The 56,798-nt window shown below is 73.0% G+C and carries 49 protein-coding genes and 1 pseudogene; 27 read left to right on the forward strand and 23 right to left on the reverse strand.

Translation table 11 applies throughout. The annotated features are described in order from the left end of the window. Positions 1-201: 201 nt before the first annotated feature. A complete protein-coding gene (locus tag ACZ4TG_RS37320) occupies positions 202-963 on the reverse strand; it encodes an SDR family oxidoreductase (protein WP_468172618.1) in 762 nt (253 codons plus the stop codon). Between the two features lie 83 nt (positions 964-1,046). Here ACZ4TG_RS37320 and ACZ4TG_RS37325 point away from each other — a divergent pair, with 83 nt between their 5' ends. Both ACZ4TG_RS37325 and ACZ4TG_RS37330 read left to right on the forward strand, forming a co-directional pair. Further along, the gene (locus ACZ4TG_RS37325; RefSeq protein ID WP_468172621.1) at positions 1,047-1,640 is read left to right on the forward strand and encodes a TetR/AcrR family transcriptional regulator; all 594 of its coding nucleotides are present in this window, start codon (positions 1,047-1,049) and stop codon (positions 1,638-1,640) included. Positions 1,641-2,010: 370 nt separating this feature from the next. Then, positions 2,011-3,480 (forward strand): sensor histidine kinase, encoded by a 1,470-nt coding sequence (locus ACZ4TG_RS37330; protein WP_468172774.1) that lies wholly within the window; start codon positions 2,011-2,013, stop codon positions 3,478-3,480. Positions 3,481-3,648: 168 nt separating this feature from the next. Here ACZ4TG_RS37330 and ACZ4TG_RS37335 read toward each other — a convergent pair whose 3' ends face one another. Further along, the gene (locus ACZ4TG_RS37335; RefSeq protein ID WP_004937597.1) at positions 3,649-3,906 is read right to left on the reverse strand and encodes a WhiB family transcriptional regulator; all 258 of its coding nucleotides are present in this window, start codon (positions 3,904-3,906) and stop codon (positions 3,649-3,651) included. Between the two features lie 317 nt (positions 3,907-4,223). Next, the gene (locus ACZ4TG_RS37340; RefSeq protein ID WP_468172624.1) at positions 4,224-5,189 is read right to left on the reverse strand and encodes a diacylglycerol/lipid kinase family protein; all 966 of its coding nucleotides are present in this window, start codon (positions 5,187-5,189) and stop codon (positions 4,224-4,226) included. Positions 5,190-5,273: 84 nt separating this feature from the next. Between ACZ4TG_RS37340 and ACZ4TG_RS37345 the strand changes: the two genes are divergently transcribed. Further along, positions 5,274-5,726 carry a hypothetical protein gene (locus tag ACZ4TG_RS37345; protein WP_468172627.1) on the forward strand — a complete coding sequence of 151 codons (453 nt, stop codon included), beginning with the start codon at positions 5,274-5,276 and terminating at the stop codon, positions 5,724-5,726. Between the two features lie 23 nt (positions 5,727-5,749). On the opposite strand, the gene ACZ4TG_RS37350 is transcribed toward ACZ4TG_RS37345, so the two are convergent. From ACZ4TG_RS37350 to ACZ4TG_RS37360, 3 genes are all read right to left on the reverse strand, one after another. Continuing rightward, positions 5,750-6,763 carry an RNA polymerase sigma factor SigF gene (locus ACZ4TG_RS37350; RefSeq protein WP_468172777.1) on the reverse strand — a complete coding sequence of 338 codons (1,014 nt, stop codon included), beginning with the start codon at positions 6,761-6,763 and terminating at the stop codon, positions 5,750-5,752. A gap of 11 nt (positions 6,764-6,774) precedes the next feature. Then, positions 6,775-7,188 (reverse strand): ATP-binding protein, encoded by a 414-nt coding sequence (locus ACZ4TG_RS37355; protein WP_008741530.1) that lies wholly within the window; start codon positions 7,186-7,188, stop codon positions 6,775-6,777. A 205-nt stretch (positions 7,189-7,393) separates the two neighbouring features. Then, positions 7,394-7,654, reverse strand: coding sequence for a UBP-type zinc finger domain-containing protein (locus ACZ4TG_RS37360; protein WP_468172630.1), 261 nt, complete (start codon positions 7,652-7,654; stop codon positions 7,394-7,396). A gap of 55 nt (positions 7,655-7,709) precedes the next feature. Here ACZ4TG_RS37360 and ACZ4TG_RS37365 point away from each other — a divergent pair, with 55 nt between their 5' ends. Beyond that, a complete protein-coding gene (locus tag ACZ4TG_RS37365; protein WP_468172633.1) occupies positions 7,710-9,290 on the forward strand; it encodes a Na+/H+ antiporter in 1,581 nt (526 codons plus the stop codon). 108 nt (positions 9,291-9,398) lie between these two features. Here the strand turns inward: ACZ4TG_RS37365 and ACZ4TG_RS37370 are convergent, their stop codons facing one another. The 4 genes from ACZ4TG_RS37370 to ACZ4TG_RS37385 all read right to left on the reverse strand — a co-directional run bounded on the left by ACZ4TG_RS37370 (position 9,399) and on the right by ACZ4TG_RS37385 (position 13,141). Continuing rightward, positions 9,399-10,307: a 1-aminocyclopropane-1-carboxylate deaminase/D-cysteine desulfhydrase gene (locus ACZ4TG_RS37370; RefSeq protein WP_468172636.1), complete on the reverse strand. Its 909-nt coding sequence runs from the start codon at positions 10,305-10,307 to the stop codon at positions 9,399-9,401. 235 nt (positions 10,308-10,542) lie between these two features. Further along, positions 10,543-11,133 (reverse strand): N-acetylmuramoyl-L-alanine amidase, encoded by a 591-nt coding sequence (locus tag ACZ4TG_RS37375; protein WP_468172639.1) that lies wholly within the window; start codon positions 11,131-11,133, stop codon positions 10,543-10,545. Positions 11,134-11,298: 165 nt separating this feature from the next. After that, the gene (locus ACZ4TG_RS37380) at positions 11,299-12,504 is read right to left on the reverse strand and encodes a globin domain-containing protein (RefSeq protein ID WP_468172642.1); all 1,206 of its coding nucleotides are present in this window, start codon (positions 12,502-12,504) and stop codon (positions 11,299-11,301) included. 184 nt (positions 12,505-12,688) lie between these two features. Continuing rightward, positions 12,689-13,141, reverse strand: a complete 453-nt coding sequence (locus ACZ4TG_RS37385) for an RrF2 family transcriptional regulator (RefSeq protein ID WP_468172645.1) — start codon at positions 13,139-13,141, stop codon at positions 12,689-12,691. A 250-nt stretch (positions 13,142-13,391) separates the two neighbouring features. Between ACZ4TG_RS37385 and ACZ4TG_RS37390 the strand changes: the two genes are divergently transcribed. From ACZ4TG_RS37390 to ACZ4TG_RS37410, 5 genes are all read left to right on the forward strand, one after another. Then, positions 13,392-14,798 (forward strand): family 2B encapsulin nanocompartment shell protein, encoded by a 1,407-nt coding sequence (locus ACZ4TG_RS37390; protein ID WP_468172648.1) that lies wholly within the window; start codon positions 13,392-13,394, stop codon positions 14,796-14,798. A 35-nt stretch (positions 14,799-14,833) separates the two neighbouring features. Beyond that, positions 14,834-15,883, forward strand: a complete 1,050-nt coding sequence (locus ACZ4TG_RS37395) for a family 2 encapsulin nanocompartment cargo protein polyprenyl transferase (RefSeq protein WP_468172651.1) — start codon at positions 14,834-14,836, stop codon at positions 15,881-15,883. 147 nt (positions 15,884-16,030) lie between these two features. Then, positions 16,031-16,633 (forward strand): GNAT family N-acetyltransferase, encoded by a 603-nt coding sequence (locus ACZ4TG_RS37400; protein ID WP_468172780.1) that lies wholly within the window; start codon positions 16,031-16,033, stop codon positions 16,631-16,633. Between the two features lie 87 nt (positions 16,634-16,720). Further along, positions 16,721-17,302: a dihydrofolate reductase family protein gene (locus ACZ4TG_RS37405; protein WP_468172654.1), complete on the forward strand. Its 582-nt coding sequence runs from the start codon at positions 16,721-16,723 to the stop codon at positions 17,300-17,302. 36 nt (positions 17,303-17,338) lie between these two features. Then, positions 17,339-17,539, forward strand: coding sequence for a hypothetical protein (locus ACZ4TG_RS37410; protein WP_468172657.1), 201 nt, complete (start codon positions 17,339-17,341; stop codon positions 17,537-17,539). 57 nt (positions 17,540-17,596) lie between these two features. Here the strand turns inward: ACZ4TG_RS37410 and snpA are convergent, their stop codons facing one another. Further along, entirely contained in the window at positions 17,597-18,256 is a 660-nt protein-coding gene (gene snpA / locus ACZ4TG_RS37415; RefSeq protein WP_468172660.1) for a snapalysin, read from the reverse strand. 208 nt (positions 18,257-18,464) lie between these two features. Here snpA and ACZ4TG_RS37420 point away from each other — a divergent pair, with 208 nt between their 5' ends. The 3 genes from ACZ4TG_RS37420 to ACZ4TG_RS37430 all read left to right on the forward strand — a co-directional run bounded on the left by ACZ4TG_RS37420 (position 18,465) and on the right by ACZ4TG_RS37430 (position 21,382). Continuing rightward, complete coding sequence (locus ACZ4TG_RS37420; protein ID WP_468172663.1) at positions 18,465-19,397, forward strand: LysR family transcriptional regulator; 933 nt, start codon at positions 18,465-18,467, stop codon at positions 19,395-19,397. A 163-nt stretch (positions 19,398-19,560) separates the two neighbouring features. Then, on the forward strand, positions 19,561-20,490 hold the full coding sequence (locus ACZ4TG_RS37425; RefSeq protein ID WP_468172666.1) for a DUF4097 family beta strand repeat-containing protein: 930 nt from the start codon (positions 19,561-19,563) through the stop codon (positions 20,488-20,490). Position 20,491: 1 nt separating this feature from the next. Next, positions 20,492-21,382, forward strand: a complete 891-nt coding sequence (locus tag ACZ4TG_RS37430) for a PadR family transcriptional regulator (RefSeq protein WP_468172669.1) — start codon at positions 20,492-20,494, stop codon at positions 21,380-21,382. Positions 21,383-21,490: 108 nt separating this feature from the next. Here the strand turns inward: ACZ4TG_RS37430 and ACZ4TG_RS37435 are convergent, their stop codons facing one another. The 4 genes from ACZ4TG_RS37435 to ACZ4TG_RS37450 form a co-directional block, all read right to left on the reverse strand. After that, on the reverse strand, positions 21,491-22,057 hold the full coding sequence (locus tag ACZ4TG_RS37435; RefSeq protein WP_468172672.1) for a Clp protease N-terminal domain-containing protein: 567 nt from the start codon (positions 22,055-22,057) through the stop codon (positions 21,491-21,493). Continuing rightward, positions 22,057-22,266, reverse strand: a complete 210-nt coding sequence (locus ACZ4TG_RS37440; RefSeq protein ID WP_053676451.1) for a hypothetical protein — start codon at positions 22,264-22,266, stop codon at positions 22,057-22,059. The genes ACZ4TG_RS37435 and ACZ4TG_RS37440 overlap by 1 nt, the downstream gene beginning before the upstream one ends. A gap of 62 nt (positions 22,267-22,328) precedes the next feature. Next, positions 22,329-23,291, reverse strand: coding sequence for a zinc-binding dehydrogenase (locus ACZ4TG_RS37445; RefSeq protein WP_468172675.1), 963 nt, complete (start codon positions 23,289-23,291; stop codon positions 22,329-22,331). Between the two features lie 489 nt (positions 23,292-23,780). Next, complete coding sequence (locus tag ACZ4TG_RS37450) at positions 23,781-24,983, reverse strand: NAD(P)-dependent malic enzyme (RefSeq protein ID WP_468172678.1); 1,203 nt, start codon at positions 24,981-24,983, stop codon at positions 23,781-23,783. Between the two features lie 524 nt (positions 24,984-25,507). Between ACZ4TG_RS37450 and ACZ4TG_RS37455 the strand changes: the two genes are divergently transcribed. Genes ACZ4TG_RS37455 through ACZ4TG_RS37465 form a run of 3 tightly spaced genes read left to right on the forward strand, consistent with a single transcriptional unit; the run spans position 25,508 to position 28,201 of the window. Then, positions 25,508-26,455 carry an ABC transporter substrate-binding protein gene (locus ACZ4TG_RS37455; RefSeq protein WP_468172681.1) on the forward strand — a complete coding sequence of 316 codons (948 nt, stop codon included), beginning with the start codon at positions 25,508-25,510 and terminating at the stop codon, positions 26,453-26,455. 31 nt (positions 26,456-26,486) lie between these two features. Continuing rightward, entirely contained in the window at positions 26,487-27,437 is a 951-nt protein-coding gene (locus ACZ4TG_RS37460; RefSeq protein WP_468172684.1) for an amino acid ABC transporter permease, read from the forward strand. Positions 27,438-27,448: 11 nt separating this feature from the next. After that, on the forward strand, positions 27,449-28,201 hold the full coding sequence (locus ACZ4TG_RS37465) for an amino acid ABC transporter ATP-binding protein (RefSeq protein ID WP_468172783.1): 753 nt from the start codon (positions 27,449-27,451) through the stop codon (positions 28,199-28,201). A gap of 84 nt (positions 28,202-28,285) precedes the next feature. Here the strand turns inward: ACZ4TG_RS37465 and ACZ4TG_RS37470 are convergent, their stop codons facing one another. Then, entirely contained in the window at positions 28,286-29,056 is a 771-nt protein-coding gene (locus ACZ4TG_RS37470) for a class I SAM-dependent methyltransferase (protein WP_468172687.1), read from the reverse strand. Positions 29,057-29,138: 82 nt separating this feature from the next. Here ACZ4TG_RS37470 and ACZ4TG_RS37475 point away from each other — a divergent pair, with 82 nt between their 5' ends. Next, positions 29,139-29,768, forward strand: a complete 630-nt coding sequence (locus ACZ4TG_RS37475) for a CGNR zinc finger domain-containing protein (protein WP_468172690.1) — start codon at positions 29,139-29,141, stop codon at positions 29,766-29,768. Here ACZ4TG_RS37475 and sodX read toward each other — a convergent pair. Further along, positions 29,672-30,121, reverse strand: a complete 450-nt coding sequence (gene sodX, locus ACZ4TG_RS37480) for a nickel-type superoxide dismutase maturation protease (protein WP_468172693.1) — start codon at positions 30,119-30,121, stop codon at positions 29,672-29,674. The two genes, ACZ4TG_RS37475 and sodX, sit on opposite strands and share 97 nt — an antisense overlap. A gap of 171 nt (positions 30,122-30,292) precedes the next feature. Between sodX and sodN the strand changes: the two genes are divergently transcribed. After that, on the forward strand, positions 30,293-30,688 hold the full coding sequence (gene sodN, locus ACZ4TG_RS37485) for a superoxide dismutase, Ni (RefSeq protein ID WP_136215065.1): 396 nt from the start codon (positions 30,293-30,295) through the stop codon (positions 30,686-30,688). 137 nt (positions 30,689-30,825) lie between these two features. Here sodN and ACZ4TG_RS37490 read toward each other — a convergent pair whose 3' ends face one another. Next, a complete protein-coding gene (locus tag ACZ4TG_RS37490) occupies positions 30,826-31,011 on the reverse strand; it encodes a DUF6104 family protein (RefSeq protein WP_030190019.1) in 186 nt (61 codons plus the stop codon). Positions 31,012-31,143: 132 nt separating this feature from the next. Here ACZ4TG_RS37490 and ACZ4TG_RS37495 point away from each other — a divergent pair, with 132 nt between their 5' ends. The 7 genes and pseudogenes from ACZ4TG_RS37495 to fxsT all read left to right on the forward strand — a co-directional run bounded on the left by ACZ4TG_RS37495 (position 31,144) and on the right by fxsT (position 44,061). Continuing rightward, positions 31,144-33,279, forward strand: coding sequence for a VMAP-C domain-containing protein (locus tag ACZ4TG_RS37495; RefSeq protein ID WP_468172696.1), 2,136 nt, complete (start codon positions 31,144-31,146; stop codon positions 33,277-33,279). A 124-nt stretch (positions 33,280-33,403) separates the two neighbouring features. Next, a complete protein-coding gene (locus ACZ4TG_RS37500) occupies positions 33,404-34,414 on the forward strand; it encodes an AAA family ATPase (protein WP_468172699.1) in 1,011 nt (336 codons plus the stop codon). A 6-nt stretch (positions 34,415-34,420) separates the two neighbouring features. Further along, positions 34,421-37,630, forward strand: a complete 3,210-nt coding sequence (locus ACZ4TG_RS37505) for an SAV_2336 N-terminal domain-related protein (RefSeq protein WP_468172702.1) — start codon at positions 34,421-34,423, stop codon at positions 37,628-37,630. A gap of 275 nt (positions 37,631-37,905) precedes the next feature. Beyond that, on the forward strand, positions 37,906-38,097 hold the full coding sequence (fxsA, locus tag ACZ4TG_RS37510) for an FxSxx-COOH cyclophane-containing RiPP peptide (RefSeq protein ID WP_468172705.1): 192 nt from the start codon (positions 37,906-37,908) through the stop codon (positions 38,095-38,097). Positions 38,098-38,227: 130 nt separating this feature from the next. Continuing rightward, positions 38,228-39,511, forward strand: a pseudogene (locus ACZ4TG_RS37515) (FxsB family cyclophane-forming radical SAM/SPASM peptide maturase); the annotation flags it as partial. A gap of 197 nt (positions 39,512-39,708) precedes the next feature. Next, positions 39,709-40,977 carry an aKG-HExxH-type peptide beta-hydroxylase gene (locus ACZ4TG_RS37520; protein WP_468172708.1) on the forward strand — a complete coding sequence of 423 codons (1,269 nt, stop codon included), beginning with the start codon at positions 39,709-39,711 and terminating at the stop codon, positions 40,975-40,977. Between the two features lie 81 nt (positions 40,978-41,058). Continuing rightward, positions 41,059-44,061, forward strand: coding sequence for an FxSxx-COOH system tetratricopeptide repeat protein (fxsT, locus tag ACZ4TG_RS37525; protein WP_468172711.1), 3,003 nt, complete (start codon positions 41,059-41,061; stop codon positions 44,059-44,061). Positions 44,062-44,190: 129 nt separating this feature from the next. On the opposite strand, the gene ACZ4TG_RS37530 is transcribed toward fxsT, so the two are convergent. The 4 genes from ACZ4TG_RS37530 to ACZ4TG_RS37545 all read right to left on the reverse strand — a co-directional run bounded on the left by ACZ4TG_RS37530 (position 44,191) and on the right by ACZ4TG_RS37545 (position 52,170). Further along, positions 44,191-48,108, reverse strand: coding sequence for a multifunctional oxoglutarate decarboxylase/oxoglutarate dehydrogenase thiamine pyrophosphate-binding subunit/dihydrolipoyllysine-residue succinyltransferase subunit (locus ACZ4TG_RS37530; protein WP_468172714.1), 3,918 nt, complete (start codon positions 48,106-48,108; stop codon positions 44,191-44,193). A gap of 258 nt (positions 48,109-48,366) precedes the next feature. Beyond that, positions 48,367-49,443 carry a HAMP domain-containing sensor histidine kinase gene (locus tag ACZ4TG_RS37535; RefSeq protein ID WP_468172717.1) on the reverse strand — a complete coding sequence of 359 codons (1,077 nt, stop codon included), beginning with the start codon at positions 49,441-49,443 and terminating at the stop codon, positions 48,367-48,369. Beyond that, positions 49,440-50,180, reverse strand: a complete 741-nt coding sequence (locus ACZ4TG_RS37540; RefSeq protein WP_468172720.1) for a response regulator transcription factor — start codon at positions 50,178-50,180, stop codon at positions 49,440-49,442. Before ACZ4TG_RS37540 ends, ACZ4TG_RS37535 begins: the two co-directional genes overlap by 4 nt. A 217-nt stretch (positions 50,181-50,397) precedes the next feature. After that, entirely contained in the window at positions 50,398-52,170 is a 1,773-nt protein-coding gene (locus tag ACZ4TG_RS37545) for a glycoside hydrolase family 3 protein (protein ID WP_468172723.1), read from the reverse strand. 148 nt (positions 52,171-52,318) lie between these two features. Here ACZ4TG_RS37545 and ACZ4TG_RS37550 point away from each other — a divergent pair, with 148 nt between their 5' ends. After that, positions 52,319-52,990, forward strand: a complete 672-nt coding sequence (locus ACZ4TG_RS37550; protein ID WP_468172726.1) for a TetR/AcrR family transcriptional regulator — start codon at positions 52,319-52,321, stop codon at positions 52,988-52,990. Positions 52,991-53,127: 137 nt separating this feature from the next. On the opposite strand, the gene ACZ4TG_RS37555 is transcribed toward ACZ4TG_RS37550, so the two are convergent. Further along, entirely contained in the window at positions 53,128-53,724 is a 597-nt protein-coding gene (locus ACZ4TG_RS37555) for a hypothetical protein (protein ID WP_468172729.1), read from the reverse strand. Between the two features lie 41 nt (positions 53,725-53,765). On the opposite strand from ACZ4TG_RS37555, the gene ACZ4TG_RS37560 reads away from it, so the two are divergent. Beyond that, entirely contained in the window at positions 53,766-55,169 is a 1,404-nt protein-coding gene (locus ACZ4TG_RS37560) for a glycosyltransferase family 39 protein (protein WP_468172732.1), read from the forward strand. Positions 55,170-55,949: 780 nt separating this feature from the next. Beyond that, positions 55,950-56,792 carry a sulfurtransferase gene (locus ACZ4TG_RS37565; RefSeq protein WP_468172735.1) on the forward strand — a complete coding sequence of 281 codons (843 nt, stop codon included), beginning with the start codon at positions 55,950-55,952 and terminating at the stop codon, positions 56,790-56,792. Positions 56,793-56,798 lie beyond the last annotated feature (6 nt).

Raw genomic sequence — 56,798 nt, forward strand, 5'->3', positions numbered from 1 at the left:
GAACGATGTAGATGTCGCAATCCACACCGAACCCGGAGGCCCTCACCCATTTCAAGAACCCAGCACGCGTGTCACCAACGTCCCGGGACAACACAGCTAGGCCCTGCCGGCCCGGGGCCCTGCTGGCCCGGGGCCCTGCCGGTCCAGGGCCTTGCCGGTCGGGCCGGGAGTGCTTTCGGCCCGACCGGCGCGGTATCCCCGCTAGAGCAGCGCCAGTTGGAGGCCGCCCGTGGCGTCCAGGTGGCGGCCCGTCATCCAGCGGGAGTCCGGCGAGGCCAGGAAGGCGACCACGTCCGCGACCTCCTCCGCCGTGCCGATCCGGCCGAACACGGAGCGTGACGCGGCGTGGGCCCGGGCCGCGGGGTCGGCCAGCCAGGCCGCGTTCAGGTCGGTCTCCGTGATGCCGGGACCGACCGAGTTCACGGTGATCCCGCGCGGGGCGAGCGCGGCGGCCAGCGACACCGTCAGGGCGTTCACCGCGCCCTTCGCCATGATGGTGGCCAGGATCGCGGGCAGCGCGATGTCGGGGGTGCCGGTCACGTTCACGATCCGGCCCCCGTCCCGCAGCCGCGCCAGTCCCTCGCGGATCACGAAGAACGGCGCCCGCGCGTTGAGGGCCTGCGCCCGCTCGTAGGCGGCCTCGTCCGTCTCCTCGATCCCGCCGAAGAACGCCGCCCCCGCGTTGTTCACCAGGACGTCCACCTCCTCGGTGTGCGCCGGGTGGGCCTCGTACGCCGCCCAGAGCGCCTGCGCGTCACCCGGCACCCCGAGCTCCGCCCGGATCGCGAACGCCCGCCCGCCGGCCGACTCGATCGCCGCGACCGTCTCCTTCGCCGCCGCCTCCTGGTGCCCGTAGTGCACCGCGACGAGTGCCCCGTCCCGTGCCAGCCGCTCGGCCACGGCCCGGCCGATGCCCCGGCTGCCGCCCGTGACCAGCGCCGTCCTGCCCTTGAGCACGCCCATGACGCGCCCCCCTTCGCAATCTCTAGTGGTCGCTACAGAACGGACCGTAGCAGATTCCGTAATGCCCGCTATAGAATGAGCGCATGGTGACCGGACAGCGCGGCAGGCCCCGCTCCTTCGACCGCGACGCCGCCCTCGACAAGGCCATGCTCGCCTTCTGGGAGCGGGGCTACGAGGCGACCTCGATCGCCGACCTGACCAAGGAGCTCGGCATCGGTGCGCCGAGCCTCTACGCGGCCTTCGGTGACAAGCGCAAGCTCTTCGACGAGGTCGTCGTGGTCTACGGAGGCCGGTACGGCGACTTCGCGGGCGTGGCGCTCGCGGAGGAGCCCACCGCACGCGCGGCCATGGACCGCATCCTGCGCGAGGCCGCCGAGATCTACACGGACCCCGCCCACCCGCCGGGCTGCATGGTGATCAGCGCGGCCATCAACACCACCTCCGAGGAGGTGGCCGAGGCCCTGCGCGTGCGGCGCAACGCGAACCTTGAGATGTTCGAGAGCCGGATCAGGGCCGACGTCGCCGCCGGCCTGCTCCCGGCCGGTACGGACGCACGCGCGCTGGCCCGCTACACCGGGGCCGTGCTCCAGGGGATGTCGCAGCAGTCGCGCGACGGGGCGACCCGGGAGGAACTGGAGGCGGTCGCGGAAATGGCGGTACTCGCCTGGCCGCGGTAAGGGAATTCGAGGAAATCGGGCCCTGAAATTCCTCTGGGCCACGGTGCAGGACGGGACCCTCAACCCGTCCGGCACCGTAGCCCGGAGTACTTACGGCCGGCGGGTGTGCGGTTCCCTCCGGCCGGTGGGAGGGGCCTGCGCGGTCAGGGCAGAGCGCGCGGCTTCCTCGATCCGTCCTCCTGTGCGGGGAGGGCGGAAGCTGTGGCCAATTGTGGACTAGACCAATCTGTCCTGTCCATCCAATGACGGGGGTCGTAATCCCGTCACTTCCTCCAACAGTACGCGGACTCGGGCGCTCCTGGGTACTCCTGAGTATTCGCCGTGGGAAAAGTCATGACCCTACCCGGGGTACGCTCGCCACGTGCCCTCCATGAACGACCTCGTACGCCAGCACACCGCTCTCAGTGAAACCGAACTGGAGTGGCTCCACCTGCTGGTCTCGGAGTGGCAGCTGCTCTCCGACCTCTCCTTCGCCGACCTCGTGCTGTGGGTGCCCACCCTCGACGGCACGCGGTACGTCTCGGTCGCGCAGATGCGCCCGAACACCGGCCCCACCTCGTACCAGGACGACATGGTCGGGCACCTGGTTCCGCGCGGCCGGCGCCCGCTGCTCGACGCCGCCCTCGACGAGGGCCGGATCGTGCGCGAGGGCGACCCGGAGTGGCGCGAGGAGGTTCCGGTCCGCGTCGAGTCGATCCCCGTCCGCCGCGAGGGCCGCGTACTGGGTGTGATCGCGCGCAATACCAACCTGCTCACTGTGCGTACACCGAGCCGACTGGAGCTGACCTACCTCCAGTCCGCCTCCGACCTGGCGCAGATGATCGCGGCGGGCTCCTTCCCGTTCCCCGGCCAGCAGGTCGACATGGACGCCTCCCCCCGGGTCGGCGACGGCCTGATCCGCCTCGACGCCGAGGGCGTGGTGACGTACGCGTCCCCGAACGCGCTCTCCGCCTACCACCGGCTCGGGCTCGCCTCCGACCTGGTCGGCCAGCACCTCGGCAACACCACCGCCGAACTCGCCCCCTCCCGCGGCCCGGTGGACGAGGCCCTGGAGAAGCTCGCCAGCGGCTGGGCCCCCCGGGAGACCGAGGTCGAGGGCAACGGCGGGGTCATCCAGCTGCGCGCGATCCCGCTCAAGCCCAAGGGCACCCGCATCGGCTCCCTGGTGCTGTGCCGCGACGTCACGGAACTGCGGCGTCGCGAACGTGAATTGATCACCAAGGACGCGACCATCCGGGAAATCCACCACCGGGTGAAGAACAACCTCCAGACCGTGGCCGCGCTCCTGCGGCTCCAGGCCCGCCGGATGGATTCGGAGGGCGGCCGCGAGGCGCTGAACGAGGCCGTCCGCCGGGTCGGGTCGATCGCGATCGTGCACGAGACGCTCTCTCAGAACCTGGACGAGCGGGTGGAGTTCGACGAGATCGCCGACCGGGTGATCGCCATGGTCGCCGAGATCTCGCCCGGCAAGGTGGACTGCCGGCGTACCGGCCGGTTCGGGATCCTGGACGCGGAGGTGGCCACTCCGCTGTCGATGGTGCTGACCGAGATCCTGCAGAACGCCCTGGAGCACGCCTTCACCCAGGGGGAGGGCGGCACCGTCGAGGTCTCCGCCGCCCGCTCCGGCTCCGGCCGGGTCGACGCCCGGCTGCTGATCACCGTGCTCGACGACGGGAGCGGTCTGCCCGAGGGCTTCGACCCGCAGCGGGCCGGCAACCTCGGGCTGCAGATCGTACGCACCCTCGTGGAGGGCGAACTGGGCGGCACCTTCGACATGGTCCGGGTCGAGCCGCGCGGCACCCGGGTCGTGCTCGACATACCGGCCAGCCCGCAGAAGTAGTAGCAGCGAGTAGCAGCGGGTCCGTCACTCAGGGTGACGAATCGCCGGAAGTCCGCCCCGGACAGCACTGAGCCCCGGACCGAAGGTTCTCGGTCCGGGGCTCAAGAGCACGTTGCTGAGCGCTTATACGGTTACTACGCGCTGCGGCTCGAGGCTCGAAAGTCGATGTCAGGCGGTGGCGTTGCGCGCCCGGTTGCGAGCGGCGCGGCGCTTCATCGCGCGGCGCTCGTCCTCGCTGAGACCGCCCCAGACGCCGGAGTCCTGACCGGACTCGAGCGCCCACTGCAGGCACTGCTCCATGACGGGGCAGCGGCGGCAGACGGCCTTGGCTTCCTCGATCTGCAGCAGCGCAGGACCGGTGTTGCCGATGGGGAAGAACAGCTCGGGGTCTTCCTCACGACAAACGGCGTTGTGACGCCAGTCCATGGCTGCTACCTCTCTTGTGTGACATGCACGTTGCTTGTGAATGTGAACGCTTTCACGAATCCCCCCGTGAGGGAAGGGCCGACGCCCAGTTGCCCGGTGCGGTCCAAGATTTGTGGAGGGGTTCTGGCGGTCTGTGTGGGTGCCGGTTCTGCGGGCTGTCCCGATCGCCATGTAGAGATTCGCAAACCTCGGACGGGGATACAACCCCTTCCGGAAAGTTTTTTTGGATTCGTCGGTGTCTACTAGGTCACAGCCCTAGTTCCTAGGGGTGGACCAGCGTGTAAACGTTCGAGTGAAAGGACTTTGGCCCCTTCCACTCACACAATCACACGCAGTGCACGGCGAACGCCTGTGAACCGAACGCTGGTCCGCAGTCCGAGGTGGTCGCCGTCCATCTGGAACGGGAGGGGAACCTTCGAATGCAAGGTGAAGTCGGTCAGATCGTGCAGAGACACCGCATGCTTGCCGTGCGGACCGCGCTCAGGAGTCGAGGTCAGGAGCTGTGTGGCGTACCTGGCGACCGCCGGAGTTGACAAACGATTGAGTGCCAATACGTCAAGCGCGGTATCGAACGACGCCTCCGGAGACGCATACAACGGCCTGTTGCCGAGGTACGTCCAGGGCGAGGTGTTGCAGACTATCGACAGCACGAGGTCCGTCACCGGATCCGCGCCGGGCCGCTCCAGCGTGACCGTGCCGTGCCTGCGGTTCGGCTCGTCCCAGAACTGACGCATGAGCTGTCGTACGTACAGGGCATGCGTCGAACGCTTGCCGCGCTCGCGCTGCTGCTCGACCCGTCCCACCACACCCGCGTCGAAACCGAATCCCGCGCAGAACGTGAACCAGCGCGCCGGGACCGACTCGTCCTCCGTACCCGGGCTGCCGGCCGCCAGGCCGAGGCCCACCGTCCGCTCCCGCTGCTCGCGCAGCGCGTCCAGCAGGGCGCCCGTCGCCTCGACCGCGTCGTTCGGCAGTCCGAGCGCGCGGGCGAACACGTTCGTGGAGCCGCCGGGGACCACGGCCAGCCGGGGCAGCCGGTCCGGATCGGGGCCGTTGTGCAGCAGCCCGTTGACCACCTCGTTCACCGTGCCGTCCCCGCCCAGGGCCACGACGAGGTCGACACCCTCGTGGGCCGCCTTGCGGCCGAGGTCCCGCGCGTGCCCCCGGTACTCGGTGGTGACCGCCTCCAGCTTCATCTCGCTGGCCAGGGCATGGGTCAGTACGTCACGCGTGCGCGCGCTGGTGGTCGTCGCTGCTGGGTTGGCCACGAGAAGTGCACGCATGGGCGCCAGCCTACCCACCCCTGATCAGGGCGCCCATACTGCCCGTCCCCTCCCGGCCCGGCCGGGCGCGGCTACCCTGCTGGGGTGAGTAAGAAGCCGACCAAGAACGCCCCCGCCGTACCGGCCGCCGCAGCGCCCGCCGCGCTCCCCGGCCGGCTGACGGCCGCCGCCGCGCTCACCGCCCTGGAGGGCCTGGCGCTGGCCGCCCTCGGCGTCTACATGCTGTTCGTGGGCATCGCCGGCGACCCCGACTCCCCGCAGCAGGCCGAGACCGGGGGCATCACCCTGCTCGCGCTCGCCGCGCTCCCGCTCATCGCGGCGCGCGGGCTGCGCCTGGGCCGCCGCTGGAGCCGCGGCCCGGCGCTGATCACCCAGCTGATGGCGCTGCCGGTGGCCTGGACCCTGTGGAACACGGGCGGGGCGATGACCGCCGCCGCGGTGGCGCTGGCGCTGGCGGCAGTGGCCGTCGCCGTACTGCTGGTGAACCCGACCGCCACCGAAGCACTGGGGATCGGGCCTGGGGAACAGGCCCGATAACCCGTACGCACCCGGGGTGCGGCCTACTCCTCGACGAGGAGCTTCTCCCGGAGCTGGGCCAGGGTGCGGGCCAGCAGCCGGGACACGTGCATCTGGGAGATGCCGACCTCCTGCGCGATCTGCGACTGGGTCATGTTGCCGAAGAAGCGCAGCAGCAGGATCCGCTTCTCCCGCGGCGGCAGCCCCTCCAGCAGCGGCTTGAGCGACTCGCGGTACTCGACGCCCTCCAGCGCCTCGTCCTCCGAGCCGAGCGTGTCCGCCACCGCCGGCGACTCGTCGTCCGTGTCCGGGACGTCGAGGGAGAGCGTGCTGTAGGCATTGGCCGATTCCAGCCCCTCCAGCACCTCCTCCTCGGAGATCCCGAGCCGTTCGGCGAGCTCGTGGACCGTGGGGGAGCGGCCGTGCTGCTGTGACAGTTCCGCCGTGGCGGTGGTCAGCGAGAGCCGCAGCTCCTGGAGGCGCCGCGGCACCCGTACCGCCCAGCCCTTGTCGCGGAAGTGGCGCTTGATCTCGCCGACGACCGTGGGGGTGGCGTACGTCGAGAACTCGACGCCGCGGTCCGGATCGAACCGGTCCACCGACTTGATCAGGCCGATGGTCGCGACCTGCGTGAGGTCGTCGAGCGGCTCGCCGCGGTTGCGGAACCGCCGCGCCAGGTGTTCCACCAGCGGCAGGTGCATCCGGACCAGCCGGTTGCGCAGCTCCGCCCGCTCCGGCGAGCCGTCGGGCAGCTCCCGGAGCTCGAAGAACAGGGCCCGCGCGCCGCTGCGGTCGCGCGGATCCGGCAGCGCCGCCGACGGCAGGGCCAGGGGCGGAGCCGGCGCCGCCGGGGCCGTGGCAGCGGCATCGGCCGGCTGGGATGGTTGTGGTTGTCCGTGCTGGTTGTCGCTCATAGGGCCCGCCCGTCGCTCCGCCGAGTCCAAAAAGCCGTCTTCCGCATCCGCGTCAGCCGGGTGCGGCCGGGCGTGCTGTTGTTCCGGGATGCCGCCGTCGACCTCGTGCCGTACCCGGGGCCGATCCCCGCCCCGCACCGGGATCTCCCCGCCGCTCACGCCGGGCCTGGCCCCGCGCCGCGCTGTTTGTAAAGGCTGATGCTCACTGTCCGGTTCTCCTCGACCGTGGCCTCGACCTTGCCGGCCAGCGCCGACAGGACCGTCCACGCGAACGTGTCCCGCTCCGGTGCGCGCCCGTCGGTGGTCGGTGCGGAGACCGTGACCTCCAGCGAATCGTCCACCAGGCGGAAGACGCAGCTGAGGACGGAGCCCGGCACGGCCTGCTGGAGCAGGATCGCGCAGGCTTCGTCCACCGCGATGCGGAGGTCCTCGATCTCGTCGAGGGTGAAGTCCAAACGTGCCGCGAGGCCGGCCGTGGCCGTTCGCAGCACCGACAGGTAGGCACCCGCAGCCGGCAGCCGGACTTCCACGAAGTCCTGGGTCCCGGGCTCGCCTGCGATCTGGGACACCCTCACCTCCAAGGTGGTACGAGCTCTGTTCGCCGGTGACGCTATCGCGATCCGGGCGATCGTGTCGCGGCACCCCTCATGGCGCACACCCGAAGCACCCGCACCTGTGGGCCGGTGACTGATGGTAAGCCCATGGGTACGCTCAGTGGCTAGGGGTCTGCGGGCCCAAATCAGGGGAACCGGCGGAGGGTTGACCTACCCCGCCTCAGACGATCGAACCGTCGACAAAACACCACCGCCAGGTCTCGCCCGGCTCGAAGCTCCGCATCACCGGGTGGCCCGTCTCGTTGTGGTGGGCCGTGGCGTGCCGGAACGGGGAGGAATCGCAGCAGGCCACATGCCCGCACCCCAGGCACATCCGCAGCTGGACCGGATGGCTCCCGAGCGCCAGACATTCAGGGCAGGTCAGGGCAAGCGGGATGGGCTCGGGGCGCGGCAGTTCGGCAACGTGGGTGCACTCGCTCATGATGGCCAGCGTACTGAGGTGCGGGCGCCCACTTGACGATGAGGACGGGTCTTCGATGGAGGTATTGCCGCTGGTGGCGCTGGTCGCGGGCAGCGCGGTCGTCGCGGGACTGGCACGCCGGACACCGGTGCCCGCCCCGCTGATGCTCGTCGCGGCCGGGCTGATAGCGGCGTACATCCCGGGCGTGCCGTCGTACACGCTCGACCCGCACATCGTGCTGCCCCTGCTGCTCCCGCCGCTGCTGCACACGGCCGCCGTGGACAGCTCGTACCTGGACCTGCGGGCCAACGCCCGGCCCGTCGCGCTGCTGTCGGTCGGGTACGTGCTCTTCGCGACGCTCGCCGTCGGGTACGCGGCCTACCTGGTGGTTCCGGGCCTGTCGCTGCCCGTGGCGCTGGTGCTGGGCGCGGTGATCGCGCCGCCCGACGCGGTGGCCGCCACCGCGATCGCCCGGAAGCTGGGGCTGCCGAACCGGATCACCACCATCCTCCAGGGCGAGTCCCTGGTGAACGACGCCACCGCCATCACCGCCTACAAGGTGGCCCTGGCCGCGGCGGTCGGGGTCAGCGCCGGGTGGGCGGGCGGGATCGTCGAGTTCCTGCTGGCCTCCGTGGGCGGGGTCGGCGTGGGCCTGTTGCTGATGGTGCCGATCCACCTGCTGCGCAGGCGGCTGCGCGAACCGCTGCTCCAGAACACCCTCTCGCTGCTGATCCCCTTCGTGGCGTACGCGGCGGCCGAACGGGTGCACGCCTCCGGGGTCCTCGCGGTGGTCGTGGTCGCCCTGTACCTCGGGCACCGGAACTGGCAGGTCGACTTCGCCACCCGGCTCCAGGAGGCGGCGGTGTGGAAGATGATCTCCTTCCTGCTGGAGTCGGTGGTCTTCGCGCTGATCGGCCTCCAGCTGCCGGTGGTCCTGAAGGGGCTCGCGGAGTACGAGGGCTGGGACGCGGCCTGGTACGCGCTGGCGGTGTTCCTGGCCGTGGTCGTGGCCCGGTTCCTGTGGGTGTTCCCGGCGACCTTCCTGCCCAGGGGGCTGTCCGAGCGGATCCGCAGGCGGGAGCCCGAGACCGACTGGAAGGCGCCGGTGATCGTGGGGTGGGCCGGGATGCGCGGGGTGGTCTCGCTGGCCATCGCCTTCTCCGTGCCGACGACCGTGGCGCACCGGAACCTGATCCTCTTCCTCACTTTCACGACCGTCATCGGGACGCTGGTGGTCCAGGGCCTGACCCTGCCCCCGCTGATCCGCCTGCTGCGGCTGCCGCCGCGCGACCTCCAGGCGGAGACCCTGGCGGAGGCCCAGGCCCAGAGCGAGGCTTCGCGGGCGGCCGAGGAGCGGCTCGATGAACTGCTGGAGGACCCGGCGAACGCCCTGCCGCCGCCGCTCGCGGACCGGCTCCGGACGGTGCTGGAGCGGCGGCGCAACGCGGTGTGGGAGCGGCTGGGCGAGGTCAACGCGGTCACGGGGGAGTCGGCGGACGCCGTCTACCGGCGGCTGGCCGGGGAGATGATCCAGGCCGAGCGGGAGGTGTTCGTCACGCTGCGGGACCAGCGGCGCATCGACGACGAGATGCTGCGGGCGCTGCTGCGCCGGCTGGACCTGGAGGAGGCGGCGGCGTACCGCGAGGAGTCGTCCTGAGGGGACGCGGCGCGCGGGGGCGGCGGACGCGGGCGGCGGGGCGGGGGTCGGGGCCGGGGTCAGAGGCAGGGGGCAGGGCCTGACCGGGCCAGGGGTGCGGTCGCGGGGTCAGGGGGAGCCGGTGACCACGGCCGCGAGCGTGGTGCCCCGGGGGAACGCGGCGGAGCGGGCCAGGGCGGCCAGGGCCCAGAGGAGCTTGGCCACGTAGATGCGCTCCACGCCGATCCCGTGGCGGGACTCGAAGTCCGCCGCGAACGCCTCCAGTTCCGCCGGGACCTTCGCGTAGCCGCCGTGGTCGAAGCCCTCGGCCAGGCTCCAGTCTCCGGCCGGGCCCCCGAAGGCGGCCTGCTGGAGGGAACGTATCTCCGCCGCCAGGAAGCCGCCCGCGAGGACCGGGACGCCCAGCGCGCGCCCGCCGGGCCCCAGCCCCGCCGCCAGGCCCGCCAGGGTGCCGCCCGTGCCGCAGGCGACCGCGACCACGTCGGCCGCCCCGCGCAGCTCGCGGCCCAGCTCCGCGCAGCCCCGCAGGGCCAGGGCGTTGCTGCCGCCCTCCGGGACGACGTACGCACCCTCCGCGCCGGCGGCCGACAGTACCCGGGCCAGCGTTTCGGGCTCGGCCTTGCGGCGGTACTCCGACCGGGGGACGAAGTGCAGCCGCATCCCGTCCGCCGCGCACCGGGCCAGCGAGGGGTTGAGCGGACGCCCGGCCAGCTCGTCGCCCCGGACCACCCCGACCGCCGGCAGACCGAGCAGCCGCCCGGCCGTCGCGGTGGCCCGCAGGTGGTTCGAGTAGGCCCCGCCGAAGGTCAGCAGCGCCGGGAAGCCGCCGTCCACCGCCGCCCGCAGGTTCGGCGCGAGCTTGCGCCACTTGTTCCCCGGCAGCTCCGGGTGCACGAGGTCGTCCCGCTTGAGCAGCAGCCGTACGCCGTGCCGGTCGAACCGCTCGTCGCGGATCTCCTGCACCGGCGAGGGCGGCCGCGGCCGCAGGAGCACGTCGGGGTTCGCGGGGCGGTTCACCCGTCCATTGTGGAGCGCTCCTGCCCGCGCCGTCGCACGTCAAAGCCCCGCCCACACGATTCGGGTGGTCCGAGCGTGGCCGGCGCCGGCACGCCGGACTGTCTTGCTCGCCGCCGCCCAGCGGGCCTGGGCTGTGCCCCGCGGGTGACGCGCGCGTGGAGCGGTGCTCCAGGAAGTCGGATCCGGGCGATCACGGTGGCGTGGCCACCGACCCGGTGTCGGGCACGGGCGGCCGTCACTTCAGGCGGTCGGCCACCCGGTCGCGGAACCAGGCCATCGTGAACCCCTTCGGGTCGATCTTGCCGGGCTGCCATTCGAGGTGGCCGATCACCGAGCGCCCGGTCCATCCGTGGGCCCGGCACAGCGCCGCCGCCGCCCGGACCATGGCGTCGAGCTGGACCTGCGGCCAGTCGTCCTCGCCGTCGCCGAGGTTCTCGCACTCGAAGCCGTAGAAGTGGCGGTTGCCGTCGGTGTCGGCGTGGTGGTCGGCCGGGAGCCGCTTTTCCGCCTTCACCGCCGCCAGGACGTCGGAGTCGCCCGCCCCGGCGTGGTTGGCGCGGCCGTACCCGACCAGGTGGACCCGGCCGTCCTTGGTGATCACGCCGTGGCAGAGCGGGCCGGGCAGGGCCTCGTCGCCGTCCCGGCAGAGCGCGACGGTGTACGAGGTCCCGTGCGTGACGGTGTGGTGGATCATCACCCCGTGCACCGGGCCCCAGGGCCCCTTGTGGTTGCGGTTGTGGGTGCGCCAGGCGCCCACCTCGACGACGGTCAGACCCTCGTGCCGCAAGGCTTCGATGAACCGGTCCGCGGACAGGGGTGCGGCCATGGCCGCCTCCTTTGCCGTGCGTGGCGGTCACCTTTCGTGTCCGCCTCGTTACCTACCGGTGTAGTGGAGCGAGTCCTTCCGGGGCTAGTGCATTCGTACGGCGAGCGAGCCGATCCGGACATCGGTCCGTCCGGGCCCGCCGCCCGCCGCGACGGGGCGCGCGCACTACGCCGAGGCGAGCCACAGGTCCGGGCCGAACACCTCGTAGTGGATGTCCGCCGCGGCCACGCCCTTGCCGAGCAGCTGCTCGCGCACCGCCCGCATGAAGGGGAGCGGCCCGCAGAGGTAGGCCTGGGTGCCCGGGGCGACCGGGACCTGCGCCAGGTCGAGCCGGCCGGCGCCGTCGCCGGGCTCGGCGCCCTCGTGGCCGCTCTCGTACCAGAAGCGGACCGAGGCGTCGGCGAGCTTGTGCGCCAGCGCCCGGTGGTCGTTGCGCAGGGCGTGGTCGGCCGGGGAGCGGTCCGCGTGCAGGACGGTCACCGGCGAGGCGTGCCCGGTGTCGGCCAGGTGCTCCAGCATCGACAGCATCGGGGTGCAGCCGATGCCGGCCGAGGCGAGCAGCACCGGCGCGGGCGAGTCCCGCAGCACCAGGTCGCCGTAGGGGGCCGAGACGCGCAGGGTGTCGCCGACGCCGGCCGCGGCGTGCAGGTGGTTGGAGACCTCGCCGTCGGGGCCCGCGGCGGCCGGGCCGTGGACCCGCTTGACGGTGATCGCGCGGATCGGGGAGCCGGGGGAGGTGGAGAGGCTGTACTGGCGGATCTGCCGGGCTCCGTCGGGCAGTTCGACCTGTACGGAGACGTACTGGCCGGGCCGGAAGGGGGGCGCCCCGGCGCCGTCGGCCGGGGTGAGCCGGAAGGTGGTGCAGTCCGCGGTCTCCTCGACGCGGGCGGCGACGGTCCACTCGCGCCAGACGTCGCCCGCGACGACGCGCTGCTCGGCGTACAGGCGCTCCTCGATGGCGATGAGGGCGTTGGCCATCAGCCAGTACACCTCGTCCCAGGCCTCGGCGACCTCGGCGGTGACGGCCTCGCCGAGCACCTCGGCAATGGCGGAGAAGAGGTGCTCGTGGACGACGGGGTACTGCTCTCGGGTGATGCCGAGGGAGGCGTGCTTGTGGGCCATCCGGCCGAGCATGACGTCGGGGCGGGTGTCCGGGTGCGCGAGGAGGTGGGTCGCGAAGGCGGCGATGGAGCCGGCCAGGGCCTGCTGCTGGAGGCCCGCGTTCTGGTTGCCGCGGTTGAACAGGTCGCGGAGCAGGGCCGGGTGGGCCGCGAAGAGCTTCGCGTAGAAGAGCTCGGTGATGTCGCCGATGGCCGCCCCGACGGCGGGCAGGGTGGCGCGAACGGTCGCGGTCGACTTCTCGGACAGCATCGGGGAGCTCCTCGTGTCAGTGGTGTGCAAGTGTGCGTAAGTGGTATACAAGATGCGTATTTAACGGCGCGGTGAATTCCGGCGGCCTGGACGTCCGTGCGGACATCTGTGCGGCCACCGGTTCGAGGGGTTTGCGGGGCGGGCGCCGCGGCCGGACGCCGCTCGGAACCGGCCACCCGCCCCCTCAGGCCCGGACCCCGCCCGGCGGGCCGCCCGAGATGCCCAGCAGCAGGGGCCCGGTCGGGGCCGCGACCAGGTCGTTCACCGTGAGGGGGTCGAGCGCGGCGAAGAACGCCTCCTGGGCCCGGCGCAGCGCGCCGCGCAGGACGCAGGCCCCGCGCAGTGGGCAGGGGGTGGCGCCGTCGCAGTCCACGACGTCGCCGGCCCCTTCCAGTTCGCGCACCACCGCGCCCACCGAGGCAGCGCGTCCGGCGGCGGTGAGGGTCAGCCCGCCGCCCCGGCCGCGCCGGGCCTCGACCAGGCCGAGGTGCTGGAGCCTCGCGACCACCTTGGCGGTGTGGGTGTAGGGGACCTCCATGGTCGCGGCCACGTCGCGCGTGGTGGGGAGGTCCGCGTCCTCGACCGCCAGGCGCATCAGGACGCGGAGTGCCAGATCGGTGAACCGGGTCAGCCGCATGACCTCAGGGTAGGGAAACTTGCATTTCCAATGCAAATTAACTCCCCGTCCCCTGGCCCTCGCGGTGGCCCCGGAGGAGAGCGATGGCTGAAACGCGTGGGGCCGGAGGTCCTGTAGAGGGGGAGGTGAACTCATGAGAGTGCCCACGCCCCGGACGGAGTAGTCCCACCCTTTTGTGTAATGGTCCCACCACGTTCCGTACTGAAAGGCTGCATCCCGCAGATCCATGGAGTGATCGAAAGGGAAATACATGTCGGTCCAGGCAGGTTCCGAATCCGGCGTCCAGGCACCGCAGCGCAGTCTCGGGACCTCGGCCGCGCGGAACTTGGCAACCACGACCAAGTCCGCTCCGCAGATGCAGGAGATCACCTCCAGGTGGCTGCTGAAGATGCTTCCGTGGGTGTCGGTGCAGGGCGGTACGTACCGGGTCAACCGCCGGCTGAGCTACTCGGTCGGCGACGGACGCGTCGAGTTCATCAAGACCGGGACCCAGGTCCAGGTGATCCCGGCCGAGCTCGGCGAGCTCCCGCTGCTGCGCGACTACGAGGACGTCGACGTCCTGACCGAACTTGCCGCGCGGTGCCACCAGATCGACTTCGAGGCCGGCCAGGAGCTCACCTCGTTCGGCAGCCCGTCCGACAAGGTGTTCCTGCTCGCCCACGGCCGCATCGAGCAGATCGGCACCGGCCCCTACGGGGACGACGCGGTCCTCCAGACCGTCGCCGACGGCGCCTACTTCGGCGAGGACGCCCTGGTCGACGAGGAGGCGATCTGGGAGTACACCGCCCGCGCCGTCACCTCCGGCACGGCGCTCGTCCTCACCCGCCAGGACTTCCAGATCCTCGCCGACCGGGTCGAGTCGCTCCGCGCGCACGTCGACGGCGTACGGTCGCTGCCCGCCCAGCGCACCAACAAGTACGGCGAGGCCGCGATCGACCTCTCCGCAGGCCACCAGGGCGAAGCCGTGCTGCCCGGCACCTTCGTGGACTACGAGGCCCGCCCGCGCGAGTACGAGCTCTCCATCGCGCAAACGGTTCTGCGGGTCCACACGCGCGTCGCCGACCTGTACAACCAGCCGATGAACCAGACCGAGCAGCAGCTGCGGCTCACGGTCGAGGCGCTCCGCGAGCGCCAGGAGCACGAGATGCTCAACAACCACGACTTCGGCCTGCTCCACAACGCCGACTACGACCAGCGCATCCAGCCGCACGACGGCGCGCCGAGCCCCGACGACATGGACCAGCTGCTCAGCATGCGGCGCGGCAGCAAGTTCTTCCTCGCCCACCCGAAGGCCATCGCCGCCTTCGGCCGCGAGTGCAACAAGCGAGGCCTGTACCCGGAGTCGGTCGAGATCGGCGGTCACCGCGTCCCGTCCTGGCGCGGGGTGCCGATGTTCCCGTCCAACAAGATCCCGATCAGCGACGCCCGGACCACCTCCATCCTGTGCATGCGCACGGGCGAATCGGAGTCGGGCGTCATCGGCCTGCACCAGCCGGGGATCCCGGACGAGATCGAGCCGAGCACCTCGGTCCGCTTCATGGGCATCAGCGAGCAGGCGATCATCTCGTACCTGGTCACCACCTACTTCTCCGCCGCGGTGCTCGTCCCGGACGCCCTCGGCGTCCTCGAGAACGTCGAGATCGCCCGCTGGCGCTGATGAGCGGACCGGCCGAACAGCAACCGGGAGGCGCGATGGCGACCACCGAGGCGATCACCACCAGCGAGGGCCACGAGGCCGCGGCCCTCCTGGAGCGGACAAGAGAAACGGTCAACCCGGAGCTGCGCCGGACCGTCGAGAGCCTGCCGGGCGGGATGCGGCGGGTGGCGATGTACCACTTCGGCTGGGAGCGGGCGGACGGCACCCCGGCCACGGGGAACGCGGGCAAGGCCATCCGGCCCGCGCTCGTGCTCGCCTCGGCCCAGGCCCTGCAAGGGGCCGGGGGCAAGCCCGGGGACGCCGTCCGGGCGGCGGCGGCCGTGGAGCTGGCCCACAACTTCACGCTGCTGCACGACGACGTCATCGACAAGGACGTGCGGCGCCGCGGCCGGGCCACGGCCTGGACCGTCTTCGGGATACCCGACGCGATCATCACGGGCGACGCCATGATGTCGCTCGCGCTGAAGCTGCTCGCCGAGGACCCGCACCCGGCCTCCGGCGCGGCGGCGGCCCGGCTCGCGGCCTGCGTCATCGAGCTCTGCGCGGGGCAGCAGGCGGACTGTGCCTTCGAGCGCCGACCGGACGTCTCGCTCGACGAGTGCCTGACGATGGCCACGGCCAAGACCGGGGCGCTGCTGGGCTGCGCGTGCGCGCTGGGAGCGCTGTACGCGGGGGCCGGGCCGGACGAGGTCGACGCGATGGACGCCTTCGGGCGGGAGGCCGGGCTGGCCTTCCAGCTCATCGACGACCTGATCGGCATCTGGGGCGACCCGGGGCACACCGGCAAGCCGGCCGGGGCCGATCTGATCGCCCGCAAGAAGTCCCTCCCGGTCGTGGCCGCCCTCACCTCGGGCACCGCGGCGGGGGAGGAGCTGGCCGCCCTGTACGCGGGCCCCATGACCGGGGACGACGTACACGCGGCGGCCGACGCGGTGGACCGGGCCGGCGGCCGCGACTGGGCGCAGGCCCACGCAGCGGACCGGATGGGCCGGGCCGTGCAGCAGCTGTCCAGGGCCGTCCCGGACCTCGGGGCGGCGGGCGGGCTGCTGGCGCTGGCGGAGTTCGTCACGCGCCGCACCAAATAGCTCCGGGTGTGGAGGGGGCCTGTTCCGGCACCGCAGGGTGGCGGAACAGGCCTTTTCGCGTCCGCGGCCCGTCCGCGCCTTCGCAACTCTCCGGCCCAACTCTAGGATCGCTCGCGGTTGTTGACGGGTGAGCGAAGGGTGGGTCCAGTGGTGCTGGAGATACGTCAGGCGGATCAGTCGGACCGGGACGCGGTGGCGCGGCTGCTCGACGAGGCGTTTCGCGACGACCCGGTGAGCGGCTGGGTCTTCCCGGACCCGGAGCACCGGGCGGCGGTGCACGGGAAGTTCCTCGGCGTCTTCGTGGACGTGGCGCTGGCCGAGGGCCGGATCGACTGCGCCGCGGACGGCTCGGCGGCGGCGCTGTGGCTGCGGGTCCCGGCGGGCGATCCGGGGGGCGAGGCCGTCGAGGACGAGGTCCCGGCGAAGATGCGCGCGGCGGCCGACCCCGACAACGAGCGGTGCGAGCTCGTGGGGCGGCTGACCGGGGAGGTGCACCCGACCTCGGAGGAGCACGAGTACCTGCTGATGATCGCGGTCGCGCCGGGGCGGCAGGGCGAGGGGCTGGGTACGGAGCTGATGCGGCCGGTGCTGGAGCGGTGCGACCGCGAGGGGGTGCCCGCGTACCTGGAGGCGAGCAGCGAGCGCAGCAAGGCCCTGTACGAGCGGCTCGGCTGGGAGTTCACGGGTACGGCGGTCCAGCTGCCGCAGGGGCCGCTGATGTGGCCGATGTGGCGCAAGCCGCGGGGCTGAGAAAAGGGGCTTGGCAAAGTACTTCAGCTGAAGTACTTTAGCCGACGTGCCCCGGAGCGGTGGCACTGCCGAACGGAAGAGACTCGCTTGCGCAGGCTCACGTACTTCATCGCCACGTCGGTCGACGGGTTCATCGCGGACCCGGATGGCGACGGGGACTACTTGACCCGGTGGATGGACCCGGAGTACTCCGGCGCCATGTTCGGGGAGTTCCCGGAGACCCTTCCCACCCACGTCCGCAAGGCGATCGGCGCCGACGGTGCGGCGGGCAGGCACTTCGACGCGATCGTCATGGGGCGCGGCACCTACGACCCGGCGCTCAAGGTGGGCATCACCAGCCCCTACGCCCACCTCGACCAGTACGTCGCCTCCCGCTCCATCGCCGAGTCGCCGGACCCGGCCGTGGAGATCATCAGCGGGGACGTGGCGGCGCGGGTGCGGGAGCTGAAGGCGCGGCCCGGTCTGGGGATCTACCTCTGCGGCGGGGCCGACCTGGCCGGACAGCTGGTCGACGAGATCGACGAGTTCGTCATCAAGCAGTACCCCGTCTTCGCGGGCTCGGGCATTCCGATGTCCCGCGCCGGCTTCGCGGTCCGCGAGCTGGAGCTGCAGGACGTCAAGCACTTCCCCGGCGGCCAGGTCGTGACCAGGTACGCGCGCAAGCGCTGACCCGCCGGATGCGCGGAACCGGCCTACCGTGGAGGTATGGCCGGTGACGAGCAGCAGCAGGCGCAGGAGACGATCGCCCCGCAGGCCGGGCACGAGCAGCGCTCGTGCGCGGTCTGCGGGCGTTCCGTGGACACGACGATCAGGCGGCGCAAGTCCCTCGGGATCTTCGTACCGGAGTGGGGTCCGGGTCCCTGCCGGAACCCGGACTGCCCCGCGTACGCGCCCCCGGAGAGGTAGGGCCGGACCCGGGCGCTCCCTCGCGGAACCCGCCCGGCTCCGCCCGGCGGGTACGGTCTAGCCCTTGGCGCCCAGACCCGAGGCGGCGAGGCCGTTGGCCCACAGCTGGTTGACGCGCGAGCGCTCGGCGGAGTTCGGGTTGGGGTTCGTGCAGGACGTACCCGGTCCGCCGCCCGACATCAGCTCGCTGCACGGACCCGAGTAGTGGTCCGGCAGACCCAGGACGTGGCCCGTCTCGTGGGCCGTCACGCGGGTGGAGTTGTACTGCTGGTTCTGCGCGTAGTCGAGGAAGATGTAGCCCCGGCCGTGGCCGTCCGTGCTCGCGTAGGAACCCCGCGAGTCGTTGCCCTCGTAGTACGAGAAGTTCCCGCCGGAGGACACCTCCTGGAGCTTGACGTTGGACACCGAGCTGTTCCAGATCTGCGTCGACCGGGATATCACGCTGCGGAAGCTGGGCGCGTTGCGGGTGTTGTAGGTGACCGTGACGGCCTGGATGCCGGGGTTGGCGGCCTGCTGCTCGGCCACCGAGCGCTGAACGGCCTCGAAGAAGGCCTTGTTGGCGGCCTCGTTCTCCTGCGAACGCTCGTACGCGGCGTAGCTGGCGGCATTGCCGACGGGGGCGGGGGCGGCGCTGGCGGTGGGGACGACGCCGGCCAGGGCGGCGGCGAGGCCGACGCCGACGGTGGCGGCAAGCACGGCCTTACGGGAGTGGCGCATGTGGGGGGGCTCCTACTCATCCGGTGTGGGGGGTGGGTCGTTCGGTACCGGAGTCTGCGGGAGCACGAGTGCCCGGCGGATGATGTCAGCCATCGATAACGCCGGGCTATCGGGGAGTTTTCGGTAGGTCAACTAGCGTGAGAATGGCGGGATTCGGGGGGCTATCAGCGACTGGTGCGGCCTGGACCGCCCGCCCTACCCTCTGGTCATGGAGCTCGAGGTGAGGCATCTGCGGGCGCTGTGCGCCATCGCCGACGCCGGCAGCCTGCACAAGGCGGCGCGGCAGCTCGGCGTGAGCCAGCCCTCGCTGACCACCCAGCTGCGCCGTATCGAACGCGCCCTGGAAGGGGAGCTGTTCCTGCGAGAACGGACCGGATGTAGGCCCACACCATTCGGCCGTACCGTACTGGGCCGGGCGCGCCCGCTGCTCGCCGAGATGGCCGCGCTCGTCGCCGAAGCCCGGGCCGCCGCGCACGGGCCGCGGCTGCGGATCGGCTCGACCGCCAGCCGCGCCCTGCCGGGGTGGCTGCGCAGGCTGCACCGGCGGTCCCCGGAGACGGAGACCTCGCTGGTGGTCGACGTGTCGGCCAACGCGCTGCTGAGGATGGTGGCTTCGGGGCAGCTCGACGTGGCGTTCGTGCACGAGGTGGAGGGCAGCCCGCTGCGGGTGCCGGCCGGGCTCGAGCTGCGCGTGCTGATGGAGCGCGAACCGCAGTTCGTGTCGATGTCGCGGGACCATCCAGCGGCGCGGCGGCCCGTGGTGGAGTTACGGGACCTGGCGGGCGACCGCTGGACGGTCGACCCGTCGGTGGACGGCGAATGGGACGGCCTGCGGCGGGTGTTCGCCGGGGCCGGGCTGGATCCGCCCGTGCTGCACGCCGATTACCACACGGCGACCTCGCTGATCGTCTCCGGCGAGGCCGTCGCCCCCTGCCAGCCGACCTCGGGGCCGCGGGACGACATGGCGATCAGGCCGCTGTCGGGCGACCCGCTGGCCGTACGGCTGCTCCTGGCGACCCTGCCGGGCGCGCACGCGGAGGTGTACGAGGACCTCCGCGCGGCCTACCGCGAAGCCGCCCTGCGCACCCCGCCGTACCGGGCCTGGCTCCACCACCACGCGAGCCCGCTGCTGGCCGCGTAGGCCGCCTCCCACCCGTACCCCCCTCCGGCCGCCGGAGGGGGGTACGGCTGTTCTCCGTCCCCCGCTTGACTTCCCCTGACCGCGATATATCGTGTTATTCAGAAGACGCGATATGTTGCGTGCGTCGAGCCAGGGTCCGTAACGCACGAGGAGGAGCAGCACCATGGCAGAGCAGATGACGTGGTCCGTCGCCGCACTGCAGAAGCTCGGCTTCGAGCAGCCGGTGACCGAGCTCCGCGTCCGGGTCGTCGGCGGCACGGTGAACGTCGTCGCGGCCGACGAGGGCCCCGCCCGGCTGGAGGTGGCCGAGGTCGACGGCCCGCCCCTGCACGTGGTGCAGGAGGGCGGCGTCCTCACCCTCTCCTACGAGGACCTCCCCTGGAACGGCACCCAGGGCTTCAAGAAGTGGTTCGAGAGCAAGCCGTGGAAGGCCTGGTCCGGCGGCAGCGCCGACGGCCGCAAGGCCTGGGAGCGCAGCGTCACCGTCACCCTCACCGTCCCTTCCACCACCACCGTCCAGCTGGCCACCGTCAGCGCGGCGGCCTTCGTCTCCGGCATCAGCGCCGACACCGACGTCAACGGCGTCTCGGGCGACGCGACCCTGGTCGGCCTCTCCGGCAAGGTCAAGGCCCACACCGTCTCCGGCAGCGTCGAGGCCCAGTCCGTCACCGGTGAGCTCGGCTTCCACTCGGTCTCCGGCGGCCTGACGGTGGTCGACGGCGCGGGCGGCAGCGTACGGGCCGACTCGGTCAGCGGTGACATGCTCATCGACCTGGCCCTGGACCCGGCCGCGCCGAAGCCGGTCGACATCTCCCTGAACTCGGTCTCCGGCCAGGTCGCGATCCGCCTGCCCCACCCCGCCGACGCGCGGGTCGAGGCCAACACCGCCACCGGCGGGGTCTCCAACGCCTTCGAGGACCTGCGCGTCTCGGGCCAGCTGGGCGCCAAGCGGATCACCGGCACGCTCGGCGCCGGCACCGGCACCCTGCGGGCCACCACCGTCTCCGGCGCGATCGCGCTGCTGCGCCGCCCGCCCGCGGAGACCCCGGACGCCCCCGCCGCCCCGCTCGCGCTCGACAAGAAGGTGCTCTGACATGCCGCCCGTCTTCGCCCACGGCCGCCTCCGCCTCTACCTCCTCAAGCTGCTGGACGAGGCCCCGCGCCACGGCTACGAGGTGATCCGCCTGCTGGAGGAGCGTTTCCAGGGGCTGTACGCGCCCTCCGCGGGCACCGTGTACCCGCGGCTCGCCAAGCTGGAGGCCGAGGGGCTCGTCACCCACGCCACCGAAGGCGGGCGCAAGGTCTACTCGATCACCGAGGCGGGCCGCGCCGAACTGGCCGACCGCGGCGGTGAACTGGCCGACCTGGAGCTGGAGATCCGCGACTCGGTCTCCGAGCTGGCCGCCGAGATGCGCGACGACGTCCGGGGCGCGGCGGGTGCCCTGCGGCGCGAGATGCGGGCCGCCGCCTCCGCGACGACGACCCAGGTCGACGACGAGGGCTGGAAGGCCGCCAAGGAGGAGCTCCGCAAGGCCAAGGCGGAGTGGAAGGAGCAGGCGCGGCGGGCGAAGGACGAGAGCCGCCGGGCCCGCGAGGAGGCCCAGCAGGCCCGTCACCAGGCCAAGGAGGCCCAGGAGCGGGCGCGCGAGGAGGTGCAGCGGATCGCGGGCCAGCTCCAGGAGCAGTTCGCCAAGTCGGGCGGAATGCTGGGGAGCCTGGCCGGAGCCTGGCTCGGCGGCGGCACCCCGGCGGCGGAGCCCAGCGCCCCGGCGGCCTCCACGGGCGCGCAACCCCTCTGGGCCGAGGACCTGACCGCCACCGCCGACCCGGCCCGCGACCTGGACCGGCTGCTGGACCGCTTCCGCGACGACATCCGCGACGCGGCCCGCGACCACGGGGTGAGCCCGGCCCAGCTGGCCGAGGCCCGCGCCCACCTGGCCGCCGCCGCGACCCGCGTCACGGCGGCGCTCCGGCCGGGGAAGTAGCGCCGGGGAAGTAGTGCCCGGGGAAGTGGCGCCCGGGCAGTGGCGCCCGGGCAGTGGCGCCCGGGCAGTGGCGCCCGGTGCGGAGTGCCCGGGGCGGAGCGCCCGGGATCAGGCCGCCAGGCCGCGCTCGGCGCCGGCGTACGTGACTCCGTGGTCGGCCAGGACCTCGGAGACCGTGCCCGGCCGGGAGAGCAGGGCCAACAGCAGGTGCACGGTGGTGATGTGGCGGTCCCTGCGGCCCACGGCGATCCGCAGCGACTGCTCCAGGGTCTTCTTCGCGCCCTGGGCGAAGGGGACGTGGCGGCGGTCCGGCTCCGGGCCGGGGCGGCCGAGGGCCGAGCGGAGCGAGGCGCCCAGCGTCCGCCTGCGGGGTGCGGCGGGGCTGAGGGCGCCTTCGCCGTGGGCCTCTTCGACCCGGGAGATGATCTCGGTGAGGTCGATGCCGAGTCCGGCCAGTGCCTCCTCGTCGGCCCGGGACATGCCGCCCCGGCGCCGGGCTTCGGCGAGGGCGGCCGCGACCGCCGCCCGGTCGACGCCCAGGGGGTCCAAGGCGCCCTGGGCGAGCAGCGCCAGCAGCAGGTGCTCCTCGGTGACCGTCGGGGCCCCGGCCCGCCGGGCCTCGGACGCGGCGCCCGTCACGGTGGCGCGGGCCGCGGTCGTGAAGCGTTCCAACATCAAAGCCTCCCGTGCTTCTTGTGCACGGCCTGCCGGGTGACACCCAGCTCGGCCGCGATCTCCTGCCAGGACCAGCCCTGCGCCCGGGCGCTGCGCACCTGGACCGCCTCCAGCTGCTCCAGCAGCCTGCGGAGGGCGGCCACGGCGCGCAGGCCCACGCGAGGGTCGCGGTCACCGGCTCGTTCGGCGAGATCGGTAGCTTCCGTCATGCATGTCAATGTAGGTTGACAACGGGAGGGGTGTCAACCCTGATTGACATCATCGGGCGGGGTCAGACCGTCAGGACCACCTTGCCGAACAGGTCGCCCGAGGCGAGCTTCTCGAACCCCTCCCGTGCCCGGTCCAGGGGCAGCACCTCGTCGATCACCGGCCGCACGCCCGTGGCCGCGCAGAAGGACAGCAGGTCCTCCAGTTCGTCCTTGGAGCCCATGGTCGAGCCGACCACCTTCAGTTCCAGGAAGAAGATCCGGGTCAGTTCGGCGTGCGCCGGACGGTCGCCGCTCGTCGCGCCCGAGATGACCAGGGTTCCGCCCGGCCGCAGGGACTTCACCGAGTGCGACCAGGTGGCCGCGCCCACCGTCTCGATCACCGCGTCCACCCGCTGCGGGAGCCGGGCGCCCGGCTCGTACGCGTCCACCGCGCCGAGCTCCACCGCCCGCTTGCGCTTGGCCTCGTCCCGGCTGGTGGCGAAGACCCGCAGGCCGGCCGCCTTGCCGAGGACGATCGCGGCGGTGGCCACCCCGCCGCCCGCGCCCTGGACCAGGACGGAGTCCCCGGGGCGCACCCCGGCGTTGGTGAAGAGCATCCGGTACGCGGTCAGCCAGGCCGTCGGGAGGCAGGCGGCCTCCTCGAAGGAGAGCTCGGCCGGCTTGCGCAGCACGTTCCAGGCGGGGACGGTCACCTGCTCGGCGAAGGTGCCCTGGTAGCGCTCGGTCAGGATCGAGCGGGGCTCGTCCGGGCCCACCCCGTGGCCGCTCTGGCCGATCACGGAGTGCAGGACGACCTCGTTGCCGTCCTGGTCGGTCCCGGCGGCGTCGCAGCCGAGGATCATCGGCAGTTTTTCCTCGCCGAGGCCGACTCCGCGCAGCGACCACAGGTCGTGGTGGTTGAGGGAGGCGGCCCTGACGTTCACGGTCACCCAGCCGGGGCGGGCCTCCGGAGCGGGGCGGTCGCCCAGCTCAAGGCCGTTCAGCGGCTGGTCTCGGTCGATTCGGGCGGCGTAGGCAGCGAACATGCCGCCAGACGCTACCGGTCGGTAGTCATGCCTGACCAGGGGCGCCGGGTGATCGGTGAATCTGAGCGGAATGGGTAGTGCAGGCCTCAACTACCAGCCGTACCAGTTGGTTTGTGCGCGCCGACATGCTAATCGGAACGTCGAGATCGACTCAGGATCGGGGGTAACATTCTGGCCATGCGGCGGTGCTCGTCATGAGCCTGTCATTTCCGTCCCCTTCGGTCACTCCCCGTGGCCGCCCGGCGCGAACCCGGACGGGGGACGGAGCGACCCCTCCCGGTTCGGGGGCCGGGAGGGTGCGTGCGTCCCCGTCGGGGCGCCCGCCACACGGCACGACACGACCCGGCCGCACGACACGACGGCCGCGCGACACGACATGCCCGCCCGACAGGACCCGGCCGCGAGGCCGAAACGGTCCCCGGGCGAACGAAAGGGCCCGGCCGGAGCGATTCCGGCCGGGCCCTCACCCGTACAGCTCAATCGTGGCGATCAGGCCAGACGGGCCACGCCGTCGGCCTTCGCCGCCGCGGCGACCGCGGCCGCGACGGCCTCGGCCACGCGCTCGTCGAACGGCGACGGGATCACGTAGTCGGCCGCGAGCTCGTCACCCACGACGCCGGCGATGGCGTCGGCGGCGGCGATCTTCATGCCCTCGGTGATCCGGGTCGCGCGCACCTTCAGGGCACCCGCGAAGATGCCCGGGAAGGCCAGCACGTTGTTGATCTGGTTCGGGAAGTCCGAGCGGCCGGTCGCCACGACGGCCGCGTACTTGTGCGCGACGTCGGGGTGGACCTCCGGGTTCGGGTTGGCCATGGCGAAGACGAAGCAGTCCTTCGCCATCGTGGCCACCGCGGGCTCGGGGACCGTACCGCCGGAGACGCCGATGAAGACGTCCGCGCCCACCAGGGCGTCCTCCAGGGAGCCGGTCTGGCCCGTCTTGTTGGTCAGGCCCGCGATCTCCGCCTTGACGTCCGTCAGGTCGGAGCGGTCCGCCGAGACGACGCCCTTGCGGTCGGTGACGCAGACGTCACCGATGCCCGCGTCCACGAGGATCTTGGCGATGGCGATACCGGCCGCGCCCGCGCCCGAGATCACCGCACGCAGGTCGCCCAGGGTGCGACCCGTGAGCTTCGCGGCGTTCCGCAGGGCGGCCAGCGTCACGATGGCCGTGCCGTGCTGGTCGTCGTGGAAGATCGGGATGTCCAGGGCTTCCTGGAGCCGGCGCTCGATCTCGAAGCAGCGGGGCGCGGAGATGTCCTCCAGGTTGACCCCGCCGAAGGACGGAGCGAGACGGATGACCGTCTCGATGATCTCGTCCGTGTCCTTGGTGGCGAGCGCGATCGGAACCGCGTCCACGCCGCCGAACTGCTTGAACAGGATCGCCTTGCCCTCCATCACGGGGAGGGAGGCTTCCGGTCCGATGTCGCCGAGTCCGAGCACGGCCGTGCCGTCGGTGACGACGGCGACCACGTTGGACTTCCAGGTGTACTCGTTGACGAGTTCCGGGTTCTCGGCGATGGCGCTGCAGACCTTCGCCACGCCCGGCGTGTACGCGAGGGACAGGTCGTCCTTGTTGCGGACCGGCACGGTGGCCTGCACGGCCATCTTGCCGCCCCGGTGCAGCGCGAACACCGCGTCCGGGTTGTTGTCCGTCACGCTGTCGCTGCGAGGATTGACGATCTCCGCTGCCACTTTCTTGACCCCTTAAGTCTTTAATCGTTGAGGGTGGCCACTCCTGGTTAAGGGGTGGGCGGGCACCGCGTCCGTACTCCGCATCGACGGTTGGCCCGTCTCCGCGAAGGGGAGGTTCGTACGCGCGGGCGCGCCGCACGCGCGCCCTGAGCCCCGGATGAGGGGTGTAAGGATCTGTTCTACCCGAAGAACGCTCGCTCAGACGAGTCGATTCCTGCTCGATCGTAGGCTCCTTGCCCGGGTTTTGGCGAAAAGTCCAAACCTTGCTGTCCAACGGGCGAGACGCACCGCAAAAACTTCCGGGAAAAGCCCTGGTCACGGTGCATACTCCGGCCGCGAAGGCCGTTCTCCGCAGTCCTGTTGGGTACGCCGGGGGGCCCGTTATCCGATTTTGACCTGACGGGCACCCTGAATGTCTCAGTCCGAATGGCAAGATGCCGTAATCACACAAGGTCGCGACACTCGATGGTGCGTGCCCGACCGTTCTCGGATGCTTTTTTCCCCACTGCCGGAGGAACCAGCTCATGACCGCAAGCACCACCCGTCGTACGACCGCCGCCCGGTCCCGGATCGCCGCGGCCGGTGCGATCGCGGTCGCCGGCGCCCTGATCCTCACCGGCTGTGGCGACCAGACCGACAAGGGTTCGAGCACCCCCTCGGGCAAGACCAACGACGCCCCGCTCTTCTCGGCCCTGCCGAAGAAGATCCAGGACGCCGGTGTCATCAAGGTCGGCACGGACGCCGCGTACGCGCCGATGGAGTTCACCGAGGGCAGCAAGATCGTCGGTGTCGACCCCGACATCGCCGAGGCGCTCGGCAAGCAGCTGGGTGTGAAGTTCGAGTTCACCGCCGGCACCTTCGACGGCCTGATGACCTCGGTCTACACCGGCCGCCAGGACGCGATCATGTCGTCCATCACGGACAACAAGAAGCGCCAGGAGGGCCTGGACGACAAGGGCGAGAAGATCGGCAAGGGCGTCGACTTCGTCGACTACTTCTCCTCCGGCGTCTCGCTCATCGTCAAGAAGGGCAACCCGCAGGGCATCAAGTCCCTCGAGGACCTGTGCGGCAAGACCGTCGCCGTCCAGCGCGGCACGATCTACGAGGACACCTTCAAGGCCCAGGCCGAGAAGTGCGGCGACAAGAAGCTCAACATCGAGGCCTTCGACACCGACGCCGAGGCGCAGACCCGCGTCAAGGCCGGCGGCGCCGTGGCCGACATGAACGACTACCCGGTCGCCGCGTACACGGCGAAGACCTCCGGCGGTGGCAACGACTTCGAGGTCGCCGGCCAGCAGAGCGACGTCGGTCTCTTCGGCATCGGCGTGAGCAAGGAGAACACCCAGCTCCGCGATGCCCTCAAGCAGGCACTCGACGCCATCATCAAGGACGGCTCCTACGCCAAGGTCCTCGAGAAGTGGGACGTCAAGGACAGTGCGGTCAAGTCTGCGACCGTCAACGCAGGTCAGTAAGTCCCGGGCGCACCACTGAAGGGCAGTCATTGTGACTGACAAGATCGACAAGGGTCCGGCCGCAACCCCGCCGGCCGGACCCGCAGCCTCGGGCACCCCGTACGAGGCCATCAAGGCAATTCCCGTACGCCACTACGGACGCTGGATCAGCGCCGTGGTCGTCGTCGCGCTGCTGGGCTGGCTGGTTCTCGCCTTCGCCAACGGCAACGTCATCTGGAAGACGGTCGGCGACAAGCTGTTCGACCCCACGGTCATCAGCGGCCTGGGCAACACGGTCCTCATCAGCGTCACCTCGATGGTGCTGGGCCTGGCGCTCGGCATCCTGTTCGCGGTGATGCGGCTCTCCAAGAACCCGGTGACCAGCGCGGTCGCCTGGCTCTACATCTGGTTCTTCCGCGGCACCCCGGTCTACGTACAGCTGCTGGTGTGGTTCAGCCTCCCGCTGATCTTCCAGTACATCGACCTCGGTCCGATCTACAAGAACGAGACCGTCGACGTCATGACCCCGTTCCTGGTCGCCCTTCTGGGCCTCGGCCTGAACGAGGGCGCCTACATGGCGGAGATCGTGCGCGCCGGCATCCAGTCCGTCGACGAGGGCCAGAGCGAGGCCTCGCACGCGCTGGGCATGACGCAGGTGCAGACCATGCGCCGCGTGGTGCTCCCGCAGGCGATGCGCGTGATCATCCCGCCGACGGGCAACGAGTTCATCAACATGCTGAAGACCTCGTCCCTGGTCTCGGCCGTGCAGTACACCGAGCTCCTGCGGGCCACCAGCAACATCGGTTCCACCGCCGGTGCCATCATCGAGATGTACTTCGTGGCATCCATCTGGTACCTGGCCCTCACCAGCGTCTTCAGCGTCGGCCAGTACTACCTGGAGCGCCGCTACGCACGCGGTTCGCTGCGGTCCCTGCCGCCCACCCCGCTGCAGCGGCTCAAGGCCAACCTGAACATGTTCCGCCGTACGGAGGTGGCGAAGTGACCGCCCAGCCGATGGTCAAGGCCGAGGCCGTCCACAAGTCGTACGGCGCCGCCCACATCCTGCGGGGCATCGACCTGGAGGTCGCCCCCCGCGAGGTGTTCTGCCTGGTCGGCCCGTCCGGCTCCGGCAAGTCCACCTTCCTGCGCTGCATCAACCACCTCGAGCGCATCAACGCCGGCCGGCTCTCGGTCGACGGACAGCTCGTCGGGTACCGCGAGAAGGCCGGCAAGCTCTACGAGCTCAAGGACAGCGAGGTCGCGGCCCAGCGCCGGGACATCGGCATGGTCTTCCAGCGCTTCAACCTCTTCCCCCACATGACGGCCATCGAGAACGTCATGGAAGCGCCCGTCATGGTCAAGGGCGAGAGCAAGGCCGTCGCCCGCGAGCGCGCCGTCAAGCTCCTCGACCGGGTCGGCCTCGGTGACAAGGGCGGGAACTACCCCTCCCAGCTCTCCGGCGGCCAGCAGCAGCGCGTGGCGATCGCCCGCGCGCTGGCCATGGAGCCGAAGCTGATGCTCTTCGACGAGCCCACCTCGGCACTCGACCCCGAGCTGGTCGGCGACGTCCTCGACGTCATGCGCGACCTCGCCGAATCCGGCATGACCATGATCGTGGTCACCCACGAGATGGGCTTCGCCCGCGAGGTCGGCGACAACCTCGTCTTCATGGACGGCGGCGTCGTGGTCGAATCCGGCCACCCCCGCGAGGTCCTGGGCAACCCGCAGCACGACCGGACGAAGGCGTTCCTGTCCAAGGTGCTGTAACCGCTCGGCATGCGGGAGGGGCGGTACGGATCTTTCCGTACCGCCCCTCCCGTCGTTTCCGCCGCCCGTGGCGCCGGCGGCGGTCTACTTCAGGCCGAGCACCAGCGCGTCCGAGGGGGAGCGCCAGACCGTACGGGCCTCCGCGAAGCCCGCCTCGCGCAGGGTCCGGGCGTGCCAGGCCTCGTCCGGGGTGTCGCCGTCGGCGTGCTCGCCGTAGATCTCGAAGCGGCGCTTGGTCGGCTCGGCGAGCAGCGGGTCGGCCGCCGCCAGCGCCCACCACTCGGCCCAGTCGGCCACGCCGGCCGCGCGGGCCCGGTCCATCGCCGCGTGCCGGTGGGCGTGCTCGGCGGCGTTGATGCGGGGGGTCGCGGGGTCGGGCATGTGGTCGGCGTTCATGAAGACCCCGCCCTCGCGCACGAGCGGGGCGAGCTGCCCGTAGAGCACGGCGAGCCGGGGGCTGTGCAGCCAGTGCAGGGCGGTGGCGGTCAGTACCGCGTCGTAGGTGTCGTACGGCAGGGCCGAGGGCCAGTCGGGGTCCTTGAGGTCGGCGGTGACGAAGGCGACGCGCTCGTCTCCGTCGAAGTGGCCGCGGGCGATCGTCAGCAGCGCCGGGTCGAGATCGACACCCGTACTGGTGGCTCCCGGGAACCGCTTGAGTACGCGGTCCGTAATACTTCCCGTGCCGCACGCGAGATCCAGCACCCGGGGGGTGGGCCCCACCAGTGCCTCCAGCATGTCCAGCATCACCCGGAACCGCTCCTCGCGGTCGGGCATGTACCACTCCTGCTGGCGGTCCCAGCTGTCCTGCCAGGCCTGCCAGTCGGCCCCCGTCGCCGGATTCAACGCATCGGTCATCCCGAACCCCTCCATACGTAATACCCTCGAACCCGTAGTAGCTGTTACCGCAGACAATAATCCGCAGCCGTAAGGACTACAAGTGGAACTGGCCCATTACTCGGACTACGCCGTGCGCCTGGTCAACACCGAGGAGCCGGCCCGCAACAAGGACTCGCTCACCTCGGTCGACGCCGTCCGCGCGCTCTTCGGCGCCAGCGTGCAGATGGCCCGCCGGGTCACCGACACCGACGTCACCCGCTTCCGCAACGTCCGCGGCCGGCTGCGCGCCGTCTTCGAGGCCGCCGACGGAGGGGACCACGTCCTCGCCGTCGACCTGCTGAACTCCCTGCTCATGGAGTTCCCCGTCAGCCCGCAGGTCTCCGGCCACGACACCCTCGGCGAGCACGGCGGCCCCAACTGGCACATCCACCTCGCGGACCACCCCTCGAACGCCTCCGCGGGCTACGCCGCCATCGCGTCCATGGGCCTCGCCTTCCACCTCACCGAGCACGGCCCCGACCGCCTCGGCCTGTGCCAGGCCGCGCCCTGCCGCAACGCCTACCTCGACACCTCCACCAACCGGTCCCGGCGCTACTGCTCCGACCGCTGCGCCACCCGCGCGAACGTGGCCGCCTACCGCGCCCGCAAGCGGCTGGAGGCCGAGGCGTCCGCCCGCAGCGGCCGCACCGCCGACAGCGCCCAGGACAGCCACGCCCTCAGCGAGCGCTGACCCGGTCCCGCCGGGCCGTCCGCCGGGCCGTCCGCCGCGCGCGGCCGCAGCCGCAGCACCGCCGTCGCCAGCACCAGCTCCTCGGGCACCGTCCCGTAGTCGGTGCTGTCGCCGGTCTCGTTGTACGGGTTGTCCCCGAGCACCCACCAGCCGCCCGGGCGCCGCTCCGCCGCGCGCTTGACCACCAGCAGGTCCTGCTGGAACGGGTGGCGCAGCACGATCACCGCGCCCGGACGCACGGGGGCCCCGTACCGGACCACCACCTGGTCCCCGTGGACCAGCGTCGGGACCATCGAGGGCCCGTACACGTCGACCACGCCCAAGCGCGTCCACCCGCGCCCGATCTCCACCATCTGTGACCTCCTCGTCCCTCCCGCATGCTGCCGTACGGCCCCGTACATTCGCTCACCACGGCCTGCGCGACGCTGGACTTTTGTCCTAAGCCCACGGGGGCGCCCGCGAATTCCGGTCGGTCAGCGAGTAATCTCCCCCTTGAGAAGACGATCACGAGGAGGACAAACTCCATGCTTTCCCGCCTCTTCGCCCCCAAGGCGAAGGTCTCCGCCCACTGTGACCTGCCCTGCGGCGTGTACGACCCGGCCCAGGCCCGTATCGAGGCCGAGTCGGTCAAGGCCGTCCAGGAGAAGTACCAGGCCAACGACGACGCCGACTTCCGCGCGCGCGCCATCACCATCAAGGAGCAGCGCGCCGAGCTGGCCAAGCACCACGTCTCGGTCCTGTGGAGCGACTACTTCAAGCCGCCGCACTTCGAGAAGTACCCCCAGCTGCACACCCTGGTCAACGACACCCTGAAGGCCCTCTCGGCCGCCAAGGCGTCGAACGACCCGGCGACCGGCCAGAAGGCCCTCGAGCTCATCGCCGAGATCGACCGCATCTTCTGGGAGACCAAGGCCGCCTGATCCAGGCCCTCACCCCACGACGAAGGGGCCCGACCGGAAACGGTCGGGCCCCTTCGTCGTGGGGTGAGGCGAGTGGCGGGCGGGTCCTGCGCGTCGTCAGGGACGGGCGGGACCGCCCGCGGCCGCTCGCCGGGGGACTACTCCTCGTCCTCGTCCTCGTCGTCCAGGCGCGCCAGCCAGGTGGCCAGGCGTTCCACCGGGACCTCGAAGTCGGGGTTCAGGTCGACGAAGGTGCGCAGCTGCTCGGCGAGCCACTCGAAGGTGACCTCCTCCTCGCCGCGCCGCTTCTCCAGCTCCTCGATGCCGCGATCGGTGAAGTACAAGTCGGGCTCCGTGCCGTGATGAAGGTGTGCATGGGGATGTTTCCCGCCAGGATAATCCCGGGTCCCGGAGAGACCTCCCGCCGTCCCTGACCCGGCGCTAGCCTGGACTGCCTCAACCTGAGGGGGCAGGGGATGCAGGACGGGCGCACGGGTGGATCGGCGCGCGCCTTCGAGCTCCTGGAGCCCCTCGTCCGGGCGGCCACCGTACGCGTCCACGCGCCCCCGGGCGGGTATGTAAGCCCCGGCAGTCATCAGTCCGGTCCCACCTGGGGGAGCGGCTTCTTCATCGCCCCGGGCTGGGTGCTGACGTGCGCGCACGTGGTCGGCGAAGGGGGTGCTGCGGTGCGTCTGGTCGGACGTGAGGTCGGCATCACCTTCTCCTCCGGGAGCTCCGCCACGGGATCCGCCGGGGGTTCCGCCGGGGGTTCCGCCTGGGGTGACGGCGCCACCGGGACGGTCGCCGGGCGGGTGGAATGCGTACTCCCCGAGCGGCTGGAGACACAGCGGCCCGGACGCGGGGCCCTGTGGGACCTGCCCGACCTGGCCCTGATCCGGGTGCTCGCCCCCGTCACGCACGCCTGCGTCTGGCTGACGGACCGGGCCAGACCGCGCTTCGACGAGGCCGCGTACTTCGGCTGCACCGAGGACCTCGGCGTACGCGAGATCACCGGCCGCACGACCAGGCTGCGCGGCACCGCCGCGGGCGGCGCGGCCATCCGGCTCGGCGACGAGGACGAGATCGAGCCCGGCATGTCCGGCGGGCCCGTCGTGGACCTGGCGCGCGGCGAGGTCATCGGGGTGGTCAAGGCCCGGCGGCACGTGGGCGGCGGCGGGCTCGCCGTGTCGGTGGCCCAGCTGCGGACCCTGCCGATGGCCGCGACCGGGCAGGTGGGGCTGTACCGCAGGGTCATGCAGGCCCACGACCTGTACCACTACGACCAGCACCTCAGCGACCTGAACAGCCGCCGCACCTGGACCGACGTGCACGACGAGCTCGCGGCCGGGGACGAGGACCCGTACACCGGCCGGGGCCGGCTCACCCGGCTCACCCCCGGCGAACGCACCACCCTGTGCGGGCTGCTCGCCGAACTCCCTCCGCCCGGATCCTCCGAAGCGGTCCGCGCGCTCGCCGAGGCGGCCCGCGGCGAGGAGCCCGACACCGGGCTGCCCGCCCCGCTCAGCTGGCGCGACGGGCTCGGGCTGCTGCACGACCCGCCGGGCGCGGGCGGCGAGGCCGCGGCGATGCTCCGGTACGCGACCGACGTGAGCGTCGCCGACCACCGCGAGCCGCCCTCGCCGGGCGCCGACGAGGAGCTGTGGGACTGGGCGCGGGCCACCGCGGAGCGGCTCTGGCGCCCGCTGCGCCGGGAGCTGGGGGAGCGCCGCGAGCGGGGCCTGGCCGAGCGCGAACACCGCCGCCGCGCCTCGGCCGGCCAGGGCGTCCCGGGCCGGCCCCGGCAGGCCGGGAGCCTGCCGGCGGGGCCCTCGGTGCTGCTGGAGGCGTGGGCGCACAGCTGGGAGGAGGTCTACGACTGGCGGGTCTCGGTGCTGGCGGGCCACCGGCGGGTGACCCCGGTCGGCGCGGGCACCCGGGTGACCCGGGCGGCCATGCCCGAGGCGGTACGGGCGGCGCTCGCCGAGGGGTTCCGGCGGTGCGATACGCACGAGGCCGCCGCGCTGCTCGAAGTGGCCGTCGCGCCGGAGCTGTTCGGGCTCGCGGTGGACGAGTGGCCGGTGGCGGGCGGCACGCCGGTGGGCGTGCAGCGGCCGGTGGTGTTCCGCCATCCGGGCGGTGGGCCCGAGGGCGCCGTCGAGGCGGTGCCGGCCGCGGGCGGGCGGTGGGCGCGGGTGCAGGAGGGGCCGCTGCTGGGCCAGCGGGCCGACTGTTCCCGGGGGCGCGAACGCAGCCCCTCGCCGGGCTGGCTCGCCGGGCTGCCGGAGACCACCGTGCCGGTGCTGTGCCGGGCGGCCGCCGCTGAGCCGACGCTGGGCGCGCTGCACGCGGTGCGGGACACGGGGTACGGGATGGTGGTGGGCCGGCGGCCCCCGGCGGACCCGGGGGTGTCGTGCGCGCCGTTCCACCGGGGGCTGCGGGCCGAACTGGCCGAGGCCGGGCGGGGGTCGGTGCTGCCGCTGCGCTTGCAGGCGCTGCGGGGGCGGGCGTACGGGGCCGACCCGGACGCCTACTGGGCGGCGGGCATGACGCTGGTGTGGGAGGACCCGGGGCGGGGACTGCCGGAGGAAGAGCCGTTGCAGGGGGACCTGTGACCGGACCCCGCGCCCCGGCTGCGGCGGGCCGGATGCGGCGCGGCCGGATGCGGCGGGGACGGGGGAGGGACGGGCCGGGGCCGGGCAGGTGCGGGCAGGGACGGGCTTCGTGGGAGGAGCGGACGTGAATGAGGAATGGCTCATCTACCGGGGCGTCGGTGAGCCCCACGACGGGATCGACGCACTCCCCGGCCCGCCGCCGTGGCGGGACTTCGACGGCGGACCGGTCGGGCAGCCCGGCGGGCCCGGCGCGGCGGCCGACGGCAACGTGGCGCGGCGCCTCGGGGCGCACCGCCAGGCCGCCGAGATGCACCGGCCCGAGCCCGAGGAGCTGGAGGCCGTCAACGCCGCGCTCTACCTGCGGCGGCCGCTGCTCGTCACCGGCTTCCCCGGGACGGGGAAGTCCACCCTCGCGCACGCCGTCGCACACGAACTGAAGCTCGGGCGCGTCCTGCGCTGGCCCGTGGTCTCGCGCACCGTGCTCCAGGAGGGCCTGTACCGCTACGACGCGATCGCCCGGCTCCAGGACGTGCAGATCGCGGCCGGCGGCGGGGCTCCCGGCGGGGCGCCCGGGATCGGGAAGTACATCCGGCTCGGACCGCTGGGCACGGCGCTGCTGCCCACCGAGCGGCCCCGCGTACTGCTCATCGACGAGCTCGACAAGAGCGACATCGACCTGCCGAACGACCTGCTGAACGTGCTGGAGGAAGGGGAGTTCACCCTCCCCGAGCTGGAACGCGTCGCGGACACCGAGCCCGAGGTGCAGGTGCTCACCGACGACGGGGCCAAGGTGGCGGTCCGGGACGGGCGCGTGCGTTGCCGGGCCTTCCCGTTCATCATCCTGACCAGCAACGGCGAACGGGACTTCCCGGCGGCCCTGTTGCGCCGGTGCATCCAGCTCAAGCTCGGCCAGCCCGGCGAGAAGCGGCTCGCCACCATGGTCCGCGCGCACCTGGGGGAGGAGGCCGCCCGGCTGGGCGCCGACCTGATCCGGGAGTTCCTCAGCCGTTCGCAGTCCGAGCTGGTCGCCGCCGACCAGCTGCTCAACGCCATCTACCTGACCCACTACGCCGCGCCGCCCACCCGGGAGGACCTCGCCGACCTGCTCATCCAGCGCCTCGACCGGCCGAGGTGACGGCCCGTGCCGCCCGACGGTCCCCTGCGTGAACTGGCCGCCCTGCTGCGGGCCGCCGGGCTCGACCCGACCGCCGAGGAGATCGCCGACGCGCTCTGGCTGGCCGGGCTGACGAGGGGGCCGGCGCAGGAGCCGGGAACCGCGGCGGCGCCGGTCCTGCGGGCGGCCGGGGAGCCGGAGGGGGAGGGCACGGAGCGGACGCCGCCCGTGAGGGAGCCCGCACGGGAGGAAGCGGATCCGGAAGATCCGGTCAGGCTGTACGCCGCCGGACGCCGCCGGGCCGACGGAGCAGAATCGGAAGCTGAAATTCCGGTCGGGGCGGGGGTGCCCGTACGTGTGCCCGGGGCGGCCGCCCTGCCCCGGATCCTGGACATCCAGCGGGCCCTGCGGGCGCTCCAGCGGCACCGGCCGCCCGCGCCGCCCACCCGCAGCGTGCTCGACGAGAGCGCCACCGCCGAGGCCAGCGCCCGGGCACTGGGGCTGGTCATTCCCGTGTTCCGGACGGAGAGCCGGCGCGAGGCGACCGTACGGCTCGTGATGGACGCCTCGCCCTCGATGGCGGTGTGGCAGGACATGTTCGACGAACTGCGGGCGGTGTGCGAGCGGCTGGGGGCCTTCCGGGACGTACAGGTCCACTACCTGCACCGGCTGGACGACGGGACGGCCGTGGTCGGGCTCGGACCCCTGCCGGGAGCCGGACTGCGGTCCGGCGAGCAGTTACGGGACCCCACCGGGCGGGCGCTGACCATGGTGGTCTCCGACTGCGCCGGACCGGTGTGGCGCGAGGGCGAGGCGCAGCGGCTGATGTACCGGTGGGCCGAGTGCACGCCGTGCGTGGTCGTGCAGCCGCTGCCGCAGCGGCTGTGGAGCAGGAGCTGGCTGCCGACCGAGCGCGGGATGCTCTCCCGGGCCGAAGGCGGCGGAGGGAAGCTGAAATTCCGGTCGGACCGCCCGCCGCGCCACGGCCGGCCCGCCGGCGGGCTGACCGTGCCCGTGCTGCCGCCCAGCGCCAGCGCCCTCGGCGCCTGGGCCCGGCTCGTCGCCGGACTCGGCACCGGGCCGGTGCCCGCCGAGGTGGGCCGGGTGTTCGCCGACCACCCGGCGGCCCCGGCGCCGCCGCCGAGGGCCGCGCGGCCGCCGCGCGAACTGGTCGGCCGGTTCCGCTCGTCGGCGGCGCCCGGCGCCGTACAGCTCGCCGTGTACCTGTCGGCGGCCCCGCTGACCCTGCCCGTGATGCGGCTCGTGCAGCGCACGATGCTCCCGGACTCCGAACCCTCCGACCTCGCCGAGGTGCTGCTCAGCGGGCTGCTGCGGCGGGGCCCGGACGCCGGCTGGTACGAGTTCGTGCCGGGGGTGCAGGACGTGCTGCTGGGGCCGCTGGGGCGGGACGAGGCCGCCCTGGTGCTCAAGCACTGCTCGGAGTACGTCCGGGCCCGCTTCGGGCGGGGCGTACGGAACTTCCCCGCGCTCGCGGTCTCCCAGCTGACCGGGACGCCGGTGGACTCCGCCGAGGAGCGGATGCCCGCCGGACGGCTCCCGCAGGCCTTCGCGCAGGTCTCGGCCAAGGTCGTACGGCGCTACCTGCCCGGGCCCCCGCCCGAGGGGCCCGAGGCACCGCCGCCGCCCCTGGCCCCCGCGCGGGAGTGGGCACTGCGGACCGCGCTGGCCCGGCTGGCGGACGGCGGCCAGCGCGGGCTCTACGAGGCCGTCACGCTGCTGCGCAGGGCGCTGGCCGCCCCGCCGGGACCCGGCGACCCGCCGGACGAGGTCGAGGCCGAACTGGCCGGGGCCCTGCTGCGGTTGTGGGCGGTCCAGCGGGACCCGGAGCTGCTCGCGGAGGCCGAGCGGGCCGTCGCCGGGCCGGTCACCGCCCGGGGCCGCGCGGTACGGGGCCGGGTGCTGTACGAGCGGGCGCTGGCCGGCGCCGCGGCGGACGCCGGGCTGCTGGAGGCGGCGGAGCGGGAGTTCGCGGCCGCCGGCGCCGCACCCGGAGCGGACCGGGAACTCCGGCTGGACTGCGCGGTCCGCCGGGCGCAGGCCCTGGTCCGGCTCGGGGAACTCCGGGCGGACCCGGGGGCGCTGCGGGAGGCGCGGGCCGCCCTGGAGGCGGTCGCCGGGCCGGGGGCGGCCGGTGCGGCCGGGGCGGTCGGGGCGGAGGCGGCTCTGGCCCTGGGCAGGGTGCTGCTGGCCCTGCTGCCGTACACCGGCGACCCGGCCGAACGCACCGCCCTGGCCGGACTGGCCGCCGCCCGGCTCACCGTGGACCCCGGGGCGGAGCCGCAGGCGCGGGCCCGGGTGCGGATCGAGCGGGCCACGGCCCTGCGGTACCTGCCCGGGCGGCTGGAGGAGGCCGCCGGTCAGCTGGCCACCGCGCTGGAGGAGGCCGCGGGGGATCCCGAGCTGCGGGTGGCCGCGCTGCTGTCCCTGGCACGGGTGCACCGGGCCCGGTACGCGAGGGACGGGCAGCCGGTGGCGCTGGAGGACGCGGCCGAGGCGTACGGGCGGGCCCGTCGGCTGATCTCCCGGGACGGAGCGGCGTTCGGGGAGCTGCTGTCCGAGTGGGGCGACGTACTCCTGGACCGGGCGCGGGCGGCCGGCGGCCGGGGCTTCGCCTCGACCGCCGTACAGGTGCTGCGCGACAGCCGGGCGGCGGTGCCCCAGTCGGACCCCCGGGTGGCGCACCGGCTGGTGCGGCTCGCGGCGGGACTGCGGCTGCGGCACGCGTACGAGGGGGACCTGGTGGACCTGCGGGAGGCGGAGTACCTGCTGGAGCTGGCCGTACGGCACGGCCGGAACCCGCTGGAGCGGGCCCGGGCGTGGCGGGAGCACGGGGACGTCCAGCAGGAGATCCACGGGCACACCAGGGCGCCGGACCGGCTCGACCGGGCCGCGGACTCCTACCGGAGGGCCTGGCGGGAGGCCCTGGAGGCGGAGCGCGGGCCGGACCACTCCGGCCACACCGACCGCGCTGGCCGTCCGGACCACCCCGACCGCGCCGGCCACTCCGATCCGGACGCCGGCCCGGATCCGGCCGTCCGGCTGGCGGCGCGGGCGCAGGAGCTGCGGGGGGAGGTCCTGGAGCGGCTCGCGCGGCCGCGGGCGGCGCTGGACGCGTACCGCTCCGCGGTGGAGCTGTGGCAGCGGCTCGGCCCCGCGGGCGACTCGCGGGCCGAGCCCCTGCGGCTGCGCGTCCGCGACCTGGAGTCGGCCCTGTGACCCGGCCCCGGGGACCGGGCGGCCGTGCCGGTGGGGCAGGCGTACCGGGGGAGCGGGTACCGGTGGAGCCCGGATCGGGGGAGCGGGTACTGGTGGAGCCCGGATCGGGGGAACGCGTACCGACGGAGCACGGACCGGGGGAGCGCGTACCGGCGGAGCACGTACCGGTGGAGCCGGGCGGGCCGGATCCGGTGGGCCGTTTCCGCCGGGTGGGGGAAGGGAAAGGGCAGGGGACCGTCCGGCGTGCGACACAACAGGGGGGCAAGGGGCGCATGGTGACCGAGCATCAGGAAGTGGCGACCGGGATCCGGGCGTGTTCCGGGCGGCTGCCGGATCTGTCCGGGCTGGATCTGGCCGCCTTGCGCGGCATCGACCACCCGGTGCTCGCCGAGGTGATCGAAGGCATGGTCGAGCGGGTCACGCACCCCGCCGAGATCCTCAACGCCTTCGACTCCGGAGTGGCGTGAGGGCCCGCGATCCACGCGCGCGGCGACCGGAGTTGACCACTTTCCGCCGTTAGGCCGGGCCGTCCGGAGGGCAGGGATGGACCGTCCTGGGGGTCCCCCCAGCGGTAGCCGGGGGAGGGAGGCGCAGGCGATGAGGCGAGCGATCACGAGCGATGCCGTGCTGCCCGCGCACCGGACGACCCGGGACCTCCACGCCGGCCACGCCCGCCACGCACCCTGGCCGTACGCCCGGCTCGACGTGCCCGCCCTGCGCGCGGCCGGGCACCGTCCGCAGCCCATCAGGCAGTTCGTGCTCAAGACGCACAGCCGCTGCAACCTCGCCTGCACCTACTGCTACGTCTACGAGATGGCCGACCAGAGCTGGCGCGGCCGTCCCGCCGTCATGGCCCCCCGTACGGCACGCCGCGCCGCCGAGCGGATCGCCGAGCACGCCGCCGCCCACGGCCTGACCCGCGTCGACCTCGTCCTGCACGGCGGCGAACCGCTGCTGGCCGCTCCCGAGGCGCTGGCCGCCCCCGTCGAGGCCGTACGGGCCGCCCTCGGACCCCGCGTGCGGGTCACCGCCACCGTGCAGACCAACGCGACCCTGCTCACCCGCGGCCGGCTCGGCGCACTGGCCGCCGCCGGGATCCGGGTCGGCGTCAGCCTCGACGGCGGCCTGCCCGCGCACAACGCACGCCGGGTGGACCACGCCGGACGCCCCGGCTTCGGGGCCGCCGCGCGGGGGCTGCGGCTGCTCGCACGGCATCCCGAGAGCTACGCCGGAGTGCTGTGCGTGATCGACGTCGCGCAGGACCCGGTGGAGGTGTACGAGTCGCTGCTCGGCTTCGCGCCGCCCGCGCTCGGGCTGCTGCTGCCGCTGGCCAACTGGAGCGACCGGCCGCCCGGCCGGGACCAGCACGAGGCCCCGTACGCCGACTGGCTGATCGCCGTCTTCGAACGCTGGTGGCACGACGGGGTGCGGCGCACCCGGATCCGGATCTTCGAGGAGATCATCGCCCTGCTGCTGGGCCTGCCCGCGGCCACCGAGACCCTGGGGCTGGCGCCCGCCACCACCGCCGTGATCGAGACCGACGGGAGCATCGAACAGGCCGATTCGCTGAAATCCGCCTACGAGGGCGCCGCCGCCACCGGGCTCCACGTCGAACGGCACGGCTTCGACGAGCTGCTCGACCATCCCGGGCTCGCCGCCCGGCAGCTGGGCCGGGACGCGCTCGCGCCGCTCTGCCGGTCCTGCGAACTCGTCGAGGTGTGCGGCGGCGGCCACTACCCGCACCGCTACCGGGCCGGCGAGGGCTTCCGGCAGCCCTCCGTGTACTGCGCCGACCTGCAAGCCCTGATCCGGCACATCGCCCGCGCGCTGCACGCCGCCGCGACGACGGGACAGGCCGCGCCGGCCGCGGGCCGCCCGGCACCCGCCGGACGGACGGCCGCCGCCGGGCCCACGACTCCCGGCCCGCCCGCCGGACGGACGGCCGCCGCCGGGCCCGCGACCGCCGGGCAACCAGCGACCGCCGGCCCGCCCGCAGCTCCCGGCCCGCCCGCAGCCTCCGGCCGGCCCGCGCCCCCCGGCCCCGGCCGGTCCGCCACCGTCACCGGGCAGGCCGCCTCATGAGCGAAGCCGCCGGCCGCGCGGCGGGCGCCGGCCTCGCCCCGTTCAGCGTCAGCTCCCGCACCCTGCGCGCCCTCGCCTCCACCGAACCCTCCGCCGAAGGCACCGCCCTGGTGCGCGACGTACGCCGCTCCAAGCGGCTCGTCCTGCTGCGCGCCGTACTCGACGCGGCGCCCGGCCCCGAGGCCGCCGAGCACTGGGCGCTGCTGGAGGAGGCCGAACGGCACGACCCCGACGCCGTGCGCGACGTACTGCACTACCCCGCCACCGGGGTCTGGGCCGAGGAGACCCTGCGCCGGCTGCACGCCCCGTACGGGCCCGTACCCGACCTGGGCCACCTCGGAGCGCTGGCCGCGGCCGCCGCGCTGCGCGCCGGGATCACCTTCAAGACCACCCTGCGGCCCGTGCACGGCCGGCTGCTCCTGCCCACCCTCGGGCTGCTGCGGCCCGACCGCCCCGGGCCGCTCGCCCTCACCGAACGCTCCTGGGACACGGCCGTGGACGCCCTGCCCCTGCACGCCCTGCCCGGCGGACGGACCGCCCTCGACGACCTCGACCCGTACCGGGCCCCGGCCGCCGGCCGCCCGGCCCCCGTGCGCCCCGCCCGGCGGCTCACCCCCAAGGGGCACAAGCGCTGGGACATCCAGTGGTCCGGCGCCCTCACCCTGCTGCGCCGCTACGACTCCGCGCGCGCCGACGAGATCGGCCGGCTGCTGCGCTCCGTCGTCCCGCTGGCCGGCGGCACCCGCTCCAGCGGGGCCACCCTGCCCGCCGCGGCCGGCTCGGTCCTGGCCCGGGCCCAGGCCCCGCCCGCCCTGGCCGCCACCCTCGTCCACGAGGTCCAGCACGGGAAGCTGACCGCCCTCGCCGACGTCCTGACCCTGCACACCGCCGACCGCACGCCCCGCCACTGGGCCCCCTGGCGCAGCGACCCGCGCCCCCTGGAGGGGCTGCTGCACGGCGCGTACGCCCACCTGGCCCTGGCCGGGTACTGGCAGCGCGCCGCCCTGTACGGGGCCCGGGGCGCCTGGTCCCAGCACGCCCGGGTCCGCGCACAGGTGGCCGCCGTACTGCCCGCCATCCGGCGCCATCCGCAACTGACCAGCACAGGCCGGGAGTTCACCGACGGGATGGCCGCGGCCGAACGGGCCATGGACGAACTGCCGCCGCCCGGGAACCAGTACGCCATCGCCCGCCGGGCCCTCGACCGGGAGCGCCGCGCCTGGTGCGAGAAACACCCCGAACTCACCCCGTTCCTGGAAGTGTGACCGCCACGGAGGTCTGACGGACCGTCCGCTGCGGTACCTTTTCAACCCCGTCCACCGCCCGGATTCCAGGGAGACGGCCGCATGACGACCGGTATGCGCCACGACCGCGACGGAGCCCCGCAGCCGCAGCGCTTCGTCATCAGCTTCGCCGGCTTCAACCGCCCCTGGGCCGTGTGGATCGCCCACCGCCTGGAGGAACACGGCCACCGCGTGGCCCTCCAGCGGTGGGACCCCCAGACCAGCCCCGGACTCACCGAGGCCCTGGAAGACCTGGCCCGGTCCGGCGGCCGGATCCTCGTCGTCCTCAGCGAGCGCTACTTCTCCGCGGGCACCCACACCGACGAGGAGTGGAACGCCGCGCTGCGCACCGTCACCGCGAACCACCCCGACCGGTTCGCCGCCGTCTGCCTCACCGACGCGCCGCTGCCCAGCGCCGTGGCGGCGCTGGAGAAGACCGACCTGTGGGGCCTGGACGCGTACGAGGCCGAGTACCGGGTGCTGCGCAGGCTGGAGCTGCCCACCGACCGGATCGGCACCGAGAGCGGCCGCCGAGGCCCCCGCTTCCCCAACGACCCGCCCGAGGTCTGGGGCCGCGTCCCGCGCCGCAACCCGCGCTTCACCGGCCGCAACGACGTCATCGGCCGGCTCCGGGCCGCCCTCACCGAGGCCCCGCCCGGGGCCTCCACCGTCACCCTGCTGGGGCTCTCCGGGGTGGGCAAGACGCAGGTCGCCACCGAGTACGCCTACCGCTTCGCCTCCGAGTACGACGTGGTGTGGTGGGTTCCCGCCGAGGACCGGCCCACCCTGCGCGAGCGGCTCGCCGATCTCGCCCCCGCGCTGGACCTGCCGCGCGGCGCGGGCAGTTACGGCGAGCAGATCCGGGCCGTGCTGGAGGCGCTGCGGCGCGGGTCCCCGTACCACCGGTGGCTGCTGGTCTTCGACGGCTGCGACAATCCCGACGACCTCATCGACCTGCTGCCCTCCGGCGCGGGCGACGTCATCATCACCTCCCGCAACCGCGAATGGGCCGCCCGGCACACCAGCCTGGTCGAGGTCCCGCTCTACGCGAGGCCCGAGTCGATCACCTTCATCCGCCGCCGGGCCCGCCGGCTCAGCGGCGACGAGGCGGACCAGCTCGCGGAGGCGCTGGAGGACTACCCGCTCGCCCTCGACCAGACCGCCGGCTGGCTCGCGGACTCACCCATCGGCGTCGGCGAGTACCTCGGCCTGCTCCAGCACCGGCTGGACTCCCACGAGGCCGTCACCCTCTCCGACGACTACCCGCTGCCCTTCCCCACCGCGCTGGCGATACTGCTCAACAACGTACGGGAGAACTTCCCGGACGCCCTCGCGCTGCTGCGGCTGTTCGTCTTCTTCGCCCCCGGCCGCGTCCCGCTGCGGCTGCTGCGCGAGTTCCCCGCCGACGACGTCCCCGAACACCTCGCCGGGCTGATCAACGACCAGATCCGGTGGAACGCGGCCCTCAACAAGCTCGTGCAGTTCTCCGTCGTCCGCCTGGAGTACTCCGACCTCTCCGTCGACGAGGGCGGCGGCGGCCTGGAGACCGTCCAGCTGCACCGCATGGTCCACAACATCGTCCGCGAGAACCTCGGCGAGGAGGAGTCCGAGCAGCTCTCGCGCGCCGTCCGCCAGGTCCTCGCCGCCGCCGACCCGGGCCGCCCGACCGACTCCCGGCTCTGGCCCCGCTACGCCGAACTCATCCCGCACCTGGAGACCGCCGGGGTCCTGACCAGCTCGAACCCCCGCATCCAGAACTTCCTGCTGCACTGCCTGCGCTACCTGATCCTCGCCGGGGAGTACCGCACCTGCCTGCGGCTCGCCGAACAGACCGACGGCGTCTGGCGGGCGACGCTCGGCGACGACCACGACCAGGTCCGCGAGCTCAGCTACCACTACGGCGGCGCCCTGCGCATGCTCGGCCACTTCCGCCGGGCCGAGGTCCTCGCCAAATCGGTCGCCGACCGGCTCGTCGCCGAGCGCGGCGACCGCGACCTGGAGACCCTGCGCGCCACCAGCACCTACGCCGGCGTCCTGCTCAGCACGGCCAAGTTCGAACCGGCCCGGGAACTGCTGGAACACGCCTTCACCACCTACCGGGAACTCCTCGGCGAGGACGACTCCACCACCCTCAACGCCCAGAACAACGTCGCCGTCGCCCTGCGCCTCCTCGGCCGCTACCAGGAGGCGTACGACACCGACCTCGACACCCTGCGCCGCCGCGAACGGGTGCTGCGGGTCCGGCACATCGCCACCCTCTCCTCCGGCATCGGCTGCGCCATGGGCCTGCGGCTGATGGGCCGCTACCGCGAGGCGCAGGCCCGCCAGGAACAGGGGCTCAAGCTCCACCTCCAGGTGCTCGGCCACAACCACCCGCAGACCCTGCGCGCCGAGCACAACCTGGGCATGTGCCTGCGCCGCGCCGGGGACATCCCGGGCGCCGGCGCCCGGCTGCGCAGCGTCCTGGAACGCTCGACCCGGGTGTTCGGGGCGGAGTTCCCCTGGACCCTGATGGTCGCCTCCGACTACGCCACCTACCTGCGCGAGTACGGGGACGTCGGCGAGGCCCGCCGGATCTCCGAGGACGTCGTACGCGGCTACCAGTCGCAGCTGGGCCTGGCCCACCCGTACAGCATCGGCACCGTCGGCAACCTCGGGCTCGTGCTGCGGGCCCAGGGAGAACGCGAGGCGGCCCTCAACCTCGCCGAACAGGCCCTGGTCGGCATGCGCGGCGCGCTGGGCGAGCGGCACCCCTGGACCCTGGGCTGCGCCCTGAACGCCACCGGGCACCGCAACATCACCGGCCGGCTCGACGACGCCGTGGAGCTCAGCCGGGAGACGCTGCGCACCGCCGAGCAGGTGCTGGGGCCGGACCACCCGATGACGCTGAGCGCGGAGATCGCGCTGGCCGCCGACCTGCGGGCCGTACGCGAGGACGTGGAGGCCTCGAAGCACGAGGAGGCGGGGCTGCGGGCCCTGATGCGCACCCTGGGCCCGCAGCACGTCCACACCGTCTCCGCCCGCCAGCAGACCCGCCCGTACTGGGACTTCGAGCCGCAGCCGTAAGGGGCGGGGGCAGCAGCCGACCGGTCGGCTGCTGCCCCCGCCGGCCCCGAGCAGGCGAAGGGCCGTGGACAGCCGGAAGGCCCGGACCCCTGGGGGGCCGGGCCTTCACGGTTCGAGCTGGTGGGGCGATCAGGCCTCGAAGACCTCGTTCAGCAGCAGCTGCTGCTCCGCCTGGTGGCGCTTGGCGGAGCCCACGGCCGGGGACGAGCCGTGCGGGCGCGAGATGCGGCGCAGCCGCTCGCCCGCCGGGATGTCGGCGCCGACCGCCAGGTCGAGGTGGTCGATCAGGTTCAGCGCGATGAACGGCCACGCACCCTGGTTCGCCGGCTCCTCCTGGGCCCAGATGTACTTCGCCGCGTTCGGGAACTTGGCGATCTCGGCCTGGAGCTCCGCACCCGGCAGCGGGTACAGGCGCTCGATGCGGATGATCGCGGTGTCCGTGACGCCGCGCTTCTGCCGCTCGGCCTCCAGGTCGTAGTAGACCTTGCCCGCGCAGAAGACCACCTTGCGGACCGCGTTCGGGTCCACCGTCGAGTCGCCGATGACCGGGCGGAACGAACCGCTCGTGAACTCCTCGGCCTTCGACGCCGCCGCCTTCAGACGCAGCATCGACTTCGGGGTGAAGACGATCAGCGGCTTGTGGTGCGGGTTGTGGACCTGCCAGCGCAGCAGGTGGAAGTAGTTCGACGGCAGGGTCGGCATCGCGACCGTCATGTTGTCCTGCGCGCACATCTGGAGGAAGCGCTCGGGACGCGCGGACGAGTGGTCCGGGCCCTGGCCCTCGTAGCCGTGCGGCAGCAGCAGCGTGACGCCGGAGGTCTGGCCCCACTTCTGCTCGGCCGAGGAGATGAACTCGTCCAGGATGGTCTGCGCGCCGTTGACGAAGTCACCGAACTGGGCCTCCCAGAGGACCAGCGCCTCCGGGCGGGCCAGCGAGTAGCCGTACTCGAAGCCCATGGCCGCGTACTCGGAGAGCAGCGAGTCGTAGACGTTGAAGCGGGCCTGCTCGTCCGACAGGTACAGCAGCGGGGTGTAGTCCTCGCCGGTCTCCCGGTCGATGAGGACCGCGTGGCGCTGGCCGAAGGTGCCGCGGCGGGAGTCCTGGCCGGACAGCCGGACCGGGGTGCCCTCCATCAGCAGCGAACCGAAGGCCAGGGTCTCGCCCATGCCCCAGTCGATCGTGCCCTCGTCGATCATCGCCGCGCGGCGCTGCAGCTGCGGCAGCAGACGCGGGTGGACGGTGACGTTCTCGGGGATGTTGACCTGGGACTCGGCGATCCGCTTGACGACCTCCGGGGAGACGGCCGTGTTCACGGCCACCGGGAAGTCGGCCTGCGGGGCCGGGGCCGCCGGGGCGACCGCAGGCTGAGTGGCGGCCTCGCGGACCTCCGCGAAGACCTTCTCCAGCTGGCCCTGGAAGTCCTGCAGGGCCTGCTCGGCCTCTTCCAGGGTGATGTCGCCGCGACCGATGAGGGACTCGGTGTACAGCTTGCGCACCGAGCGCTTCTTGTCGATCAGGTCGTACATCAGCGGCTGGGTGAAGGCCGGGTTGTCGGACTCGTTGTGGCCGCGGCGGCGGTAGCAGATGAGGTCGATGACCACGTCCTTGTTGAACGCCTGGCGGAACTCGAAGGCCAGGCGGGCAACGCGGACGACCGCTTCCGGGTCGTCGCCGTTGACGTGGAAGATCGGCGCCTCGATCATGCGGGCCACGTCGGTCGCGTACATGGACGAACGCGAGGACTCCGGGGCGGCGGTGAAGCCGACCTGGTTGTTGATGACCACGTGCACGGTGCCGCCGGTGCGGTAGCCGCGCAGCTGCGACATGTTCAGCGTCTCGGCGACCACACCCTGGCCGGCGAAGGCCGCGTCGCCGTGCAGGGCCAGCGGCAGGACGGTGAAGTCCGTGCCGCCCTTGTTGATGACGTCCTGCTTGGCGCGGGCGACACCCTCCAGGACCGGGTCCACGGCCTCCAGGTGCGAGGGGTTGGCGACGAGCGAGACCTTGATCTGCTCCCCGTCCAGGCCCGTGAAGGTGCCGTTGGCGCCCAGGTGGTACTTGACGTCGCCGGAGCCGTGCATCGACTTCGGGTCGAGGTTGCCCTCGAACTCGCGGAAGATCTGCGCGTACGACTTGCCGACGATGTTCGCGAGGACGTTCAGGCGGCCGCGGTGGGCCATGCCGATGACGACCTCTTCGAGGCGGGCCTCGGCGGCCGAGTCGATGACGGCGTCGAGCAGCGGGATGACGGACTCGCCGCCCTCCAGGGAGAAGCGCTTCTGGCCGACGTACTTCGTCTGCAGGAAGGTCTCGAAGGCCTCCGCCGCGTTCAGGCGGCGCAGGATGCGCAGCTGCTCCTCGCGCTCCGGCTTGGAGTGCGGGCGCTCGATGCGGTCCTGGATCCAGCGGCGCTGCTTGGGGTCCTGGATGTGCATGAACTCGACGCCGGTGGTGCGGCAGTACGAGTCGCGCAGCACGCCGAGGATGTCGCGGAGCTTCATCATCGACTTGCCGGAGAAGCCGCCGACCGCGAACTCGCGCTCCAGGTCCCACAGGGTGAGGCCGTGCTCGGTGATGTCGAGGTCGGGGTGCTTGCGCTGCTTGTACTCCAGCGGGTCGGTGTCGGCCATGACGTGGCCGCGGACCCGGTAGGAGTGGATCAGCTCGAAGACGCGGGCGGCCTTCGTGACGTCGTCGTCGTGGGAGGCGTCGATGTCCCGGAGCCAGCGGACCGGCTCGTACGGGATGCGCAGCGCCTCGAAGACGTCGTCGTAGAAGCCGTTCTCGCCGAGCAGCAGGTTCGCGACGATGCGCAGGAACTCGCCGGAGGCCGCGCCCTGGATGACCCGGTGGTCGTAGGTCGAGGTCAGGGTCATGACCTTGGAGACGGCCAGCTTGTTCAGGGTGTCCTGGGAGGTGCCCTGGAACTCGGCGGGGTAGTCCATGGAGCCGACGCCCATGATGACCGACTGTCCGGGCATCAGGCGGGGCACGGAGTGGACGGTGCCCAGGCCGCCGGGGTTGGTGAGGGAGACCGTCACGCCGGTGAAGTCGTCCATCGTCAGCTTGCCGACGCGGGCGCGGCGGACGATGTCCTCGTACGCCTGCCAGAACTCGAAGAAGTTGAGGGTCTCGGCCTTCTTGATGCCGGCGACGACGAGCTGGCGGTCGCCGTTCGGCTTCACCAGGTCGATCGCGAGGCCGAAGTTGATGTGCTCCGGCTTGACCAGGGTCGGCTTGCCGTCCTTCTCCGCGAAGGAGTAGTTCATGGCCGGCATGGCCTTGATCGCCTGCACCATCGCGTAGCCGATCAGGTGCGTGAAGGAGATCTTCCCGCCCCGGGCGCGCTTGAGGTGGTTGTTGATGACGATGCGGTTGTCGAACAGCAGCTTCACCGGGACGGCGCGGACGGACGTGGCCGTCGGCACCTCGAGGGAGGCGTTCATGTTCTTGGCCACGGCAGCGGCCGGGCCGCGGAGCGTCACCAGTTCGGGGCCGGTGGGGGCCCCAGCAGTGGGCGCGGCGTCAGCCGTTCCGGTGGAGCCGGTGCTTGCACCGGGGGGCGCGGCCTTCTGGGCTGCGGGGGCGGCGGCGGCCGGAGCCTGGGCCTGAGGGGCAGGAGCGGCCGGTGCGGCGGCCGGGGCCTGGGAGGTGACAGTCACAGCAGGGGCACCAGAGGGGGTGGCAGGAGCAGGGGCAGGAGCTGACGCAGGCGGAGGGGTCGGCGCGGCGCTCGCCGCCCCCGTGGCGGCTGCGACGGCGGCCTTCGGGGCCTGGGCGGCGGGGCTGGCGGCCTGTGCGGAGGCGCCACCCGTCGTCGTGGACTTCTCGGGACTTTCGGCCTTCACCGGGGCGGGAGCGCCCCCGGGCTTGTAGTCGGCGAAGAAGTCCCACCAGGCCCGGTCGACCGAGTTCGGGTCCTGGAGGTACTGCTGATAGATCTCGTCGACGAGCCACTCATTGGCACCGAAGCCTGAGGCAGGGGTCTTCCCGCCCTCTGCTGCTTCGGTCGTGGTGCTCGAGTTACTGGGGGACTGTGGCGACACGGCGGCAACCGCCCTCTTCCGCTTCACAAGGTATGGACAGCGGGAATAAAGGCTACGCCTCCCCAGCGGTCAGATGCAGGCCGGGCGGGACTTCCGTCGCGCAGGTCACATCGAACGGCGGGTTTCGCCACGTGGAATGGCGGGAAACAAGCGCGGTTCGGGTAGGGGGCACCGAGGTTGCGGCCCCCTTGGCTTCGCACCCCTGACGACCCCGGGCACGTGTGGCCGAGATCATGTCCTTCCCACTCGAACCCTACGTCAACCCGGCGGCTGCGAGCTGCCCGGAAGCGTGACGAGGATGCGGCAGCCGCGTGACGATTCGGCCACTCCGATCTGGCCCCCGTGCAGGCCGACGGCCCAGCGGGCGATCGCCAGGCCCAGCCCGGTGCCTCCGTCGCCGCCGCCCGCGCTGCCCCGGTTGAACCGCTCGAAGACGCGGTGCCACTCGGACTCCGGGATCCCGGGACCTTCGTCCCGTACCTCCAGCTCCAGGCTCCCCGGAGCGTCCCCGGCCCGGGCCCTGACCGTGACCCTGCCGTGCGGGGGGCTGTGCTTGACCGCGTTGTCGATCAGGTTCGCCACCACCTGGTGGAGCCGCTCCGCGTCGGCGTACGCCGTCAGCTCGGACGGGAACACGTCCAGGTGGAGGTGGACGTCGTTGCGGGTGTGCCCGCCGGAGCCGGAGAGCAGCCCCGGCCGGCCGGCCGCCGCCAGCCCCGACTCCTTGAGGACCCCCGACAGGTACGGCCACACCTCGAAGCGGCGCGCCCGCAGCGGGACCACCCCGTTGTCCACCCGGGACAGGTCCAGCAGGGTCTCCACGAGCCGGCCCAGCCGCTCGGTCTGCTTCAGCATCGTGCGCATGGTCTCGGGATCGGCGGCCGAGACCCCGTCGACCACGTTCTCCAGGACCGCCCGGAGCGCGGCGATCGGCGTGCGCAGCTCGTGGGAGACGTTCGCGACCAGCTCCTTGCGGTGCCGGTCCACCGCCTCCAGGTCGTCGGCCATCAGGTTGATCGTCGAGGCCAGGTCGCCCAGCTCGTCCCGGCGGCCCGCGCCCCGCACCCGGCGGGTGTAGTCCCCCTGGGATATCGCCCGCGCGACCGTGGTCATGTCGTCCAGCGGCGCCGTCAGGCCGTGCGCCACGAACTGGGTGATCAGCATCGAGGCGATCACCGAGAAGACCGTGATGAACCGCAGCTCGGTGTCCGTGCGCAGGGCCACCAGCAGCAGGCCGGTGGTGATGAAGACCGAGACCACGACGAGCGTGCCCAGCTTCGTCTTGATCGAGAACGGCGAATACGGCCGAAGACCTCCGGGCTGCCGCTGGCTCACGGCTGCGCCGGGGTCTCCAGGGCGTACCCGACGCCGTGGACCGTACGGATCCGCTCCGCGCCGATCTTCCGCCGCAGGGCCTTGATGTGGCTGTCGACCGTACGGGTCCCGGACGCGTCGGCCCAGTCCCACACCTCCGCCAGCAGCTGCTCCCGCGAGAGCACCGCCCGCGGGGTCCCGGCCAGGCACACCAGCAGGTCGAACTCGGTCGGCGTCAGGTGGACGTCCTCCGCCTGCACCCTGACCCGGCGCTGGGCGTGGTCGATCTCCAGGTCGCCCAGGCGCAGCGTCGCCCCGCGCGGGGCGGTCGCGGCCAGCGTGGCCCGCTCCACCCGGCGCAGCAGCACGTGGACCCGTGCGGCCAGCTCGCGCATGGAGAACGGCTTGGTCATGTAGTCGTCGGCCCCGACCCCGAGGCCGACCAGCATGTCCGTCTCGTCGTCCCGGGCGGTGAGCATCAGCACCGGCACCGGCCGCTGGGCCTGGACCCGGCGGCAGACCTCCAGCCCGTCGAAGCCGGGCAGCATGACGTCCAGCACCAGCAGCTCGGGCAGCCAGCTCTCGGCCGCGGCGACGGCGGCAGGGCCGTCGTACGTGGTCTGCACCTGGAAGCCCTCGGCGCGCAGCCGGGCCGAGATGGCGTCGGCGATGGTGCGGTCGTCCTCGACCACGAGCACGCGCCGCTGGGCGCCTGGCGTTGCCGCGGCGCCGTTGTGGCTGGTGTGTGTCTGTTCCATGTCCCGCCCCTGAAGATCCTGCGCGATGGGGTGCAGCGTAGAGGAGGCACCGGCCTGCGGCTATGCGGGGTTCGGACAGGGGCGGCTGCGGAGAGTGAGGGCGCCGGACGCCCGTCCCCCCACGGGACGGGCGTCCGGCATATGCGGGGCGGTCAGGTGCCTCGCAGTCTGTGATCTTCGCCGCGGCCGGGGCTCCGGCCGATCGGCAGGGCGGCCCTCAGAGCGTCAGCCCGTGCCCGTGCGGGAAGACCGGGTCCTGCGTGTCGTTCGGGACGTCGGGGCGGGAATCGGCGACGGCCCGCATGGAGCGCGGGAGTTCGAAGGGCAGCCGGCCCTCCGCGGCGGCGCGGCCGAAGGCCACGTCCAGCAGGGCCGCGTCGCCCGCTCCGTAGTCGGCGATCAGCGCCGCCGCCCGCCCGGCGATCTCCGGGAGCACCGCGGGCCGCTCCAGATTGATGCAGACCAGCGTCGGCACGGAGTCGAGCAGACCGAGGATCTTCGCCAGCTCCGGCTCGGGGAAGGCGAGCGAGCCCGAGTGGAAGAACGATTCGAAAATGTTGTCGCGGGGCTCGTACGGCGTGCGCAGGCGCAGCACCGCCAGGTCGGCCCCGGCCGGGTCCGCCACCACGTCCCCGTACCCGGCCGCCACCGCCGGGTCCACGTCCCGGACGTACAGCTTCGGCCGCCCGGAGAGCGGCAGGAGGCCGCAGCCGTTGGCGAGCACCGTCAGCGAGCGGCGCTGTGCGGCTTCGCCGAGGGCCGTGAAGTCGGCCCGGCCCACCGTCTCGGCGGCCGCGTCCGGGTCCACGTACGGGTTCTCGAACAGGCCGAGCGTGAACTTCTCGCGCAGCAGGCGGCGCACGGACGCGTCGATCCGGTCCTCGGTGATCCGGCCGGACCGGACCAGCCCGACGATGACCTCGGGGCACTGTTCGCCGCCGAACTGGTCGCATCCGGCGTCCAGCGCGCGGGCCGCCCGCTCGGCGACCGTCAGGTGCTCCAGGCCCCACGCCCGCGCCGGGTGCGTCTCGCCGAAGATCGCCGCGTCCGTCAGCAGGCCCCAGTCGGTGCAGACGATCCCGTCGAAGCCCAGCTCCTCGCGCAGCAGCCCGGTGACCACGCCCTTGTTGAAGCCGAAGCCGACCTCCTCCCAGTCCGTGCCGACGGGCTGGCCGTAGTACGGCATCATCTGCGCGCAGCCGGCCTCGATCGCCGCCTTGAAGGGCTCCAGGTGGTGCTCGCGCATGCCGCCCGGGTAGACCTGCTCCTTGCCGTGCGCGAAGTGCGGGTCCTCGCCGTCCTTCTGCGGGCCGCCGCCGGGGAAGTGCTTGACCATCGCGGAGACCGAGCGCGTGCCGAGCCGCTCGCCCTGGAGGCCGCGTACGTAGGCCCGTACGAGCTCACCCGTCAGCGCGGCGTCGGATCCGAAGGTGCCGGACTGGCGGGCCCAGCGCGGTTCGGTCGCCAGGTCGATCTGCGGGTGCAGGGCGACCCGGAAGCCGACGGAGAGGTACTCGCGGCGGACGGTGTCGGCGAACCGCTCCACCAGTGCGGGGTCCCCGATCGCTGCCAGCCCGAGGGCCTCGGGCCAGGCGGAGAACGCCCCCGCGTTGAAGGAGGCGCCGACGTTGTCGGTGAAGGCGTGCCGGGGGTCGGTGGAGAGGGTGACCGGGATGCCCAGGCGGGTGCCGGCGGCCATCTCCTGGACCGTGTTCTGCCACTGGGCCATCTCGCGGGCGCCGTAGGTGCCGAGCAGGTTGAAGTGGGTGAGCAGCCGGCCCTCGATCAGCTCGGGCGTGGTGAAGGGGAGCATCGAGCCGTCGGTCTCGGTGACCGGGCTGCCGTCCGCGTTCATCATCAGCATGGAGTGGAAGAGCTGGCCGGCCTTCTCCTCCAGCGTCATCCGGGAGAGCAGGTCCTCCACGCGCCGCTCGACGGGGAGTTCGGGGTTCTTATAAGGGATGCCTGAAGTGTCCTGCGTGAGCGCCATGGGGGACTCCAACGATCGCGCGGCCGGTCTCGTCGCCGACCTGGCGTCATCAACGTAGACGCGAAAACCTTGTACCCACTAGGTTTTCGCGGGTGACCTGGATCACGCCCCCGGGGTGGCGGAAAACGCAGGCCCTAGGGTGGCTCGCATGGCACAGGACAAGGGGCGAACCACCCCGAAGACCCCAGGTCGAGGGAGCTACGCCGTGGGTGACGCCCGGCGGCAGAAGATCCTCGACACCGCCGTCGAGCACTTCGCGCAGTGGGGCTTCCACGCCTCCTCGCTGGCCCGGATCGCCCACGACTGCGGGATCACCCAGGGCGGCCTGCTGCACCACTTCCGCAGCAAGGAGGACCTGCTGCTGTCCGTGCTGGCCCAGAGCGAGCAGCACGACGTCGAGCGCCTCTTCAGCACGCCGGCGGAGTCGGTGGCCGCCTACTGCGCCACGGTCGTCGCCCTCGCCGCCGACAACGCCCGGCGGCCCGGCCTCGTCCGGATGCTCAACACCCTCGTCGGCGAATCGGGCAACCCCGGCCACCCCGCCCACGCGTACTTCAAGCAGCGCTACGCCCGCGTGCTCGGCCACACCGTCGAACTCCTGGAGCAGGGCGTCGCCCGCGGCGAGCTGCGCCCCGGCACCGACTGCGAGGGGACGGGGCGGGAGATCCTCGCCGTCATGGACGGGCTCCAGATCCAGTGGGTGCTGGATCCGGAGAGCGTCGACATGCCGGGCCGGCTGCACGGGTACCTGGACCGGCAGCTGCGGGGGATCACGACGGCCGGGACGGGGCTGGGGACGGGCTCGGAGGGCAGGCCTTAGCCGGCTGGTCTGCGGTCTGGCGTCTGCGGTCTGGCGTCTGCCGTCTGCCGTCTGCGTCTGCGTCTGCGTCTGCCGTCTGCCGTCTGCGTCTGGCGCCTGCCGCCTGGCGTCCGTGGTCCGCTGGGCCTCGTAGTCCTCTAGTCCCCGAACGGGGGCAGTGCGTCGATCACGTTGGTGAGGGCCGTCGGGACCGAGCCGTCGCTGGCGGCGACCTCGAAGCCGCCGTGCACGAAGGCGTACACGAACCCGTCGTAGACGGTCCCGTTCGTCGAGACCCGGGGCAGACGGGGGAAGTCAGCCTCCCGGAGCGCCGTGCGCAGCGCGTCGAGCTGGGCCGCGGTCAGCTTGCCGCTGCCCACCTCCTTCGCCTTCCCGTCCAGCCGGGTCCAGGAGCCGTCGCCCTTGACCAGCAGGGTGCTGGTCCGTCCGGCGAAGCCGCCGCTGCGGGTCACCCTGACGAGGGTCTCGCTCGGGGAGGTCGGCTGGGGCGAGGGCGGCGGCGGGGCGGCCGGGGCCGGACTCCGCGATGCGGAGGGGAGGCCGGGCCCGGGGCTCGCGGAGGCGGAAGGGCTGGGCGCCGGGGCCGGATCGGCGCTCGCAGCGGGCCCCTGGCCGGACGAGGCCGGCGCCCGGTCCGGCGTGTGGTCCGCGGAGGCCTCCCCGCCGGAACCGCACCCGCTGAGCGCCACCGCGCCCAGCACCGCCGCCACCACGCCCGCTCGCCACGCTCGCACGCCGTACCCCCGCAGGAATTCGCCCGTCCCGGACCCCGAGTATGGAGTCCCCGCCAGTCGCACGGAAGCACCCGGAGGCCGACATCAGCCGCACAGCCCCCTGGCGCCTGCTGCCGCCCCTGGTCGCCCTCGTCCTCGGCCTGTGGGGTCTCGAACGCGGTCCCGGCGGCGGCAGCATGTGGCGCGACGAATCCGTCACCGTGCAGGTCGCGCACCGCCCCCTCGGCGGGCTGTGGGAACTGCTCGGGCAGGTCGACGCCGTGCACGGGCTGTACTACCTGCTGATGCACGGGGTCTTCGGCCTGTGGGACGGGGGCCTGTGGGCGCTGCGCCTGCCGTCCGTCGCCGCCACGGCCCTGGCCGCCGCCGGCGTGGCCGCGGTGGCGTCCCGCCTGGCGGGGGAGCGGGCCGGAGTGCTGGCAGGAACCGCCTACGCCGTACTGCCGCCCGTGCAGATGTACGCGCAGGAGGGGCGCTCGTACGCCCTCGTCGCCTGCGCCGTGGTCTGGGCCACCTACCTGATGCTGCGCGAGTGGTGGGCCGCCTACGCGGTGGTGCTGCTGCTCGGCTGCTGGCTCCACGAGTTCGCCGTACTGGCCCTGCTCGCGCACGGCTGCGCCGTGTGGCGCTCGCGCGGCTGGCGGTGGAGCGCGGCGGCCGTCGTGGCCGCGCTGCTGCCGCTGGCCTGGGTCAGCGCCCGGCAGGCGCAGCAACAGCTGGGCTGGCTGGGGCGGCCGAGCTGGCAGGACTGGACGGCGTACGGGGTGCTCCTGGTCGCGGTGCTGCTGCTCGCGCGGGCGGTCCGCGGGACGGGTGACCTCGTACGGGTCGCCGTGCCGCTCGCGCTGCTGCCGCCCGGACTGCTGATGACGCTCTCGCTGGTGCACCCCTGGTACGTCGACCGGTACGTGCTCTACTCGCTCGCCGGCCTGGCCCTGCTCGCGGGGGCGTGGCTCGCGCGGGCCCGGGGCGTGCGGCCGTGGGTGCTGGTGGCCGCGCTGCTGGTGCCGTTCGGGTGGTGGTCGGTGTGGCTGCGGACCCCGGAGAGCCGCAAGGACGACGTGCTCGCGGTGGCGGCCGCCGTCCGGGAGCGGGCCCGGCCGGGGGACGCCGTGCTGTTCATGCCGTCCCGGCGGCGGGAGTGGCTGCTGTCCTCGCCCGGCGTGTACGCCCCGCTGCGGGACCTCGCCCTGGACCGCACCCCGGCGGCCTCGCGGAGCCTGTGGGGCACCGAGGCCGACCCGGCGCGGATCCGGGCCGGGCTGGCCGGCGCGCCACGGGTGCTCGCCCTGCTGGACCCGGTGGGGCAGCCGCTGGACCCGTACCCGGCGGAGGTGGCGAAGCGGGAGGCACTGGCCGCCGGGTTCGAGCTGTGCTCGGTGGTGGAGGTGCGGGGGGCCCGGGTGGCGGTGTACGCGGCGCGGCCGGGGGGCGGCTGCGGCTGAGGTGCGGGTGGCCCCCGGCGGATCTGGGGCAGACCCGGCGCGGACCCGGGGCGGATCCGGGGCGGTTCCGGCGGGGTTCCGGGGGGATCCGGCGGGGCGCCGACCGGGGGCGCTGCGGGGGTCGGCCCGCCGGGGTGGCTGCGGGTGCTGCTGGAGTCGGGGCGGGTGAAGTGCGGGCGGGGACCCGGCCCTTGGGCGGGCGGATCGCTCACCGGGGCGGGCGCCCGGGTGGGCGGTTGCGGGCCAGGGGCCAGGGGCCGTGCCGGGTGGGGGTGTTCGCGTGGGTCCTGGCCCCGGCTGGGTGGGATTGCCTGTGGGGATCCGGGGCCGTGCCCGGGCTATGTGCTTGGGCTCGGCCCCCGGCCGGGCGGCCGGGTGGCGGGGGCTCGGGACCGTGCCGGGCGGGGTCGTTGGCGTGGGTCCGTGCCTGGGCCGAGTTGTTCACGTGGGTCCAGGTCGAGCGGGGTTGCTGGCGGGGGGCTCGGAGCCGCGCCAGGCGGGGTTGTTGGCGTGGGGCCTGGCTTCGGCCGGGTGGCGTTGTTGGCGTGGGTCTGTGCCCGGGCCGGTTTGTTCGCGTGGATCCGTGCCGGGTGGGGTTGTTGGCGGGGGCTCGGGACCGTGCCGGGTGGGGTTGTTGGCGTGGTCCGTGCCCCGGGTCGGGTTGTTCGCGGGGGTTCGGGCCCTGGTCGGGGGCGACCGCAGGGCCGGGCGGGCGGGTGCTTGGATGGGCGGCGGGCCGTACCGCCGAGGCCCGAACGCCGCTGCCTCCGGAGGTGCCGCATGACCGCGTCCGAGAACCCGACGGGCCCGCTGATCGGGGCCGGCCGACTGGCCGCCCGCCTCGGCGAGCCCGGCCTGGTCGTCCTCGACGCCTCCGTCGCCCCCCACCGCGGAGCGGACCGCCGGATCCCGGGCGCCCGGCCCTTCGACCTCGACGGCGCCCTGTCCGACCACGCGGCTGCCGCCCCGCACACGATGCCCTCGGCCGCCGCCTTCGAGGAGGCGATGCGCGGCCTCGGTGTCGACGACTCCGTCACCGTGGTCGTGTACGACGGCGCCGGGATCCACTCCAGCGCCCGGGCGTGGTGGATGCTGCGCGCGATGGGCTTCGACCGGGCTGCGGTCCTCGACGGCGGCCTCCCCGCCTGGGTCGCCGCCGGCCTGCCCGTGGAGGACACCGGACCGGCGTACGAGGGCCCGCGCGGCTCCTTCACCGCCCGGCCGCGGGCCGGGCTCCTGGTGGACAGCGCCGCCGTGGCCGCCGCCCTGGCGGACCCGGCGGCGGCCGTGCTCGACGCCCGGACCCGGGAGCGCTTCGCGGGCACGGCACCCGAACCCCGGCCGGGGCTGCGCGGCGGCCACATGCCGGGCGCCCTGAACCTCCCCTTCGGCGACCTCAAGGGGCCGGGCGGGCTGATGCGGCCCGCCGCGGAACTTCGCGAGGCCTTCCGCGCGTTGGCGGGAGAGCGGGAGCGGCTGTACTTCAGCTGCGGGTCGGGGGTGACGGCCTGCGTGCTCGCGCTGGGCGCCGACCTGGCCGGATACCGGGACCTCGCGGTGTACGACGGCTCGTGGAGCGAGTGGGGCCTGCCCTCGGAACTCCCGGTCGTGACGGGGGGATAACCCCAC

This window comes from Streptomyces sp. NPDC028314 (genome assembly GCF_055565795.1).

Coding starts and splice junctions, on each gene's coding strand:
- sodX (WP_468172693.1), bottom strand. CDS start 30,121: ATGGTGGAGATCGGGCGCGGGTGGACGCGCTTGGGCGTGGTCGACGTG.
- sodN (WP_136215065.1), top strand. CDS start 30,293: ATGCTTTCCCGCCTCTTCGCCCCCAAGGCGAAGGTCTCCGCCCACTGT.
- ACZ4TG_RS37550 (WP_468172726.1), top strand. CDS start 52,319: ATGGCACAGGACAAGGGGCGAACCACCCCGAAGACCCCAGGTCGAGGG.
- ACZ4TG_RS37545 (WP_468172723.1), bottom strand. CDS start 52,170: ATGGCGCTCACGCAGGACACTTCAGGCATCCCTTATAAGAACCCCGAA.
- ACZ4TG_RS37445 (WP_468172675.1), bottom strand. CDS start 23,291: ATGTTCGCTGCCTACGCCGCCCGAATCGACCGAGACCAGCCGCTGAAC.
- ACZ4TG_RS37375 (WP_468172639.1), bottom strand. CDS start 11,133: ATGGCCGCACCCCTGTCCGCGGACCGGTTCATCGAAGCCTTGCGGCAC.
- fxsT (WP_468172711.1), top strand. CDS start 41,059: ATGACGACCGGTATGCGCCACGACCGCGACGGAGCCCCGCAGCCGCAG.
- ACZ4TG_RS37335 (WP_004937597.1), bottom strand. CDS start 3,906: ATGGACTGGCGTCACAACGCCGTTTGTCGTGAGGAAGACCCCGAGCTG.
- ACZ4TG_RS37430 (WP_468172669.1), top strand. CDS start 20,492: ATGCCGCCCGTCTTCGCCCACGGCCGCCTCCGCCTCTACCTCCTCAAG.
- ACZ4TG_RS37520 (WP_468172708.1), top strand. CDS start 39,709: ATGAGCGAAGCCGCCGGCCGCGCGGCGGGCGCCGGCCTCGCCCCGTTC.
- ACZ4TG_RS37320 (WP_468172618.1), bottom strand. CDS start 963: ATGGGCGTGCTCAAGGGCAGGACGGCGCTGGTCACGGGCGGCAGCCGG.
- ACZ4TG_RS37495 (WP_468172696.1), top strand. CDS start 31,144: ATGCAGGACGGGCGCACGGGTGGATCGGCGCGCGCCTTCGAGCTCCTG.
- ACZ4TG_RS37425 (WP_468172666.1), top strand. CDS start 19,561: ATGGCAGAGCAGATGACGTGGTCCGTCGCCGCACTGCAGAAGCTCGGC.
- ACZ4TG_RS37340 (WP_468172624.1), bottom strand. CDS start 5,189: ATGCGTGCACTTCTCGTGGCCAACCCAGCAGCGACGACCACCAGCGCG.
- ACZ4TG_RS37455 (WP_468172681.1), top strand. CDS start 25,508: ATGACCGCAAGCACCACCCGTCGTACGACCGCCGCCCGGTCCCGGATC.
- ACZ4TG_RS37365 (WP_468172633.1), top strand. CDS start 7,710: ATGGAGGTATTGCCGCTGGTGGCGCTGGTCGCGGGCAGCGCGGTCGTC.
- ACZ4TG_RS37435 (WP_468172672.1), bottom strand. CDS start 22,057: ATGTTGGAACGCTTCACGACCGCGGCCCGCGCCACCGTGACGGGCGCC.
- snpA (WP_468172660.1), bottom strand. CDS start 18,256: ATGCGCCACTCCCGTAAGGCCGTGCTTGCCGCCACCGTCGGCGTCGGC.
- ACZ4TG_RS37385 (WP_468172645.1), bottom strand. CDS start 13,141: ATGCGGCTGACCCGGTTCACCGATCTGGCACTCCGCGTCCTGATGCGC.
- ACZ4TG_RS37560 (WP_468172732.1), top strand. CDS start 53,766: ATGGAGTCCCCGCCAGTCGCACGGAAGCACCCGGAGGCCGACATCAGC.
- ACZ4TG_RS37440 (WP_053676451.1), bottom strand. CDS start 22,266: ATGACGGAAGCTACCGATCTCGCCGAACGAGCCGGTGACCGCGACCCT.
- ACZ4TG_RS37395 (WP_468172651.1), top strand. CDS start 14,834: ATGGCGACCACCGAGGCGATCACCACCAGCGAGGGCCACGAGGCCGCG.
- ACZ4TG_RS37410 (WP_468172657.1), top strand. CDS start 17,339: ATGGCCGGTGACGAGCAGCAGCAGGCGCAGGAGACGATCGCCCCGCAG.
- ACZ4TG_RS37565 (WP_468172735.1), top strand. CDS start 55,950: ATGACCGCGTCCGAGAACCCGACGGGCCCGCTGATCGGGGCCGGCCGA.
- ACZ4TG_RS37470 (WP_468172687.1), bottom strand. CDS start 29,056: ATGACCGATGCGTTGAATCCGGCGACGGGGGCCGACTGGCAGGCCTGG.
- ACZ4TG_RS37330 (WP_468172774.1), top strand. CDS start 2,011: ATGAACGACCTCGTACGCCAGCACACCGCTCTCAGTGAAACCGAACTG.
- ACZ4TG_RS37360 (WP_468172630.1), bottom strand. CDS start 7,654: ATGAGCGAGTGCACCCACGTTGCCGAACTGCCGCGCCCCGAGCCCATC.
- ACZ4TG_RS37465 (WP_468172783.1), top strand. CDS start 27,449: ATGGTCAAGGCCGAGGCCGTCCACAAGTCGTACGGCGCCGCCCACATC.
- ACZ4TG_RS37390 (WP_468172648.1), top strand. CDS start 13,392: ATGTCGGTCCAGGCAGGTTCCGAATCCGGCGTCCAGGCACCGCAGCGC.
- ACZ4TG_RS37540 (WP_468172720.1), bottom strand. CDS start 50,180: ATGGAACAGACACACACCAGCCACAACGGCGCCGCGGCAACGCCAGGC.
- ACZ4TG_RS37325 (WP_468172621.1), top strand. CDS start 1,047: ATGGTGACCGGACAGCGCGGCAGGCCCCGCTCCTTCGACCGCGACGCC.
- ACZ4TG_RS37420 (WP_468172663.1), top strand. CDS start 18,465: ATGGAGCTCGAGGTGAGGCATCTGCGGGCGCTGTGCGCCATCGCCGAC.
- ACZ4TG_RS37380 (WP_468172642.1), bottom strand. CDS start 12,504: ATGCTGTCCGAGAAGTCGACCGCGACCGTTCGCGCCACCCTGCCCGCC.